32 protein-coding genes are annotated in these 42120 nt (G+C 65.5%); 17 read left to right on the top strand and 15 right to left on the bottom strand.

Annotation, left to right across the window (positions count from 1 at the left end):
* The 8 genes from VMR39_RS29890 to VMR39_RS29855 form a co-directional block, all read left to right on the top strand.
* Nucleotides 1-395 (top strand): type II toxin-antitoxin system VapC family toxin (locus tag VMR39_RS29890; RefSeq protein ID WP_325422104.1); only part of this gene is annotated, 395 nt, incomplete at its 5' end.
* Complete coding sequence (locus VMR39_RS29885) at nucleotides 395-1894, top strand: serine hydrolase domain-containing protein (RefSeq protein ID WP_325422112.1); 1500 nt, start codon at nucleotides 395-397, stop codon at nucleotides 1892-1894. The genes VMR39_RS29890 and VMR39_RS29885, both read left to right, overlap by 1 nt.
* Nucleotides 1895-1954: 60 nt before the next feature.
* Complete coding sequence (locus VMR39_RS29880) at nucleotides 1955-2230, top strand: hypothetical protein (RefSeq protein WP_325422102.1); 276 nt, start codon at nucleotides 1955-1957, stop codon at nucleotides 2228-2230.
* The gene (locus VMR39_RS29875) at nucleotides 2227-2550 is read left to right on the top strand and encodes a hypothetical protein (RefSeq protein WP_325422100.1); all 324 of its coding nucleotides are present in this window, start codon (nucleotides 2227-2229) and stop codon (nucleotides 2548-2550) included. The genes VMR39_RS29880 and VMR39_RS29875 overlap by 4 nt, the downstream gene beginning before the upstream one ends.
* Nucleotides 2547-3284, top strand: a complete 738-nt coding sequence (gene trmD / locus VMR39_RS29870) for a tRNA (guanosine(37)-N1)-methyltransferase TrmD (RefSeq protein ID WP_325422099.1) — start codon at nucleotides 2547-2549, stop codon at nucleotides 3282-3284. The genes VMR39_RS29875 and trmD overlap by 4 nt, the downstream gene beginning before the upstream one ends.
* A gap of 6 nt (nucleotides 3285-3290) precedes the next feature.
* Entirely contained in the window at nucleotides 3291-3659 is a 369-nt protein-coding gene (rplS, locus tag VMR39_RS29865; RefSeq protein ID WP_325422097.1) for a 50S ribosomal protein L19, read from the top strand.
* A 331-nt stretch (nucleotides 3660-3990) separates the two neighbouring features.
* Nucleotides 3991-6666 carry a TonB-dependent receptor gene (locus tag VMR39_RS29860; RefSeq protein ID WP_325422095.1) on the top strand — a complete coding sequence of 892 codons (2676 nt, stop codon included), beginning with the start codon at nucleotides 3991-3993 and terminating at the stop codon, nucleotides 6664-6666.
* A 67-nt stretch (nucleotides 6667-6733) separates the two neighbouring features.
* A complete protein-coding gene (locus VMR39_RS29855; protein WP_325422093.1) occupies nucleotides 6734-7246 on the top strand; it encodes a GNAT family N-acetyltransferase in 513 nt (170 codons plus the stop codon).
* Here VMR39_RS29855 and VMR39_RS29850 read toward each other — a convergent pair whose 3' ends face one another.
* Nucleotides 7247-8503, bottom strand: coding sequence for an MFS transporter (locus tag VMR39_RS29850; protein ID WP_325422110.1), 1257 nt, complete (start codon nucleotides 8501-8503; stop codon nucleotides 7247-7249).
* A gap of 123 nt (nucleotides 8504-8626) precedes the next feature.
* Entirely contained in the window at nucleotides 8627-9424 is a 798-nt protein-coding gene (locus VMR39_RS29845; protein ID WP_325422091.1) for an RNA methyltransferase, read from the bottom strand.
* A gap of 130 nt (nucleotides 9425-9554) precedes the next feature.
* Between VMR39_RS29845 and VMR39_RS29840 the strand changes: the two genes are divergently transcribed.
* Nucleotides 9555-10652: an AI-2E family transporter gene (locus VMR39_RS29840; RefSeq protein WP_325422089.1), complete on the top strand. Its 1098-nt coding sequence runs from the start codon at nucleotides 9555-9557 to the stop codon at nucleotides 10650-10652.
* Between the two features lie 53 nt (nucleotides 10653-10705).
* On the opposite strand, the gene VMR39_RS29835 is transcribed toward VMR39_RS29840, so the two are convergent.
* The 10 genes from VMR39_RS29835 to dapA all read right to left on the bottom strand — a co-directional run bounded on the left by VMR39_RS29835 (nucleotide 10706) and on the right by dapA (nucleotide 22386).
* Nucleotides 10706-12418: a flotillin family protein gene (locus VMR39_RS29835; RefSeq protein ID WP_325422087.1), complete on the bottom strand. Its 1713-nt coding sequence runs from the start codon at nucleotides 12416-12418 to the stop codon at nucleotides 10706-10708.
* 23 nt (nucleotides 12419-12441) lie between these two features.
* Nucleotides 12442-13041, bottom strand: coding sequence for a YqiJ family protein (locus tag VMR39_RS29830; RefSeq protein ID WP_325422085.1), 600 nt, complete (start codon nucleotides 13039-13041; stop codon nucleotides 12442-12444).
* Nucleotides 13042-13119: 78 nt separating this feature from the next.
* Nucleotides 13120-13761, bottom strand: a complete 642-nt coding sequence (locus VMR39_RS29825; protein ID WP_325422083.1) for a hypothetical protein — start codon at nucleotides 13759-13761, stop codon at nucleotides 13120-13122.
* A gap of 61 nt (nucleotides 13762-13822) precedes the next feature.
* On the bottom strand, nucleotides 13823-14614 hold the full coding sequence (locus VMR39_RS29820) for a transglutaminase family protein (protein WP_325422081.1): 792 nt from the start codon (nucleotides 14612-14614) through the stop codon (nucleotides 13823-13825).
* A 522-nt stretch (nucleotides 14615-15136) separates the two neighbouring features.
* Nucleotides 15137-16210 (bottom strand): recombinase RecA, encoded by a 1074-nt coding sequence (gene recA / locus VMR39_RS29815; RefSeq protein WP_179043883.1) that lies wholly within the window; start codon nucleotides 16208-16210, stop codon nucleotides 15137-15139.
* Between the two features lie 1198 nt (nucleotides 16211-17408).
* A complete protein-coding gene (locus VMR39_RS29810; protein ID WP_325422078.1) occupies nucleotides 17409-17765 on the bottom strand; it encodes a response regulator in 357 nt (118 codons plus the stop codon).
* Nucleotides 17766-17850: 85 nt separating this feature from the next.
* Nucleotides 17851-20274: a hybrid sensor histidine kinase/response regulator gene (locus tag VMR39_RS29805; RefSeq protein ID WP_325422076.1), complete on the bottom strand. Its 2424-nt coding sequence runs from the start codon at nucleotides 20272-20274 to the stop codon at nucleotides 17851-17853.
* 43 nt (nucleotides 20275-20317) lie between these two features.
* Nucleotides 20318-20911: a DUF2062 domain-containing protein gene (locus tag VMR39_RS29800; protein ID WP_325422074.1), complete on the bottom strand. Its 594-nt coding sequence runs from the start codon at nucleotides 20909-20911 to the stop codon at nucleotides 20318-20320.
* Nucleotides 20911-21393, bottom strand: a complete 483-nt coding sequence (gene smpB / locus VMR39_RS29795; RefSeq protein ID WP_325422072.1) for an SsrA-binding protein SmpB — start codon at nucleotides 21391-21393, stop codon at nucleotides 20911-20913. Before smpB ends, VMR39_RS29800 begins: the two co-directional genes overlap by 1 nt.
* Nucleotides 21394-21507: 114 nt before the next feature.
* Entirely contained in the window at nucleotides 21508-22386 is an 879-nt protein-coding gene (dapA, locus tag VMR39_RS29790) for a 4-hydroxy-tetrahydrodipicolinate synthase (protein WP_325422070.1), read from the bottom strand.
* 99 nt (nucleotides 22387-22485) lie between these two features.
* Here dapA and VMR39_RS29785 point away from each other — a divergent pair, with 99 nt between their 5' ends.
* On the top strand, nucleotides 22486-24582 hold the full coding sequence (locus VMR39_RS29785) for a lytic transglycosylase domain-containing protein (RefSeq protein ID WP_325422068.1): 2097 nt from the start codon (nucleotides 22486-22488) through the stop codon (nucleotides 24580-24582).
* A 195-nt stretch (nucleotides 24583-24777) separates the two neighbouring features.
* On the top strand, nucleotides 24778-25263 hold the full coding sequence (gene greB / locus VMR39_RS29780) for a transcription elongation factor GreB (RefSeq protein WP_325422066.1): 486 nt from the start codon (nucleotides 24778-24780) through the stop codon (nucleotides 25261-25263).
* On the opposite strand, the gene VMR39_RS29775 is transcribed toward greB, so the two are convergent.
* Nucleotides 25251-26123, bottom strand: coding sequence for a LysR family transcriptional regulator (locus VMR39_RS29775; protein WP_325422108.1), 873 nt, complete (start codon nucleotides 26121-26123; stop codon nucleotides 25251-25253). The genes greB and VMR39_RS29775 overlap by 13 nt on opposite strands.
* Nucleotides 26124-26230: 107 nt before the next feature.
* On the opposite strand from VMR39_RS29775, the gene bla reads away from it, so the two are divergent.
* From bla to VMR39_RS29750, 5 genes are all read left to right on the top strand, one after another.
* Complete coding sequence (gene bla / locus VMR39_RS29770; protein ID WP_325422064.1) at nucleotides 26231-27115, top strand: subclass B3 metallo-beta-lactamase; 885 nt, start codon at nucleotides 26231-26233, stop codon at nucleotides 27113-27115.
* A 75-nt stretch (nucleotides 27116-27190) separates the two neighbouring features.
* Nucleotides 27191-28027, top strand: a complete 837-nt coding sequence (locus VMR39_RS29765; RefSeq protein ID WP_325422062.1) for a hypothetical protein — start codon at nucleotides 27191-27193, stop codon at nucleotides 28025-28027.
* Nucleotides 27933-29507 carry a DNA polymerase Y family protein gene (locus tag VMR39_RS29760; RefSeq protein ID WP_325422106.1) on the top strand — a complete coding sequence of 525 codons (1575 nt, stop codon included), beginning with the start codon at nucleotides 27933-27935 and terminating at the stop codon, nucleotides 29505-29507. Before VMR39_RS29765 ends, VMR39_RS29760 begins: the two co-directional genes overlap by 95 nt.
* Nucleotides 29504-33103 carry an error-prone DNA polymerase gene (locus tag VMR39_RS29755; protein WP_325422060.1) on the top strand — a complete coding sequence of 1200 codons (3600 nt, stop codon included), beginning with the start codon at nucleotides 29504-29506 and terminating at the stop codon, nucleotides 33101-33103. The genes VMR39_RS29760 and VMR39_RS29755 overlap by 4 nt, the downstream gene beginning before the upstream one ends.
* A 55-nt stretch (nucleotides 33104-33158) precedes the next feature.
* Nucleotides 33159-34280, top strand: a complete 1122-nt coding sequence (locus tag VMR39_RS29750) for a TonB family protein (RefSeq protein WP_325422058.1) — start codon at nucleotides 33159-33161, stop codon at nucleotides 34278-34280.
* Between the two features lie 41 nt (nucleotides 34281-34321).
* On the opposite strand, the gene VMR39_RS29745 is transcribed toward VMR39_RS29750, so the two are convergent.
* On the bottom strand, nucleotides 34322-38533 hold the full coding sequence (locus VMR39_RS29745) for a translocation/assembly module TamB domain-containing protein (RefSeq protein WP_325422056.1): 4212 nt from the start codon (nucleotides 38531-38533) through the stop codon (nucleotides 34322-34324).
* Nucleotides 38533-40650, bottom strand: a complete 2118-nt coding sequence (locus VMR39_RS29740; RefSeq protein ID WP_325422054.1) for an autotransporter assembly complex protein TamA — start codon at nucleotides 40648-40650, stop codon at nucleotides 38533-38535. The genes VMR39_RS29745 and VMR39_RS29740 overlap by 1 nt, the downstream gene beginning before the upstream one ends.
* A gap of 139 nt (nucleotides 40651-40789) precedes the next feature.
* Here VMR39_RS29740 and recJ point away from each other — a divergent pair.
* Nucleotides 40790-42120 (top strand): single-stranded-DNA-specific exonuclease RecJ (gene recJ / locus VMR39_RS29735; RefSeq protein ID WP_325422052.1); only part of this gene is annotated, 1331 nt, incomplete at its 3' end.

Raw genomic sequence — 42120 nt, 5'->3', positions numbered from 1 at the left:
CCCAATTTTCGGGGCTTTCGTTGATGTATCTGCTGGATACGAACAGTTGTGTCTTTCTGTTCACCGGCACTCATCCCATCCTGATTGAGCGCGTGGCAGCGTGCGGTTCCGGCGAACTTGCGTTGTCCACGATCGTTCTGGCCGAATTGGCTCTGGGATCAGCCAATGGCAAGATACCCCCAACTGAACTGCTCGAAGCGTTTCTTGAGGAAGTCGTGTTGCTGCCCTTTGATGAGGCGGCGGCGTGTGCATACGCGCAAATGCCTTTTCGCAGAGGGCGTTTCGATCGTTTGTTGGCAGCCCATGCGCTCAGCGTCAATGCTACGGTCGTCACCAATAACCCGTCGGACTTTACCGACATACTCGGCCTGAAAGTGGAGGATTGGACCTGGTGATGCGACGCTTCTTGTCCTGGCTGCTGCTCATGGCCCTTCTTCCCGGAATGGCGAGCGCCGCCGATGCGCAGAAGATCGACGCCGCTATCCCCGAAATCGACCGACTGTTCGCCGATTTTCAGGTCGACAGCCATACGCCGGGGCTGGTCTATGGCATCGTCGCCAATGGGCGGCTGGTCCATGTGAAAGGCTTTGGCGTGCAGGATCTGGTCCATAACCGACCGGTGACGCCCGACAGCCTGTTCCGCATCGCATCGATGACCAAGGCTTTCACGGCCCTGTCGATCCTGAAATTGCGGGAGGAGGGCAAGCTGTCGCTGGACGATCTGGCCGAGGCATATGTGCCGGAAATGCGCGGCTGGACCTATCCGACGAAGGACAGCGCGCGCATCCGTATCCGCGACCTGCTGACGCACAGTGCCGGTTTTGTGGACGATAACCCTTGGGGCGATCGTCAGACGCCGATGCCGGAGGCTGAATTCACGAAGATGTTGTCTGTGGGCGTGCCGTTCAGCACGGCGCCCGGCAGTCGCTATGAATATAGCAATTTCGGCTATGCGCTGCTGGGACGGATCATCGCCAATGTGAGTGGCGTGCCCTACCGCCGTTATGTCGAGCGCAGCCTGCTGACGCCGCTCGGCATGGCGTCCAGCGGCTATGAGGTGAGTGAATGGCCGCTGGAGCGCCGCGCGCTCGGCTATCGCTGGGAAGATGGCCGGTGGAAGAGCGAGCCGACCATGGCGGATGGCGCCTTCGGGGCGATGGGCGGGCTTCAGACCAGCGCCACCGATTATGCGCGCTGGGTCGCCTTCCTGCTGGCGGCCTGGCCGGCGCGGGACGAAGGCGAGGCCGGACCGGTATCGCGCTCGGCCGTGCGGATGCTGGCGGAAGGGAGCAATTTCGTCACTGTCGCCCAACGTAATGGAAAGAGCGGGCCGACCGCCTGCCGACAGGCGGCGGCCTATGGCTTTGCCATGAGGATCGCGCAGGATTGCGACTTGGGACTGACGCTGGCGCATGGCGGCGGTTATCCGGGCTATGGCAGTCATGTGATGCTGATGGCCGATTATGGCGTGGGCATTTTCGTCTTCACCAGCCGCACCTATAATGGTGGGGCGGGGCCAGCCTGGGACGCGGCGCTGGCGCTGAAGCAGGCGGGGGCGCTGATCGCGCCCAATATGCCGGTGACGACGCTGCTGGCGGACGGCTATGCAGCGGCGGGGCGCATTTATTCGGCCGGAAGCGTCGGCCCGGCGCGCGATCGGCTGGCTATGAACTTCCTGATGGACAGCGACATGGACAGTTGGGCGAAGAAACTTGCGACACTGAAGGGCGAGGTCGGCGCGTGCCGCACCGATGCGCCCGTGACCGCCACAGGCAACCTGTCCGGCAGCTTCACCTGGAGTTGCGCGCGGGGCAGGGTGGCTGGCACAATCCTGCTGGCGCCGACCGCCATGGCGCAGATTCAGGAATTGAAGCTGGCGATCAAGCTGCCCTGATCGCGATTTTCCTAAACGTCCGATGTTCCCTCTGACCGGAAATCGCTCTAAGCGGCGGCGATGGCCCAGATCGTCACCGCTATCTATTTGCTGATGATGCTCGTCGCGGGATGGCGACTGTTCGGGATCGGATGGCCGCGCTGGGTGAAGGTCGCTGCCGCTGTCGGCCTGGTGTGCCCGCTGCCGATGCTGTTCATCTTGCCGTCGCTTCTGCATCCCGAACGGCCCTTTGCCGACCTGCTGCTGAATATCGGTGTGGTCCTGACCATCTGCGGTGCCATCTGCCTGGTGGGAGGGGTGTCGGCGGCCTGGATGCGAAAAAGGCGTCGGGCATGAGCGACCTTGGCCTGATCTTCATCTCCGGGCTGGCAATGACGGCCCTGTCGGTCCTGTGTTCGCACTGGGTCGTCGCCCGGCGGCCGCGCTGGAGCAGCCGGCGCATTGCGCTGCTGTCCGCCTTACCGCTTCCCTTGCTGGCATGTCTGCTGGCTGCCTTTGTGTTCCTGCGCGCGGCAACGGCGTCGAAGCAGGATTGTGGCGTGGACGCGTGCGGCATGGCGATGGCGGGTGCCATGATGCTCGGCCTCACTGCGCTCATCATCTATCTTGTGGCCGCCGCCATCGTGTATCTGATCGTCCAGGGTCATCGCAAATGAGCTTCACTGCACAAATCCTGACCCTCTATCCGGAGATGTTTCCGGGGCCGCTGGGCGTGTCTCTCGCGGGGAGGGCGCTGGCTGAGGGGAAATGGGCCTGCCATCCCGTCCATATCCGCGACTTCGCCGCCGACCGGCATCGCACCGTGGACGATACGCCGGCAGGTGGCGGCGCGGGCATGGTGCTGCGCGCCGACATTCTGGGCCATGCGGTCGACCATGCGCTGGAGAATCGGCCGGACCTGCCGGTGCTGGCGATGACGCCGCGCGGCAAGCCAATCACCCAGGCGCGGGTGCGCGAACTGGCGGCGGGTCCGGGTGCGACGATCCTTTGCGGCCGGTTCGAGGGGTTTGACGAGCGGATTTTTGACGCACGGCCGATCGAGCAGGTCAGCATGGGCGACATCATCCTGTCGGGCGGGGAAATGGCGGCCCTGCTGCTGCTCGATGCTTGTGTTCGGCTGCTCCCCGGTGTAATGGGCGCGGCTTCCAGCGGAGTCGAGGAGTCCTTTGAAACGGGCTTGCTCGAATATCCGCATTATACCCGCCCGGTGGAATGGGAGGGTCGCGGGATCCCCGAAGTGTTGCGATCGGGGGATCATGCGAAGATCGCCGCCTGGCGGAAACAACAGGCGGAGAATGATACACGGCTAAGGCGGCCGGACCTTTGGGAACGTCATATCGGCGTTCGGGACCAGTCGCCCTCTGGTGCGCAGCAAAAGACCAAGGACTGACGTTACATGAACATCATCCAGCAGATCGAGGCGGAAAGCATCGCCGCCCTCGCCAAGGATATTCCTGACTTCCGCCCCGGCGACACCCTGCGCGTCGGCGTAAAGGTCATCGAAGGCGAGCGCAGCCGCGTTCAGAACTATGAAGGCGTGTGCATCGCCCGTTCGAACAAGGGCATGGGCTCCAACTTCACCGTGCGCAAGATCTCGTTCGGCGAAGGCGTGGAGCGCGTGTTCCCGCTCTATTCGCCCAACATCGATTCGATCACCGTCGTCCGTCGCGGCGTCGTGCGTCGTGCGAAGCTCTACTATCTGCGCGGCCGCACCGGCAAGCGCGCTCGTATCGCCGAGCGCCGCGACGTGCGCAGCGAGGGCTGATAGTCCAAATCGCTTCTTGACAGTTGTAAAAAAGAAACAGGCGGCGCCCCCCAAGGGCGTCGCCTTTTTCTTTATGTTGCAATGATTTGGCAAATTCGGACACATGTTCGGACTTTGTAGTCGCAAGAGATTTTTGCGGCACTGCAAAAAAGGGCCATTTCTACGCAAGTGGATTTGTGCCAGCCTTCCATTTCCAGATGTTGCTGAATGCTGCCGCGCCGAAATCCCTGATTTCGGTCAAGTATTCATGCGGCCTTGGCAAGTCAGGGTAATGGGTCGGAAGGGGATGTCGAAAAGGCCTCTGTAAAAGACATAATTGGGGGCTTTTTGGATGAAATATGAGGGTCTGATTTCGCGCGGCGCGATTGCCGTCGCGTTGTTCTATTCAATGCCCGCATTGGCGCAGGATGCTGCGCCGCAAGAACCGGCAGCGGCACCGGGTCAAACCATTATCGTCACCGGCACGCGCCGTACCGACCGCACCGTTGCGGAATCGCCGACGCCGATCGACGTTTATTCCGGCCAGGAACTGCAGAAGCAGGGCACGGCGGACATGAACCAGGTCATCCAGAATCTCGTCCCGTCCTTCTCGGTCGCGCGCTATGCGATCGGCGACGGTTCCTCCTTCGTCCGTCCGCCCAACCTGCGCGGCCTGGCGCCGGACCAGACGCTTGTGCTGGTGAACGGCAAGCGCATGCACCGGAGCGCGCTGGTGCAGATCGGCGCTAACGCCCAGTCGGCTGGCGCGCATTCCGCCGACCTTGCGCAGATTCCCGCGATCGCGGTGAAGGCGGTCGAAGTGCTGCGCGACGGCGCGTCGGCGCAATATGGGTCGGACGCGATCGCGGGCGTCATCAACATGACGCTGCGCGACGATGCGGACGGCCTGTCGGGCTATGCCCGCTACGGCCAATATTATCGCGGTGATGGCGAGGATTATCAGGTGGCGCTGAACGCCGGCTTCAAGCTGGGCGACAGCGGCGTCATCAACATCAGCGGCGAATATGTGAATGCCGGCAAGACCAGTCGCGGCGTCACCCGCGCCGGCTCCCATCTGCTCGCGCAGGAGCAACCCGACATCGGCGTGCCTGCGCTGGCGCAGCGCTACGGCAATCCGAAGATGGAATCCTATCGCATCTTCGCCAACGGTCGTTTCGACCTGAGCGACGACAGCAGCGTCTATTTCTTCGGAAATTATGGCCATAGCTTCCAGGAGGAGAGCTTCAACTACCGCCAGTCGGTCGACACCGCAGGCGTCGATATTGAAGGCAACAGCTTCGGCCATAACGGCATCTTCAACGACTATTTCACCGATTTCGACAACACGCAGCCGGGCATCCAGACCGGAAGCGCGGGCGGCAATGTCTATGCGCCGAACGGTTATGATCCGGCCACGCGCGACTATACGCAGGTCGCGGACTGTTCCGATCCGCTGGTCCAGAACTGGAGCTGCGTCTATTCGGGCGGCTTCACCCCGATATTCTTCGGCAAGATCGACGATATTTCGGGTACCGTCGGCTACAAGGGCACGATGGGCTTCGGCCTGAACTACGACCTGTCGGGCAGCTATGGCCAGTCGACGCTGCGCTATACGATGGACGGCACGATGAACCCGTCGCTGGGCATCACGTCGCCGACCGAATTCTATCTGGGCAAGCTGCAACAGCGAGAAACCCTGTTCAATGCGGACTTCAGCTATCCGTGGGAAGTCGGCTTCGCCAGTCCGATCACCATCGCCTTTGGCGGGCAATATTTCCGGGAATCCTATGAGCTGGGCCTGGGCGACCAGGCATCCTATGCGATCGGACCCTATACCGGTAACCTGGTCTTCCATCAGGACGGTACGCCGGTGTTGAATGCCGACGGCACGCAATTGTCGGTCGCGCTGCCGGTGGGCGCCAACGGCTTCCCCGGCTATGGCCCTGCGATTGCGGGGGAGAGCAGCCGCAACTCCAAGGGCCTTTATATCGACATCGAAGGCGACGTGACCGACCAGCTGTCGTTTGGCATCGCGGGCCGCTACGAGCATCTGTCGGACTTCGGCAATTCCACCACGGGCAAATTCTCGGCCCGCTATGCCGTCTTGCCGGACATTCTCGCGCTGCGCGGCACGGTGGCGACGGGCTTCCGCGCCCCGACGCCGGGTCAGGTCAACACCAGCAGCATCGCGACCACCTTCAACCCCGGCAATCCCAACGCGATCGAATCGATGACCCTGCCGGTGACCAGCCCGGTCGCCGCCTATCTCGGCGCCAAGCCGCTGACGCCGGAAGAATCGGTCAGCTTCTCGGTCGGTACGGTCTTCACCCCGGCGCCCGGCGCGACGCTGACGATCGACTATTACAACATCAAGGTGAAGGACCGCATCGGTACGTCTGGCACGTTCGTGATCGAGGATGCGGATCGGCCGACGCTCCAGTCGCTGGGCCTCGCCAACTATGCCACGGTCAACGAAGTGCAGTTCCTGACCAATGCCTTCGACACGCGGACGCAGGGCATAGACGTGGTGGGCAGCTATCGCTTCATGGTCGGCGATCTTGGATCGCTCAATTCGACCCTGGCCTTCAACTGGAACAAGACCAAGGTCACGGACCGCGATCCCACCGTCGTGTCGGACGTGCGCGTCGCCCAGCTGGAAAGGACGCTGCCCAAGACCCGCGTCATCCTGACCGAGAACTGGACCGCAGGGCCATTGTCGGTGCTGGGGCGCATGAACTGGTATGGCAAATATACGGTGACGGACGACGGCCCGGTGTCGCAGACTTTCGGCAGCGAGTTCGTGTTCGACCTGGAGGTCAGCTACGAGATCAACGAGAATTTCACGTTGAGCGCCGGCGCCAAGAATATCTTCAGCAACTATCCCGAAAAATTCTCCAATACGAAGGGGACGCTGGGTCCGGTCTATGCCTCGACCGGCGGCCGTTTCACGGGCGATATCTATCCTGACGTGTCGCCCTTCGGCTTCAACGGCGGCTTCTGGTACGGGAAGGTCGGCTTCAAATTCTGATCCGACTCCGCCATCATCTTGCAGCCGGTCCCTTGCGGGGCCGGCTGCTTCCTTTCATGAGCGGCCCATGCTGACTCATCGCCTCGCAACCCCTGCCGACGAAGCGGCGCTGTCCGCCGTCATGACTCTGGCCATCGACCGGCTGCAATCTGCTTTCCTGACGCCCGAACAGGTGATGACGAGCCATGCCTTCATGGGCCTCGACAGCCGGCTGATCGCGGACTGCACCTATTTCGTCATCGAGGATGATGGCGAGATGGCGGGGTGCGGCGGCTGGAGCCGGCGCGCGACCGCCTATGGCGGCAATCATAGCGCCGGGCGTGACGACCGGCTGCTCGACCCGGCGAGCGAGCCGGCGCGGGTGCGGGCGATGTATACCCATCCCGACCATGTGCGAAAGGGCGTGGGGACATTGATCCTGTCACTGTGCGAGGCGGCGGCAAAGGCGGAGGGATTCGCCGCGCTCGAACTGTCGGGCACGATGGCGGGGGTGCCGCTTTATCGCAGCTTCGGCTTCGAGGGCGTGCGCCCGTTCGAGGACAGCGGCGTGCCGATGCTGCTGATGCGCAAGGCGATCTGATCAGTTCTGGCGGCTGGTCCACCACAGGCCGCCCAGGCTGATGAGCGCTGCCGCGGACATGTAGAGGCCGACCAGCCCCACGCCCTGCGCGCCGATCAGCCAGGTCGCAACGATCGGGGCCAGCGCGCCGCCCAATATACCGCCCAGATTGAAGGCGAAGGATGCGCCGGTATAGCGCAGCTGGATCGGGAAGAGCGCGGGCAGATAGGCGCCAAGCGGCCCGTAGATGAAGCCCATCACGAACAGTGCAAGGCTGAGCGCCACGAAGATCAGCAGAATCGCGCCGGTGCCGATTAGCGGGCCGAAGACGAGGCCCATCGCCACGGTGCCGACGCAGCCCCAGGCGAGCGCCGTGGTGGGGCTGGTGTGGTCCGACCACCAGCCTGCCAATACGATGCTGAGCGCCATGAACAGGATCGCGCCAAGCTGGATCGCGAGGAAGATTTCCCGGTCGATCCTGAGTGCGGTGGTGCCATAGCCCAAGGCGAAGGCGGTCGCGATATAATAGACGGCAAAGCAGGCGGCACAGGCAAAGGTGCCCGCGATCGCCGCGCCGAGATGTGAGGACAGCAAAGTTGCCAGCGGCACGGCGGGCGGCGGCGTTTCCTTCTGCGCGGCGGCGAACTCCGGCGTTTCGGTGAGTTTCAGGCGGACCCAAAGGCCCAATATCACCAGCACCGCGCTGCCGATGAAGGGTAGGCGCCAGCCCCAGGCGAAGAAGTCCGCGTCGGTCAGGAAAGCGCCGAGCAGCAGGAAAAGCCCGTTGGCGGCGATGAAGCCGACCGGCGCGCCCAGTTGCGGGAACATGCCGAAGCGCGCGCGCCAGCCGGGCGGAGCATTCTCCACCGCCAGCAGCGCAGCGCCGCCCCATTCGCCGCCAAGGCCAAAGCCCTGCCCGAAGCGCAGCAGGCACAGGATCAGCGGCGCCCAGTATCCGATCATCTGATAGGTGGGCAGGAAGCCGATCAGCAGCGTGCAGCCGCCCATCAGCATCAGCGAGGCGACCAGCGTCGCCTTGCGCCCGATGCGGTCGCCATAATGGCCGAACACCGCCGCGCCGACCGGCCGGGCGAAAAAGGCAAGGGCGAGGCTGCCATATGAAGCCATCAACTGCGCCGTGGGCGAGGAAGCGGGGAAGAAGAGCGAAGGGAAGATCAGGCTGGCGGCTGTGGCGTAGATGTAGAAGTCGTAAAATTCCACGGCCGTGCCGATCAGGCTGGCGGCGAGCACGCGCTTGTGCCGCCACATTTCGCCCATGCCGTTATAGTTCGCCACCGTCTGTCCCCCTCAATCCGTCATGTCAGCGAAAGCAGGCATCTCCCTTCCATCTGTTTGCTCGCCAAGAAGTGAGATCCCACCCTTCGCTGGGATGACAGTCAATTAGTTCCGTCGTTTCTGGTTCAGCAGTTCATAGGCCATGACGGCCGTTGCTACTGCCGCATTCAGGCTGTCGGCCTTGCCCAGCATCGGCATCTTCACCAACTGGTCGCATTCGGCCTCATAGGCTTCGGGCAGGCCCTGCGCTTCATTGCCAACCAGCAGGAAGCCGGGGCTTTGATAGCGCGGCTCCTGATAATCCTGGGTGGCCTTGAGGCTGGTGCCGATCAGTTCGCCCGGTCCCTGCCGCAACCAATGCATGAATTCGCCCCAGCGCGCCTGGGTGATGGACTGGGTGAAGAGCGCCCCCATGCTGGCGCGGACCGATTCGACCGAGAATGGATCGACGCAATCGTCGATCAGGATGAGGCCGCCCGCGCCGACCGCGTCGCCCGTGCGCAATATGGTGCCGAGATTGCCGGGATCGCGCAGCGACTGTGCGACGATCCAGATATCGGCCTTGTCGCGGTCCAGCTTCTCCAGCGGGGTCAGCCGGTCGCGATAGACGCCGACCACGGCCTGCGCATTATCCTTGCCGCTGATCTTGGACAGGATGTCGGGCGTGGTTTCGATCACATCGCCGCCCGCCGCCTCGATCGCGTCGATCAGGTCCAGCGCCAGCGGGTGGGTGGAGCCGGCGTGAAACAGCATCTCGGGCAGCACGCCTTCCTCGCGCGCTTCGGTCAGGATCCGCAGCCCTTCGGCCAGGAACCGCCCCTCGACCTTGCGATATTTCTTTTCGCGCAAGGAGCGGACGCGCTTCACCAGCGGGTTGGAAAATCCGGTGATTTCGCGTGCCACGTTCGATGCTGGTCCCAAAAGAGCGAAGGAAGCGGCCTCTCTACCGGGTGAAAGACGAAAAGGACAGGGGGCAGGCCATGATGATCGTTGCGCGATGGATTTGCGCGATAAATTTTGCGAAGGAGCAGTCATGGACGCCCAACCACCCCCGCCGCCGCTCAACGTGTCTCCCAGGATAGAGGACGGCTTCTTCCTCGGCGTCGTGCTGATCGTTTCGATCGCCTTCGCTTTCGTCGTCGAGCCGTTCTTCGCCGCGATATTGTGGGGCGTGATCGCCGCCATCGTCTTCGCGCCGATCAACCGGCAGATATTGGCGGCCATGCCCAGACATCGCAACGGCGCGGCGCTCGTCACCCTGTTCCTGATCCTGGCGATCGTGATCGTTCCTGCCTTCGTACTGAGCGCGGCGTTGTTGCAGGAAGCGGCCTATTTCTACGGCAAGATCCAGTCGGGCGAGATCAATTTCGCGCGACTTTTCGCGCAGGTGGTGGACAGCCTGCCGGACTGGGCGATGCCCTATCTGCGACGGCTGGGCCTCAGCAATTTCTACGCGGCGCAGGACATGGTGACGAAGGGCATCACCAGCAGTTTCCGTACGCTGGCGGCGCAGGCATTCCAGATCGGACAGAGTGCGTTCAGTTTCCTGGTGGCGCTGGGTGTGATGCTCTACCTCACCTATTTCCTGCTGCGCGACGGAGAAGCGCTGTCGGAACGGATCGCCGCTGCCGCGCCGCTGCGGGCGGGTCAGCGCAAGGCCTTGTTCGAGCAGTTCGTCATCGTCATCCGCGCCACGATCAAGGGTAGCATCGTCGTGGCCATCGTGCAGGGGCTGATCGGCGGCATCGTCTTCTGGGCGCTGGGGATACAGGGCGCGCTGCTCTGGGGCGTGCTGATGGGGGCGTTCTCGCTGTTGCCGGCTGTGGGAACCGCGATCGTCTGGGTGCCGGTCGCCATCTATCTGTTCGCGACCGGAGCGATCTGGCAGGGTGTCGTGCTGGTGGTGTGCGGGGCGCTGGTGATCGGATCGGTCGACAATGTGCTGCGCCCGATCCTGGTCGGTCGCGACACGCGCATTCCCGACTATGTGGTGCTGATCTCCACGCTGGGCGGGATCGAGCTCTTCGGCTTCAGCGGCATCATCATCGGCCCGGTGATCGCGGCGCTGTTCATCGCGACCTGGAACATCTTCACCCGGATGCGCGGCGTCGGCGAGGTGGTCGAGGCCTGATATGGCCGATGCCCCCGCGACAGGCTTTGTCGCGGGGCGCCTCGTAGGTGGGGTCAGTCGCCCAGCCTGTCGGTCTTCGGCACGATCTTTTCCACGATCACCGGTGCGACCGGAGCGGGGTCCACCGCGCCCTTGACCAGCGCGTCGAGACTGGAGCCGTCGAGGCCCAGTTCCTTCATAAGGCCATCGATCACCGGCGCCTGCGCCCGGTAGCGCAGCGCTGCGGAAACGGCGGCGTTGGCAAGATTCTGGTCGCCGCCCCCGCCAATGGATGCGCCATCGCTTCCACCATTCTGGCCGGTGATGCCGTCGACCTGAACGATCCTGATGGAATCGATCGCCTCCATCGGCCTTGCGGCTTCGCGGACCAGTTCGGGCAGCACCTTGAGCAGCGCCAGCTTGGTCTGGAGCGAGATCTGGTCGGACGAGAGCAGGTTCGATGCCTCGTTCACGGCGCGCTGGCCGGCGGCTTCCACCTCGAAGCGGACGCGGTCGGCCTCTGCACGCAGTTTGGCGGCTTCCGCCTCGCCTTCGGCAGCGACGCGCAGCGCCTCGGCGCGGTCGGCGGCGGCCTGCTTCTCGGCCTCGGCCTCGACCCGGACCTGGATGGCGGCACGCTCGGCCTCGCGCGCGGCGTCGATCAGTTCGATCCGCTTGGCGCGTTCGGCGACTTCGGTCGCGCGGGAGGTCTGGACCTGTTCCTCGGCGGCGACCGCCTTGGCGCGGGCTGCATCTGCTTCCGCCTTGGCCTGGCTTTCCTGCCGGCTCTTGTTCTGGACCGCGATCTGCTGTTCCTGCCGGGCGAGTTCGAGTGCCTGTTCCTGTTCGATCCGAGCCTGCTGCACGGCGCGGTCAGCCTCGATCTGCTGGCTGTCGACCAACTTCTTCGCCTCGATCCGGGCTTGGTCCGCTTCCTGCTGGCGCAGCGACTGTTCGCGGGCGACTTCCGCGATCTGGGCAGCGCGACGCATCTCGACCTCACGCTCCTGCTCCAGCCTCGCAAATTCGGTGTCGCGGGAGATCAGCAGCGACTGGCGTTCGGCCTCCAGATTCTTGGTCTCGATCTGGACGCGGGTTTCCTGCTCGATGTCGTTGCGGCTCTTCTTGCGCAATTCGATCTGCTCGGTCAGCTTGGTCAGACCCTCGGCGTCGAAGGCGTTGTTGGCGTTGAAATGCTCGATCGAGGTCTGGTCCAGACCGGTCAGCGAGACGCTTTCCAGTTCAAGGCCATTCATGGCGAGGTCGACCGAGGAAACCTGCTGCACCTTCTGCACGAAGTCGCCGCGCTGTTCGTGCAACTGGTTCATGGTCATGCCCGCCGCGACCGAGCGCAACGCGTCGACGAACTTGCCCTCGACCAGTTCCTTGAGCGCCTCCGGGTTCATGGTGCGCATGCCCAGCGTCTGGGCGGCGGTGGCGATGGACTGGGCGTCGGGGCGGACGCGGACATAGAATTCCGCTTTCACGTCGATGCGCAGGCGATCGAGCGTGATGAGGGCGTCGGCATTCTTGCGCTCGACCGCGAGGCGGACGGTGTTCATGTTGACCGGCATCGTCTCGTGGAAGATCGGCAGCACCAGCGCGCCGCCGTTCATGACGACCTTTTCCCCGCCGAAGCCGGTGCGGACGAAGCCGATTTCCTTCGACGCCCGTTTGTAGAGGCGGGCGATCACGATCCCGAGCACGATCAGGACCAGTAGGCCGCTGCCTGCGATCATCGCATAGGGAAGGATGGAAAAGCTTTGCTGGACGGCAGGCAGGTTCATGTCTGTCTCCTGGACTTTGGGGCTTAAATTCTGGGCAGATAATGGTCGCCATGGGAGATGGCGCGGAACAGATGCTCGTCGCGGCGGACGAGCAGGATGATCTCGCCTTCCTCCAGCACCTGGCCCGGATTATCGGGTTCGACCATGACATAATGGGTCTGGCCATGATGATCCTCGACCCGGGCGCGGGCGGGGGAGCCGCTGGCGGCACGGCCGGTGACGATGCGCGCATGGCTGCCGACCAGATGGTCGAGCGGGATGGCGGTGGTGTGATCCTGCGGCAGGAGCGGCGCGACGATGCGCGCGGCGACGCCGGTGGCGGGCAGGGCCGCGACGCCGGCGGCCGGCACCGCGATCCAGGGCGAGAGCATCGCGCCCAGCAGGTCGTGCGCGGCCTGCTGGCCGAGCAGCCCGATGATCGCGAAGAGGGTGAGGAACAGGGCGACCAGAGCCAGCAAGGGCAGGCGACCGAAGCCCAGCCAGCCGAGCAGGTCGGCGTCGCTGTCGAGATCGAGGTCGGCGTCGCCGGCAAAGCCCAGCGCCTGGACGCCACCGATCAGCAGCATCAGCAGCAGTGCCGATACGAAGACGATATTTTCCGGTGCTAAAAGAAAGGCAGCCACTCCTAACCCCCTGATTCGGGGACGATGCTAGACGACGAAAGGAGGCTGCAACAGGATAAAGCGACGTTGCCGGTTCGTTTACTGCATTACCAGATCGCGGCTGATATAGACTTGCGCGACACGGCCATTTTTCATCGAGCAGGTGAAGCGACGCGACGTGCCGTCGTTGGCGCTATAGCTGCTGCGGCTTTCGACATAGCCGTTGATATTATAGCCGTCCGCCGTGGCGATGGGCGTTTCCATACGGCGAACCTCGGCATAGCCGCCATTCTCGCCCTGCGCTTCGTCGCGGGCGGCGACCGCGCAGGCGTCGGTCATGGCGTCGTCGCGACCATTGGCATCGGCGATGTCGGAGAAATCGGCATCGTCGCGCACAGGGTCGCGGGCGGGCGCGTCACTGCGGACGTCGGAGCCATAATCGGTACCGGCTCTGGGCGGCGGGGCGTCATATTCGCCGCCGGTGCGGGGATCGCGGATCTTCTTGCTCTTCGACATGGAGTTGGCGACGATCGCGACCGCGCCGACGATAGCCGCCACGCCGATCGCGTCGCCCAGGCCAAAGCCGTCGCCGCGATGACGGTGATGCCGGTCCCAGCCACCGCGATCCCAGCCGCCGCCATAACCATAGCGGGGCCGTGCCTCGGCTGCGCTGACGCTGCCGAGCAGCAGTCCCGCGCTCACCAGCGCTCCGGTCATCCAGCGTGCCTTGGTCCCGATCATGTCCGTTCCTCCTGCGACAGAATGAGCCATAGCCGCGTCCGGCTGTCCAGCGGCTGAACGGTCATGCTGGTTCAGGGACGCGGCTGACACTGATCGACTGGGCGTTCATCTGGGCACCGCCGAATATGGTCATGAAAGCGATGTCGGTGGCGTCGCGGCCGACGGCGATGCGCGCCATCGTCTCGACCGGCGCCAAGCGCGTGGCGTCCACGATATGCCAGGCGCCGTCGAGCCATACTTCCACGACGGCGTGGAAATCGGGTGGGTCGAGGTCGAGCGCATAGACCGACACCAGCCGTGCGGGAATGTCGCGCGAGCGGATCAGCGCAGCGGTGAGGTGGGCGAAGTCACGGCAGACGCCCTGCTGCGCGACGAAGGTGTCGGCGGCGGTGGTGGCTATGCCGGAACTGCCCGGCACATAGGCGATATTCTCATGCACCCAGGCTTCGAGCGCCTGGACCAGCGCGCCGCCCTCCAGATTGGGGAAATGGCCGCTGACGAAGCTGCCAAAGCGGTCCGCCTCGCAATAGCGGCTGGGCCAGATGAAGGGGAGGACGTCCTCCGGCAGGCTGGGGAGAGGGCTTTTGCGGAGGGTGGCGAGGTCGACAGTGGGGCGCTCCACCTCGATCGTGGCGCGGTAGGTGCTGACCATGCGACCGGTGCCGGTTCGGGTCCAGGTGCGCCGGCCGACGCCGCTGCCGCCGACCTTGTTGGTAAGCGGACCGGCATTGTCGATGATGTGGGTCTGCTCGATCACCCGCTGGTCAGGCTGGGCGGCCGCCTCCACCGCGAGCAGGACGTCGCTGGGTTCGGCAAATTCATAGTCGAGGATCGCTTCGATCGCGAGGCGCATGGGGCAAAGTCCGGTTGGAGCGTGGGACGAGTCGTCCCGTTGGATCAACATCGTGGGCGAGCAGGCTGGAGGCAAGCGGCTTTGGCGGAGTTGGGGTCAGGGGCGCCGGGATTTGGCGAGATCAAGTTCGGCTCTAAAGTGAGATGACGTTAGTTTAATCCGTTCGAGCCCTCCGACTGCCTGCCAAGGTCCGATGCAGGCACGTGGCTGCTTCGGAAGCTCAGGACAGGCAAGGACGAGAAGCGGATAGCACTCCGTAGGCGTTTCTCGACTGCGCTCGAAACGAAGGAGGTAGCTGGGTCTGTCCTGGATCATCCTGCTTAACTTCGCATATTTCCCGCAAATCCTGTTCTTTTATTGCTCCGGCCTGATCCTATCGGAAAGCCGGACCGGCCATGGCCGCGACGGTAAAAGGCCCGCCGCGCAACGTGGCGCGACGGGCCTTTTCAGTGCGTGATGCGCAAGGCGGGCGAACTGCCTGGGCCATTCCCCGACTGATCCGGCCGGGGCGCCTGTCCAGGCTTATTCGCCATCATCCTCCGCATCGGGTCCGGTCATCATCTTGTCCGCAACTTCCTCGGTCTTGCCGCGGATCGCCTTTTCCAAACGCTCCGCCATCTCGGGATGTTCCTTGAGATAGGTCTTGGCATTTTCGCGACCCTGGCCGATGCGAACCGAGTCATAGGAGAACCAGGCGCCCGATTTCTCGACGATCCCCGCCTTGACGCCGAGGTCGAGCATTTCGCCGATCTTGGAGATGCCTTCGCCATACATGATGTCGAATTCGACCTGCTTGAAGGGCGGGGCGACCTTGTTCTTGACCACCTTCACGCGGGTCGCGTTGCCGACGATATCGTCGCGATCCTTGATCTGGCCGGTGCGGCGGATGTCGAGGCGGACCGAGGCGTAGAATTTGAGCGCATTGCCGCCGGTCGTGGTTTCCGGGTTGCCGTACATCACGCCGATCTTCATGCGCACCTGGTTGATGAAGATCACCATGCATTTCGAGCGCGAGATCGAGCCGGTCAGCTTGCGCAGCGCCTGGGACATGAGGCGCGCCTGGAGGCCGACATGGCTGTCGCCCATCTCGCCCTCGATTTCCGCGCGTGGCACCAGGGCGGCGACGGAGTCGATGACGAGAATGTCGATGGCGTTGGAGCGGACCAGCGTGTCGACGATCTCGAGCGCCTGTTCGCCGGTGTCAGGCTGCGACACGATCAGTTCGTCGATATCGACGCCCAGCTTCTTGGCATAGGCCGGGTCGAGCGCATGTTCGGCGTCGACGAAGGCAGCGGTGCCGCCTGCCTTCTGCGCTTCGGCGATGGCGTGCAGCGTCAGCGTGGTCTTGCCCGAGCTTTCCGGGCCGTAGATTTCGATGATGCGGCCCTTGGGCAGGCCGCCGATGCCGAGCGCGATGTCGAGGCCGAGCGAGCCGGTCGAGATGGATTCGATCTCGATCTTCTCGCGGCTGCCCAGCTTCATGGCCGAGCCTTTGCCGAAGGCGCGATCGATCTGGGCGAGCGCCGCCTCCAATGCTTTCTGTCTGTCCATTGTCCCCGTCTTCTTGGAATCGATGAGTTGGAGCATTGCGGTCATCGGCCTATCCCCTGTCAAGCGGATCGCGTCGAGTCTCTCGGCGCCTGGCGATGATGTATCCCGTTTGTTCCAGTAGAACAAGAGGGGAACGGAAATTTCCTATCCGTTCCGGATTCCGGTTCGTGGCGGCACCCTAGCAGGCGGGGCGGAAGGCGGCATCCCTTCTTTGCAGAGGATGAGGATCGGGTGACGACGGCGTCCGGCAACGGGAAGGCGGAGGAAACGGCGCCGACCGAATGCCGCGAAAACAGGAGGTTGATGCCCGATGGCCATAATCGCGCCATCCCACCGTCGCGCAATTCGCCGATGCCTTCAGGGCGAATGAGGGGCGCGCCAGCTGTCCAGCGCGCCATTCAGTCGCTGCATGTCCGCCCGCGACAGCGTTTCGCCTCTCGCAATCTTGTCTCGAGCAGCAATCAGCAACCGTTCAAGCCTTTCGACAAGCGCCGTTTCAGGAGCGCGTGCGCCTTGCTCATCATGATTCACAAAAACCGCCCTCGCCTTCCCATTCGCGCAAAGCAATGTCGAGACGTCTTTCCCGCTCCCGTTCAGAAGCTATCGCTTCTCGCTTCATTTCGCGTGCGAGGCCCAATGCGCGAGACTGCCTCTCGACGGATAGATGCCGGGCATATGACGACATGTTGTAGGAATGGGACATCATGACCTCCTCCCAAGCGGGAGCACGAAGGTCTCTCTGCCGCGACGTGCCTGAAAAGAGTCGTGCCGCGATAGCATCGAATAGCACATTCAATCGCGGAAAGATAATGTGGCGAGGTGGTCGATCCGAACGCCCCCCGGTCGGCGGGCAATGCAAAACGGCTCGACACCTTTCGATGCCGAGCCAGGTGAAAGCTGTCTGGCTTAAAGCCTTGGCCTTCGGGTCGCCTGGTCGGGTTACGCCTTTCGTAGAATATAGCCATTACCATTTAGGGGTAGTTTCCCAACCGTCGGCTTATGAACGGCAAGGGCGTGATACCTGGCGCGGGCGCGACTGCCCTGACCCATCCATGACAGGGCGCTAATAAACCGGCGACCGGAGCGACGATATTCGCCAGCCCCCTGGAGCTTGCGGAATAGCCCTTGCTGGTCGCGTCCAGAGGTGAACCTCGATTCCCGTGGGGTGTGTCGAAGCGCGGCGCTTCAAGGCCGGGAGGACCAGGAGATGGCTTTGCCCCGCTAAGCGCGGACGCAATAAGCGTTACGCGCCCAGCACCTTGCCCAGCGCGCGTTCTACGGCGCCGATGGTGAAGGGCTTGGCGAGGGTCGGGCGATCGGCATATCCCGTGGGCAGGTCGTCGGCCATGCCGCCGGTGGCGAAGATGAAGGGGATGTCGGCCTGCGCCAGCAGGTCGGCGACGGGCCAGCTTTTCTCGCCCTGAAGATTGCAGTCCAGAAGCGCGGCGTCGAAGCCGCCTTCGCGCGCATGGGCGCAGGCTTCGTCGACGGTCGCCGCCACGGCATGGAGACGGTAACCCAGTGCGTCGAGATAATCTTCCAGCATCATGCCGATCATCGCTTCGTCTTCCACGACGAGGATGGATTTTGCGTCCGACATCTATGCCAAGCCCCCCTTTGTTCCAACTTTGGCTATCGCAAAGCCCACTTCTTGCCCAGCATAATCGCTTGAGCGGGAAAGAAGTTCATTCCGCCGCCGGATGTTTGGCCAATGCGTCGCGTGCCGCTTCCGCCAGCTGGCTGACGGAGAAGGGCTTGGGCAGGAAGGCGACATTGGCGATGTCGATCGACTTGCGCAGCTGCTCCTCGGCATAGCCCGACATGAAGAGGACGGGCAGCTGAGGATGGATGATCCGCGCCTGAGTCACCATGGCGGGGCCATCCATATTGGGCATGACCACGTCGGAAATGAGCAGGTCGATGCCATCGTTCGCGGCCAGCACCTCCAGCCCCTGTTCGCCGTCATTGGCGGTCAGCACCTTGTAGCCCTGCCGCGTAAGCGCACGTTCCGCGACGGCACGGACCATATCCTCATCCTCGACCAGCAAGATGGTGCCGGTGCCCCAGGTTTCGGTGCGGCGCACGGGGATGGGGACGTGGGTGGCATGATCGGCATCGGCCCCGGCATAGACGGGGAGATAGATGACGAAGCTGGCGCCCCGGCCCAGTTCGGATTCGGCGAAGATATAGCCGCCCGACTGCTTGACGATGCCATAGACGGTCGAGAGGCCAAGGCCGGTGCCCTTGCCCAGTTCCTTGGTGGTGAAGAAAGGCTCGAAAATCTTCGACAGGATATCGGGAGGGATGCCGAGGCCGGTATCGGACACGCGCAGCGCGGTATAGTCGCCGACGGGCAATATCTGCTGCCGCATCTCGCGGATCTTTGCCGCCGGGACGCCATAGGTCTGTATGTTGACCGTGCCGCCTTCGGGCATGGCATCGCGGGCGTTGACCGCCAGATTGACGATCACCTGCTCCAGCTGGCCGGGGTCCGCGCGCACGGCGCCCAGATTGCGGCCATGGCTGACGTCGAGGCGGACATTTTCGCCCAGCAGGCGCTTGAGCAGGTTCGACACATCGGAGACGATGTCGGGCAGCTGGAGGATCTGCGGGCGCAGCGTCTGCTGGCGCGAGAAAGCGAGCAGCTGGCGGGTGAGGCCGGCGGCGCGGTTGCTGTTCGACTTGACCTGCTGGATATCATCATAGTCGCTGTCGCCCGGCGTATGGCGCATCAGCATCAGGTCGCAATGGCCGATGATGGCGGTCAGGATATTGTTGAAGTCATGCGCGACGCCGCCGGCAAGCTGGCCGATCGCCTGCATCTTGGTCGCCTGCGCGACCTGGCGCTTGAGCTTGGATTCCTCGCTATTGTCCTTGAGCGACAGCAATACGGCCGCCTCGCCAAGGCCGCGCACGCCCGCCAGACTGAGCGCGATCGGCTCGTCGGGCTGTTCGCGCAGGCGGACGGCGATGTCGCCCGACATTTGCGGGCCGACGGCGAAACGGCGCACCGCGTCGGCGACCGCGGCCTGATCCTCGCGCACGACGAGATCGCCGGGATAGCTGGGCTTGGTGCCCGACTTGAGGCCGGAGGCGCGGGCGAAGGCCTTGTTGACGAAGAGGATGCGCCCGTCGCGGTCGGCCATGGCAAGGCCGAAGGGCAGCAGCGACAGCAGCGTCTCGATATAGGAGAGGGCCGACGTGCCGCCGCCGCCCGCCGGCTCGTCGATCAGAAGGAGGAGCATCGGGCCATCCTGCGCCACGCCCTGCCCGTTGCCAGGCTGGCTGGCGCGACGCAGCGGCACCTGGAGCAGGCGCAGCGGCAGACCACCCGCTTCCTCGCGCGCCAGGAATAGCCGCGCCTTGTCGTCGACGCGCATATGGGCGGCGAAGTCGCGGCCCGTGATATTGGCGTCGATGCGCCCGGCGGCGCGCAGCATGAAGGCGCCATTGGCGGCGCGGATACGTCCTTCGCCGCCAATCATCACCGCCATGATGCCCGCTTCCCCCAATTGCCGCCCGGCTTCCCCGGTAAGGAAGCGGTGGACGTCGTCCAGCGCGCTCGGCTGGCGGACGGGGGTGAAGCGCCAGAGCAGATAGTCTTCGGTGCGGCCGGTGCGGACGATGTCTACGTCCAGCCGCATCGCGCCCAGTGTCATCCCCTCCATCTTCGCGTCGCCGTCGCGCCAGGCGGCGCGGGCGGTGTGGGACAGGGTTTCGGTCAGGGTGGCGTCGCCGGTAATGCCCGGCGGGGTCGGATAGCCGGGAAACCATTCGCCGAACAGGTCGCTGGCGCAGACCATCCGCCCGGCGCGGTCGGTGACGGCGATGGCGATGCTGGAGGCGTCGGCGGCGGCGCGGGCGACGGTCCAGTCGGGCGTGGCTTCGCCGGCGGCGGCCTGCGTGGGGTAGAGGCGGTGGAACCAGCTCATCAGCGCGGCGATGACGAGGACGCTGGCGGCAAAGCCCGCAGCCAGCGGCGCGCTGCCCGCCGCATAGAAGACGAGGGCGGCCGACAGCAAGGCCGCGCCGATCAACAGCGGCAGCGCGAAGGGCGAGGCCGGTTTGGCCAGCCACGCCTCATCATCCTTTTTCAGCCGTGCGGCCATCAGCGGCCAACCCCCTGCATCACATCGAAATCCCAGCAGCCCGTCAGATGCGGGCGGCTTCCTCCAATGCGCTGCTTTTATGGACCTTGCCAATCCTCAATTTGCGCGCCTGCCATTTGCGGCCCATGCGGTGGCGCCAGAACCAGTCGGCGAGGAAATAGCCGATGACCGCGCTGGCGAGCGAGATGAGGAACAGGCCGAGCAGCATGGCAGGGGCCGCTTCGGAAAAGAGCCAGCTGCACCATTGGCCGATCGAGGCGTTGCCGTCGACCAGCGCCATGAAGCCGGTGGCGTCGGCGCTGCGACCCAATATCCAGTTGCCGAGCCACACCGACGCCATGAGGATGAGCGGCGTGGTGGCCGGGTTGGACAGGAAGGTCATCGCGGCGGCTACCGGGATGTTCGCGCGGAAGGGCAGCGCGAAGAGCGCAGCGCCTGCGATCTGGACGCCGGGGATCAGCAGGAAGATGCCCACGAACAGGCCGAGCGCCACTCCGCGCGGCACCGAGCGACGGGTAAATCGCCAGAGCGAGGGTTCGAGCACGCGATGGGCGACAGGGGCAAGAACCTTGCTCTGTTCCAGCGACTCGCGGGTGGGAGCGTTGGCGTGCCACCAGCGGGTGAGGCGGTTGCTCATCAACCCTTGTCCCGCATGATGCGCTGTTGATCGCGCTTCCAGTCGCGTTCCTTGATGCTGTCGCGCTTGTCGTGATTCTGCTTGCCCTTGGCCAGTGCCAGTTCGACCTTGGCCCGGCCCTGACTGTTGAAATAGATCATCAACGGCACCAGCGTCATGCCCTTGCGCTCGACCGCGCCGTGCATCTTCATGATCTCGCGCTCATGCAGCAGCAGCTTGCGCGGGCGCTTGGGTGTGTGATTTTCGCGATTGCCATGGCTATATTCGGGGATGTTGCTGTTCACCAGCCACACCTGACTGCCCTTCACCTCGGCATAGCTTTCGGCGATATTGCCTTCGCCGCCGCGCAGCGCCTTCACTTCGGTTCCTTGCAGGGCGATGCCTGCCTCGAACACGTCCTCGATGAAATAATCGAACCTCGCGCGCCGGTTTTCGGCGACGATCTTCTTCTTGTCGAAGGTTGCGGGACGGGGGCGGGCCATGGTCTTTTATAATCTTCCGTTCGTGTCGGGCGCGGGCAGCGCATATACGCGCCGCGCCCATCTCCTATTCCGCGGCTCTGCCCGGAACGAACGGGATATGGTGTCGGCTGCGCCTCAAACCAATCCCGCAATCTCCAGCGCGCGGTCCACGGCGGCACGGCTCGATTCCGACGGCCAGGTGATCGGCAGCCGGACGTCGCCGGGCATGTCCGGGCGGACGCGCGTGAGCGCATATTTGACGGGGCCGGGTGAAGAATCGCTGAACAGGGCATCATGCAAGGGGTAGAGACGATCCTGAAGCGCAAGGGCGCTATCCCAGTCATGCGCTGTCATCGCGGCCTGGAAATCGGCGCACAGGCGCGGCGCGACATTGGCGGTGACGCTGATGCACCCCTTGCCGCCCATCGCATTGAATCCCAGCGCCGTTTCGTCATTGCCCGACAGCTGGCAGAAGTCGGCGCGACAGGCGAGGCGCTGCGCGGTGACACGCCCCAGATTTCCGGTGGCGTCCTTGATGCCGACCACGGTCTGATATTCCTCCGACAGGCGATGGATCACCGGGACGCCGATATCGGTGATGGTGCGGGTCGGAACGTTGTAAAGGACGATCGGCAGGTCGCAGCGCTCCGCCAGATAGGCGAAGTGGCGATAGACACCCTCCTGATTCGGCTTGTTGTAATAGGGTGCGACCACCAGAGCGGCATCGGCGCCGGCGGCCTGCGCGGCATACATATGCTCCAGCGCGATTCGCGTGTCGTTGGACCCGCAGCCGGCGATCACCGGCACCCGGCCCGCCGCCTGATCGACGCAGATGGCGATGACGCGATTATGTTCCTCCACCGTCATGGTGGCGCTTTCGCCGGTCGTGCCACAGGGCACGAGCGCGCTCGATCCTTCCTCAATCTGCCAGTCGACGAAGGCGCGGAAGGCGGGTTCGTCGATCGTGCCGTCGCGAAACGGGGTGATCAGAGCCGGAATCGAGCCCGAAAACATGATAAAACTCCTTCAAATCTCCGGGCGGCCGGGGCATGATCGGTGAAACGGCGCGCTATAGCGCGTCATTCAGGGCCTGATAAGGATGCAAATGCGATTATGTCCAGCATGCGCGCCTCCACCCATGTCGAAAGTTACCTGATCCGCATGCCGATTATTGCCTTGTTGCTCATGACCGCCGGCGCGGGCGCGCAGACCGAAGGCCTCGCCCCCGCTGTGTCCGCCCCTGCGTCTGCCTCCGGCGCGACGGTCCAGCCGATCCCGCCCGAATATGGCCAGCAGCCAGCCAGCCAGTGGAATCAGGTTCAGGCGCGAATCGGCCAGCCCAGCGACGCGAGCATCGCCGGCACGATCAGCCAGTGGCGCGCGCTACAGCAGAGCGACGGCCTGGGTGCGTCGACCTACGCCAGCTTCATTCTGATCAATCCGGGCTGGCCCGGCGAGGACCGGATGCGCCGGCTGGCCGAGACGGGGATCAATCCCGACAGCTATGACCCCGCCCAAGTGACGGCCTTCTTCGCACGCTTCCCTGCGCGCACGGCAACGGGCCATGCGCGCAACGCCGTGGCGCTGATGCAACTGGGCCGCATGAACGAGGCGCGGATTGCCGCACGCAACGCCTGGATCGGCGGATCGCTCAGCCCGGCGGACGAGGCGCGGTTGCTCTCGCTCTTCGGCTCCAGTCTGACGCCCGCCGACCATGACCAGCGCGCCGACTCGCTGCTGTGGGGCAATGACGTGAATGGCGCGATGCGGATGATCGCCTATGTCAGCCCGGCGCGGCGCGCGGCCTTTCAGGCGCGCATCGCGCTCCGTCGCAAGACGCCCGACGCGTCCGTGCTGGCGCAGGCGGCCGAGGCGACCGGCGCGGCCGACGCGGGCTTCATCGCCGACAAGGCGATCTGGATGCGCGATACCGGCAACTGGGTGGGCGCGCGCCAGTATCTGGCGAACCGCAGCGGGCTGACCTACCGGCCCAGCAATGCCGAGAAATATTATGAGGTGCTGCTGAACCAGGCGCGGGCCGCCGCGAACGACAGCCAGTGGACCTTCGCCTATGGCATCGCCAGCAAGATCGATGACGCGATCGCGCCCGGCGTGCAGGTGAGCGACCAGCCGATCGGCGTGCGCGACGATTATACCAGCCTCGCGTGGCTGGCGGGCACGACCGCTTATTACAATCTCAACCGGCCGGGCGACGCGGTGACGATGTTCCGCCGCTATGCCGATGCCGCCAAATCGCCCCAGACCCGGTCGAAGGGCTATTATTGGGCGGGTCGCGCGGCGTTGCAGGCGGGCGATGCCGCCACCGCCAACAGCTATTTCAATCAGGCCGGCGTCTACCCGGACCAGTTTTACGGCCAGTTGGCGCTCGAACGGCTGGGCCGTCCCATCCCCGCGCCCGCCCAGGTCGAACGGCCCGTGCCGATCTCCGCCGCTGAGCGGGCGGCGTTCGACAGCCGCTCTGTCGTGCGCGCGGTCAAGGCGCTGGGCCAGATGGGCTATTGGGAGGATCAGAGCAAGTTCGCCCGCGCCATCGCCAACAATGCCGACAGCGACACCGACCATTTCCTCGCTGCCGAACTGGCGCAGCAGATCAACCGCCCGGACATGAGCGTGATGGTCGGCCGTCGCGCCGTGTCGAGCGGCCTGACCGGCTATGGCGAAACCGCCTTCCCGCAGGTGCCCGTGCCGCCGACCGCGCAATATAACTGGACCATGGTCCATGCGATCGCGCGGCAGGAAAGCCAGTTCGACAAGCAGATCGTCAGCCATGCCGGTGCGCGCGGCCTGATGCAGCTGATGCCCGGCACCGCGCGGGAGCAGGCGGGCAAGCTCGGCCTTGGCTACAACCCCGCCTCGCTCAACGATCCCAGCTACAATATCATGCTGGGATCGGGCTATTTCCAGCGGATGCTGGACTATTATGGCGGCAGCTATCCGCTTGCCGTCGCGGCCTATAATGCCGGCCCGGGCAATGTGAACAAGTGGATCGCCGCCAATGGCGACCCGCGCATGGCCGGGTCCGACATGCTGCGCTGGATCGAGCAGATCCCGATCTTCGAGACGCGCAACTATGTGCAGCGCGTGCTGGAAAATGCGGTCGTCTATGAAGCGATGAACCCGGAGCGGGCGAAGTTTAAAGGGACGAGCGCCGTGCTCAGCCGCTATCTTGGAAAGCAGACGCCGGGCTGATTTTTTAGTTCACGCGGAGGCGCGGAGACGCGGAGGGAATTAATTGAAAGGTCGGCGCATCGGACTTTTTTGCGCATGGAGTTTTGAGGCCGCTGCGCGACCAGTATCGGTCGAAGGCTTCCAAAAATCTCCGCGCCTCCGCGCCTCCGCGTGAACCAAATTGCCTACGCATCCTGCCGCGGATAAGGCAATGGCATGACCGCTCCCTATCCCAACTATATCACGCCCGAAGGCTTTGCGAAGCTGCGCGCCGACTATGACCATCTGCTGGGCGTCGAGCGGCCGGCGATCGTCGAGGTGGTGAGCTGGGCGGCGGGCAATGGCGACCGCAGCGAGAATGGCGACTATCTCTACGGCCGCAAGCGGATGCGCGAGATCGATGGCCAGTTGAAGCGCCTGTCGAAGAAGATGAAGGACGCCAAGGTCGTCGATCCCCGGCAGCAACCCGACAAGGGCCGGGTCTATTTCGGCGCGACCGTCACCATCGCCGATGAGGATGATTTGTCTCGCACCGTGACGATCGTCGGCAATGACGAGACGGATGTCGACGCCGGGCGGATCGGCTGGGGATCGCCGATCGCGCGCGCACTGCGCGGTGCGGCGGTGGGTGACCTGCGCCGCGTCAGGCTGCCGGCCGGCGAGAAGGAATATGAGGTGATGACGATCACCTATCCGGCCTGAGCGGTCGATAGCAGCCAGCTACGAAAGTCCGCCATGGCCGGGCTGTCGGGGCGGGACATCAGCCGGGTCAGCCAATAGCCGCCCAGGTCGATCGAGGCGGCAAAGGGCTGGACCAGCCGGCCCGCGTGCAATTCATTTTCGAACAAGGCGGGCGGGGCCAGGGCGACGCCGAGGCCGCGCGACGCCGTCTGCACCATCAGGATCGAGCTGTCGAACACCGGCCCGCGCAGCGGTGGACAGGGCGCCCCCGCCGCTGCGAACCAGCGCAACCATTCGTCGGCGCGATAGGATCGCAGCAGCGTTTCGCGGGAAAGCGCGGCGGGATCGGGCAGGCGTGCCGCGATCTCCGGCGTGCAGAGAGGGGAAAGCGGCGCGCGCAATATCGGGTCTGCATGGGTGCCGTGCCAGGCGCCGTCGCCGAAGCGGATGGCGAGGTCCAGTCCTTCGCCCGCCAGATCGACGCGGTTGTTGTTGGTCATAATGCGCAGGTCGATATGCGGGCAGGCGCGGGCGAAATCCTCCAGCCGGTCGAGCAGCCAACCGCCCGCGAAGGTGCCGACGACGCCGAGGTTCAATATCTCGCGCGGGCGGCCGCCCTCGATCCGGCCCAAGGTCGCGCCGATCCGGTCGAGCGCGTCGCCCATCACCGGCAACAGCGCGCGGCCTTCGTCGGTCAGCATCAGGCCGCGCGGCAGGCGGCGGAAGAGCGGGGCGCCCAGCCGCGCCTCCAGCTGCGCCACCTGCTGGCTGACCGCGCCCTGGCTGACGCAGAGTTCGATCGCCGCCTTGGTGAAGTTCAGATGCCGCGCCGCCGCCTCGAAGGCGCGCAGGGCGTTCAGGGGCAGTTGGGCGCGGTCCATAAGGTGGAAGGCATAAGCTGGCCTCATGGCTCTGTCGAGAAATCATGCTTTGTCGTGGATGCTGCGGCGGGGCAGCTTTGTCTTCGTACCAAGGAGGAGGCGATATCATGCGTAAGTTGGCGATGCTGGCTATTAGTCTGGCTGGGATGATGGCGATGGGCGCGGGCAAGCCGGACGATCCGCTGACGCGTCCGATCGCGCCCGAATCCGCAAAGCGCTGGCTGGCGCCGCAGCCGCCGGTGCGGCTCCATGGGCAGACCTATCTGGTCGGCTTTGGTGGGCTGAACGTGGCGCTGATCCGCACCAGCGCGGGGCTGATCCTGATCGACGGCGCGGTGCCCCAGGCGGTGGGGGATATAGAGGCGAAGATCCGCCAGCTCGGCTTTTCGATGAAGCAGGTGAAGCTGATCCTCAGCACCGAACCGCATTTCGACCATGCTGGCGGCATCGCCGCGCTGGCGCGGGACAGCGGCGCGACCGTGATCGCCAGCGCGCCCGCCGCCGCCGTGCTGCGACAGGGTGGCGGCGATCCCGAAGACCCGCAGGCGGCCTGGCTGGCGCGCTTTCCCGGCGTCACCAAATTGCGCACGGCACGCGATGGCGAGATGATCCGGCTGGGCGACGTTGCCGTCACCGCCCATGCGACGCCGGGCCATACGCTGGGCAGCATGAGCTGGAGCTGGAAAAGCTGCGAGGGGAAGGACTGCCGGACGATCGTCTTCGCCGCCAGCCTCAATCCGATCGCGGCCGATGGCTGGCGCTTTGCCGACCCGGCGCATCGGCGCTTCGTTGACGCCTTCCGCACCAGCTTCGCGCGGATGAAGGCGATGCGCTGCGACATGCTGATCGCCTCACACCCGCGCGATGGCGATGCCGATCGGCTGGCCAGGCTGGCCAAGGCACGCACGCCCCATCCCTTCGCTGATCCGGCCGCCTGCCGCGACTATGCGACGCGCGCGGGGATGGCGCTGGAGAAGAAATTGCAGGAATGAAGAGCGCGGGCGTGCAGGCCCGCATTGACTTGTGTCGTTCCTGTGGATGATAAGAACATAACAGGAACAAATGTCATGAGCGAGTCGCTGCACAGCCTCGCCGCCTTGAAGCGGCATATCGCATCGCTGGACCGCGCGCCAGCGTCGCAGCCTTGCGCCCGCTTCGCCAGCGGGCATGGCGGGCTGGACGCGGCGCTGGGTGGCGGCCTCGCACGCGCGCGCATGCACGAACTGTTCGGGGAGAGCGCGGACGAGGCGGCGGTGGCCGGCCTGTCGCTGCTCTGGAGCCGGCAGGCGAGCGGCGATGCGCCGCTGCTCTGGCTACGCACGGTCGCGGCCGGGAAGGCGGGCGGCCATCCTTATGGGCCGGGCCTTGCCGCACTGGGGATCGACCCCGACCGGCTGCTGCTGGGTATCATGCCGGATGAGGCGATGCTCTTGCGCGCGGCGGTGGATGCGCTGCGCTGTCCGGCGTTGGGGGCGCTGTTGATCGAATTGCGGGGGCGGGCGCCCCTGCTCGACCTCACCGCCAGTCGCCGGCTGGCACTGGCGGCGGAGGGATCGGGCGTCACCGCCCTCATCTTGCGGATCGATGCGGAGCCGGTGCCGAGCGCGGCGGAAACGCGCTGGCGGGTGGCAGCCGCGCCCTCTGCGCCGCTGCCCGGCAATGCGCCGGGCCAGACCAGCTTCGCCCTCACCCTGTTGCGGCGACGGGCAGGGCCGGACGGGCAGGCCTGGCGGCTGATGTGGGACAGGGAAAAGGGGATATTCGGAGACTCGGGCGATGAACGCCATCATGCAGAACAGCGAAGCGGCGATGACGGTGCGGCGCTATCTGGCGCTCAGCTTCCCCTTCCTGCCGATCGACCGGCTGCGGATCATGCGGCCCGATCTTTGGGCAGAGGAGGGTGATGGCCCGGCTATCGTCGTGGAGGCGGTGCGTGGCGCGATGCGGCTGGCGGCGGTCGATGCCGATGGGCTGACGATCGGCCTGACGCCGGGCATGACGCTGGCCGACGCACGGGCGCGAGAGCCGGACCTGCGCGTCTTCGATGCCGATCCCCATGCCGATCAGGACTGGCTGGAGCGGCTGTGTGACGGCTGCGCCCGCTACACCCCCAATGCTGCGCCCGATGGCGCCGACGGGCTGATGCTCGACATCAGCGGCTGCGGTCATTTGTGGGGTGGGGAGGAGGCGCTGGCGGCCGAGGCGGCGGTGCGGCTGGAGCGGCATGGGCTGCGCGTGCGCCATGCCATTGCGGGCAGTCCCGAGGCCGCCCATGCGCTCGCCCGCTTCCCGGTGCCGCCCGCGCCCGACGAGGATGCCGCCGTGCGCCGCCTGCCGGTGGAGGCGCTTGGGCTGGAGCCGGAGAGCGCGGTGGCGCTGCGCCGGGCGGGGCTGCGCACGGTGGGCGACCTTGCCGCCCGGCCCGCCGCCGCGCTGGCCGCGCGTTTCGGCGAGGAGGCGGTCGATGCGCTGCATGCGCTGCTAGGGCTGGGGCATCGCCCGCTCAGGCCGCGGCGTCCGCGCCCCGCCGTCCGCATCGACCGCCGCTTCGCCGAGCCGCTGGGCAGCACCGCCTATGCGCTCAAGATCCTTGAGGAGATGGCGACCGAGGCGGGCGAACGGCTGGCCGAGCGGGGCGAGGGCGGACGCCGGTTCGAGGCGGTCTTCTTCCGCAGCGACGGCCTCGCCTTCCCGCTGCGCGTCGAAACCAGCCTGCCGGTGCGCGACGCGCCCACGATCCTGCGACTGATGCGCGAGCGGATCGACGCGCTGTCCGACCCGATCGATCCGGGCTTCGGTTTCGACATGCTGCGCCTCACCGTGCCGCAGGCGGAGAAGCTGGCGCCCACCCAACTGGCGCTGGAAGGAGGAGAGGCGCGGCGCGAGGATAGCGTCGCCGCGCTGGTCGATCGCCTGTCGATCAGGGCCGGGCGCGCGCGCATCCAGCGGCTGGAACCGCGCGACAGCCATATCCCCGAACAGGCGCAACTCGCGCTGCCGGCGGTGGAAAGCCGCGCGCCGGGAAATTGGCCGAAAAACCGTGAGGAGGAGGGCGAACCCGGCGACCCGCCGATGCGCCCGCTCCACCTGTTCGATCCGCCCCAGCCGATCGAGGTGGTGGCGCAGGTGCCCGACGGCCCGCCGCACCGATTTCGTTGGCGGCGCACACTGCACGACATCATCCGCTATGAAGGCCCGGAACGGATCGCGCCCGAATGGTGGAAGGCGAAGGATGGCGCGATCGAAGGGGACAGCACCGGTCGCACCCGCGACTATTATCGCGTCGAGGACACACGCGGGCGACGCTACTGGATTTTCCGTCATGGCCTCTACGGCGCGGAGGCGGAACATCCGGGCTGGTATATCCACGGCCTGTTCGCATGAGCGGTGAGAAGGGGCATCGGCGCAGGGGCTATCCCGACCCCACTAAAACCAAGTCGATCGACCGGCGCGAACTGAACGCGATCGAGGCGGCGCGCGACAAAAAGAAGGACGAGCGGCCGCATCTCCCGCCGCCGCAGGATGCGCTGCCCTTTGCGGAACTGGTGGCCGCCACCAACTTCTCCTTCCTGCGTGGTGCGTCGCATGGCGCCGACATGGTGGAGCGGGCGATCGACCTTGGCCTTACCGGCATCGGCATTGCCGACCGCAACACGGTGGCGGGGGTGGTGCGGGCCTGGAAGGCACGGCGCGATGCGCCAGCCAAAGCACGGGAACTTCTGCTGGAGGACAAGAAGGAGAGGGGCGAGCCGCTCGAACTGACGGCGGAAGAAGAGGCTGCCTGCCAGACCGATCTGCGGGTCGTGGCCGGCGCGCGGCTGGTCTTCGCCGACGGGACGCCCGACATCGTCGCCTATCCCGCGACCCGGCGCGGCTGGGGCGAACTCACCAAATTGCTGACGATCGGCAATTTGCGATCGGTGAAGGGCGACTGTATCCTCCATTATGAGGATCTGACCGCCTATCTGGACGATCTGCTGCTGATCGTGCTGCCCTGTTCCACGGCGACCGAGCAGCAGGCGCATGACCGGCCGGTCGACTATGAACATGAGGATCGCGCCCATGGCGAGGCGATCCGGCAGGGGCATTTGAGCCTCGTTCCGCCGCCGCGCCCCGAAGATCTGGAATCGCTGCTGACCCGCCTGTCGCGGCTTGCGCCGGACCGCGTCTGGCTGGGGGCGGCGCTGCGGCGCGACGGGCGCGATGCGCGGCGGCTGGCCGACTATATGGCGCTGGGCACGCGCACGGGTGTGCCGCTGCTCGCCACCATGGATGCGCTTTATGCCAGCCCCGTGCAGCGACCCTTGCAGGATGTGCTGAGCTGCATTCGCGAAGGTACGACGCTGGCGAAGGCGGGCCGGCTGCTGGAGGCCAATGCCGAGCGGCATGTCCATGACTCTGCCGAAATGGCGCGCCTGTTCCGCGCCTGCCCGGAGGCCGTGGCGCAGAGCGTTGCGCTGCTCTCACGGATTCGCTTCGATCTGAAACAGCTGCGCTACGAATATCCGCACGAACCGGTGCCCGAAGGCTGGACCGCGCAGCGATGGCTGGAGGAGCTGACCATCAGCGCTGCCCATGCCCGCTATGGGCCGCATATTCCCCATGGCGTGCATAAGAAGTTGAACGAGGAGTTCAGGCTCATCGGCGACCGCAACTATGCCTATTATTTCCTGACCGTCCACGACATCGTTGCCTTTGCCAAGATGAAGGGAATCCTTTGCCAGGGGCGGGGATCGGCGGCCAATTCGATGGTCTGTTTCCTGCTGGGCGTGACCTCGGTCGACCCGCTGAAACAAGACCTGCTCTTTTCCCGCTTTGTGTCGGAGGAGCGGGACGAGCCACCCGACATCGACGTCGATTTCGAGCATGAGCGGCGCGAGGAGGTGATGCAATATGTCTATGAGCGCTACGGCCGCCATCGCGCCGGCATCGCCGCGACCGTCATCCACTACCGGTCGCGCAGCGCCATCCGGGAAGTGGCGAAGGTGGTGGGCCTGTCGGAGGATGTCGTCACCCGCCTGTCCGGCACCATATGGGGCAGCTATTCGCGGGACATGAACGAAAAGCGCGTCGGCGAGGCCGGCTTTGCGCTCGACAATCCGCAGATGGTGCAGCTGCGCGCGCTGGTCGGACAACTGCTCGACGCGCCTTTCCCGCGTCATCTCTCGCAGCATGTCGGCGGCTTCGTGCTGACGCAGAACCGGCTCGACGAAACGGTGCCGCTCCATCATGCGGCCATGGCCGACCGCAGTTTCATCGAGTGGGACAAGGATGATATCGACGCGCTCGGCCTGATGAAGGTCGACATTTTGGCGCTGGGCATGCTGACCTGCATCCGCAAGGCGTTCGACCTGATGCGCGCCAATGGGCTGGGCGATCATCAGCTGATGGTGGATCTGGAATCCGAGGATGACGATGTCTACGACATGTTGTGCCGGGGGGAGAGCATCGGCGTGTTCCAGGTGGAAAGCCGGGCGCAGATCAACATGTTGCCGCGCCTCAGACCCCGTACTCTCTACGACCTGACGGTGCAGGTCGCGATCGTGCGGCCAGGACCGATCGAGGGCGACATGGTGCATCCCTATCTGCGCCGGCGCTGCGGGGAAGAAAAGATCAGCTATCCCGAACCCAGCCCCGATCATGGGCCGAAGGACGAACTGAAACAGCTGCTGGGCAAGACCTTCGGCGTGCCCTTGTTTCAGGAGCAGGCGATGAAGCTGGCGATCACGGCGGCGAATTTTTCCGATTCCCAAGCCAACCAGCTCCGCCGGGCCATGGCGACCTTCCGCAATGTCGGCACCATCCAGCATTTCCGCGAATTGATGATCAACGGCATGGTTGGCAGGGGGTATGAGCCTGATTTCGCCGCCCGCTGTTTCCAGCAGATCGAGGGGTTCGGCAGCTATGGCTTTCCCGAAAGCCATGCTTTGTCCTTCGCGCGGCTGGTCTATGTGTCGGCCTGGATCAAATGCCATCAGCCCGCCGTCTTCGCCTGCGCGCTGCTCAATTCGCAGCCGATGGGCTTCTATGCCCCCGCGCAGCTGGTGCGCGATGCGCGCGAGCATGGCGTGACCGTCCATGATGTCGATGTGAATATGAGCCTGTGGGACAATGGGCTGGAGCCGCTGCTGCGCTCGCGCCGCGCCGATCTGGGCGAGGGGAAGGGGCGGGCGCTTGCGTTGCGGCTGGGTTTTCGCCAGGTCGACGGGTTTCGTGAGTCCTGGGCGGCGCAGCTGGCGACGGCGCGGGCGGACGGCGGACTGTTCAACAGTATCGAGGATCTGGCGCGGCGGGCCGGGTTGCCGGCGCGGGCGCTGCGGCTGCTGGCGGATGCCGATGCCTGCCGGTCGCTGGGGCAGGACCGGCGCACGGCTTTGTGGGAAGCGCGGCGGACGCCTTCGGACGAGCTGCCGCTGTTCGCCGCGGCGCGGGTGCGGGGCGGGGATGCGCGGGAACTGGGCGAGGAGGCGGACGCGGCGCTGCCAGCCATGCCGCTCGCCGAGCAGGTGGCGACCGACTATGCCGTCACCCGCCTGTCGTTGAAGGGCCATCCGATGCAGTTTCTGCGCCCGGTCTTCGCCGCTGAGGGCGTGCTGAGCTGCGCGCAGGCGGACGCGGCGAAGAATGGCGCGCGGGTGCAGGTGGCGGGCGTGGTGCTGGTGCGGCAGCGGCCGGGCAAGGGCAATGCGGTCTTCATCACCATCGAGGATGAGACGGGCATCGCCAACATCCTGCTCTGGGCGCGCCTGTTCGAGATGCAGCGCCGCCCGGTCATGGCCAGCAGCCTGATGCTGGTGGAGGGCGAAATCCAGCGCAGCAAGGAGGGCGTCGTCCATCTGATGGCAACCCGCGTGCATGATCGCAGCGCGGAGATGCAGCGGCTCCAGCAGCCCGAAACCCGCGCGTCCCGGCCCCATCCCCGCACCGCCAGCCATCCGCGCAATGTGCGGATATTGCCGGGATCGCGGGATTTCCATTGAAAGTCGGGCTGCTGCTGTCTTGCTGCCGTCATGCACGGCCCATAGGCTTTACGTCATGAAGGCCATGCTGCTCCTGGGCGCTGCCGCGCCTGTCGCCCTGACGCTGGCATCGACGTCGGCTCGCTCGATTCCGCCCGCGCCGCCGATCGCGGACGGAAAACGCCAGCTGATCCGATGGATGCCCGGCGAGGTGCGCTGTGGCGGTGAAAAGATCATGGCCGTCCGGATGCAGCAGCCCTTCGACAGCATGGGCTTTGCCCGGCCGGCCGTCGCGCAGGCCTATCGGTTTCGCATCGATGAGGAGGGGCGTCCGCTCTCGATCGTGAATGACCGGGGAGCGCGCTTCAGCGCCCTCACCGACGATGTGGAGGCTGCCCTGACGGCATCGCGCTTTACGGCGGGAGCCGCGCGGACGGAGTGTCGTGTCGAATATCGGTCGCAGGCGACGCCGTTGGAAGAGGCGCCGGCCGTCGACCTCATGGCCTATAGCCTGTCGCCCATATCGGGACCGATGCCGGCCGCGGCGTGGAAGCGCCTGGTGTCCGACGGTTCCACCTGCCTGGCCGCGCCACGCCCGGCACCGCTCAATCGGGCGTTCCCCGATTTCAATGCGCTGCCTGCCACGCCGGGCACGCGTGACTGGACGATGGTTGGCTATGATCTGGATGCGAAAGGGCGGCCCGTCCGCCCGCATGTCGTCGCGGGGACGGATAATGCGGCGCTGGACAAGGCGTCGGTAAAGGCCGTGCGAGCGTCGCGCTTTACCGGCGGCGCACGGACAGGCTGCCTCTATCCCTATTGGCGGACGCCCGCGACCATGGCCGCGCCTGCCATTCCGGAAACCGACATGGGGCGGCCGAAGGAAGCGAAGTGCGATGTCGACCGCGACTGGGCGGTGCAGCCACGGCTTGCCTATCCGGCCGCTTATCGTCGCCGCGCGATCGAGGGATGGGCGGTGATTGCCTATGACGTCGCGCCCTGGGGCGAGACGGGCAATGTGCGGGTGCTGGCCAGCGAGCCGAGCGCAGCCTTCGGCGAGCAGGCGGTGCAGATGATCCGTGCCGCGCGCAAGGCGTCATCGGCTTCCGGTGCGTCGGGTTGCATCGAGAAGGTGCGCTTCGTCATCGGTGCGGAAGACCGGACCGAAGAGGCGAGCCAGCCCCTATTCCTCGACTGACGAAGGCCTCACCTATTTCCGGGTTGGCCTTCCCCTGACCCTCAATAATCCTTCGAATAGCGCAGGTTCGCCGACGACCCGGCATTGGTGCCGGTCCGCGACAGCAGGCTGAGCGCCTTGGACAGGGCGATTTCCAGCTGGGTGGCGGTGAAGCCCTTGGAGTCGGTGATCACCTCCACATAGATATTGTTGGAGATATGCTGGCCGACCGCGAGGCTGGTGCCGCGCCCGGTCGCCTCGTCGCCACCGACGATGCCGATCCGGTCGAGGCCCGAGGCGCCCTGCAACTTGCCCATCGGGTTCAATCCGCCGCTGCCGCCGCGCAGGCCGTTGAGGGCCGCTGCCAGCTGGATCGCCTGGGTGGCGGACAGGTTGGCGACATTGTCGCCGAACAGGATGCGGGCGAGAATTTCGTCCTGCGGCAGGGTGGGCGTCGAAATGAAAGTGATGTCGGGTTGCTGCGCGCTGCCCGCGACCTGGATGCCCGCCGTCACCGTGTCGATCCGGGTTTCCGCCTTGATCTGGAGCGTCGGGTTCATCATCGGCCCGTTGAAGCTGATGATGCCCTGCGACAGGTCGAATTGGTGGCCCGAGAAGCTGTAGCGGCCACGGATCACCTCGATCTTGCCGACGACGCGCGGCGCAGCGGTGGTGCCGGTGACGCGCATATTCGTCTTCCATTCGGAATCGAGGCCCATGCCGGTCACGTAGATTTCATTGTCGGCGCGCACCCGGATGTCGAGCTTCCAGTCGGCGGGCTTGGCGGCGGCCTGTCGCGCGGCGAGCCGCTGGTCGAGCGCGTCGCCGCCCGCGCCCTTGCGCCGCACGCCGGTCAGCTCGCGGATTTCCGTGCCGCCCTGCCATGCCACCTTGTAGCGGGTTTCGGGCAGCGACAGGTCGCCCTTGATCAGGCCGCCATTGGCCGGGCTGTTGGTGATGGCGAGCGTGCCGCTGACCACGCTGGTGATCGCTTCGCTGCGGGCGAGGCGGGCGCGGTTAAGCTTTACGGCGATATCCATCGGGAAGCCGCTGGCCGCCGCCAGCCCGACATTGCCCGACGCCTGCACCGTGCCGTCCCCGGCGCGGCCGGAAAAGTCGCGGATTTCGAGATGATCATTGGTGAAACGGCCATCCAGCTTCATCTGGGTGACGCGGGTGCCAAACGTCTCATTCTCATAGGTCAGCGCATTGGCGCGGACCACGCCGTTGAGGCGCGGGTCGCTGAGCCGCCCGCTGAAATCGGCGGCGACGGCCAAGCCGCCGGTCAGCTGCTGATCGGCGAGGCCTGCGAAAGAGAAGAGCACATCGGCCGGCCCGGCATAGCGGATGCCGCCGCCGAGCGGGGCGTTCTGCAACTGCTCGCTCCACGTCGCGCCCGCGCCCGGAGGCGCCAGCGTGGCGGTGAAGCGGCCGAGCGTGCTGTTGCCTTCGCGGATCAGGCCGCGCAGGTCGCCGCCCGCCGAGGACAGCTTGCCCTCGACGTTCATCGACACCGGGTCGGACACGGCGGTCAGGCTCGAGCGACGGAAATCGTTGATGGCAAGACGCGTCGTCGCGGTCGGGAAGGCGCTGCCCTCCTGCCGATAATCCAGCGTGCCGGTCGCGCGACCGCCGATGCCGAGGCCGGGTGCCGCGATATTGGCGATGGCGAGGTCGAAATCCTTGAACCGCGCCTGCGCGGTGGTGACGTCGCCGAAGCGTCCGGCGAGATCGACCTTGCCCTGCGGCAGCACGAGGCTTGCGGGTTCGAGGCGATAGCCGCCCTGCTCGACGCGGATGATGGCGGGTTGCGCAAGCTTGAAGTCGATATTGGCGGCCTTGCCCTGCAACGCCACGGCATAGAGATCGGGGCGCAGCGCCGCATTGGCCGCGATCGAGAAGGGTACGCCGCTGGAGCCGTCGGCGACCAGTTGCGCGCGGCCGCGCCCGCCCTGATAGTCGACCCGCGCCCGCGCCTTGCGCACGACATAGGCGCCATAGGCGGCATTGGCGATCTGGACATCGGCCTTGATCTGCGGCTGGTCTGTGAGCAGCATGGAGGCGTTCACGATGGCTCGGCCGATGACGATGTCGGCCTCGCCCGGCAGCTTCGCGTTGCTGGCGGTGGCGTTGACGTCGACGCCCTGCACCTTGCCCACGGCCGCCAGCTTCACCGCGCCGGTGATGCCCGATCCGTTCATGTCCAGTTGCCCGGAAAAGGGACCGGCGGCGCTCTGCTGGATGCGGCCGTTCATGTCGACGCCCGCGAAGCGCGCCTTGGTGACGTCGATGGTCAGCGGTCCTTTGGCCGTGCGGATCAGCACATTGGCGAAGAAGGGGCCATAGGGCGACCCACCGGTCGCTTCGAGCCGGTAGCCCGCCGCCTCGCCATTCAGCTTGGCGACCACGTCGGTCAGTTGCACGCCGACATTGGGCCGCGCCGCGCGCAGCACCGCCTGCGGCCGCTCCATCGTGCCGCGCACGGTCAGCGCCAGCGGGCCATATTGTTTCGACGAGGCGGTGGCGTCGAAGGCGACCTGTCCGTCCGTATCATAGCTGCCGGAGCCGCTGTTGATCGTGAAGTTGGGCGCCGCGCCCTTGAGGCCCGCGAGGGTGAACTTGCCCTCCGGCGTCATGCCGATCCGGCCGGACATGACCGCATTGCCACCCAGGAAATCGCGCACCGACGCATTTTCCCAGCGCGCCGTGCGCACGCCGAAACGCCCGCCAAGGCCGAAGCCGCCCTTGGGTCCGGGGATCAGTTCGACATCGGTGTTGAGGTTGACGATGCCGACGCCGTCGATCTTATAGTCGTTGACCCGACCTTTCAGCGCGCCGCGATAGAGGGCGTTGTCGATGTCGGCCAGCACGATGGCGGTGGCGTCGATCTTGTTGCTGTCGATCTTGAGATTGTCGCTGATCAGCTTGCCCGCGGCGTAGGCGAAGTCGCCCTTCACGCGCAGATTCTGGAGCAGCCCGCCCGCCGCCGCATTGAGGCCCGTCACGCGGGTCGCGGTGGCGTTCACGGGAATCCGGATGCGGTCGGCGTCGATGACGGCCCGGCCGCTGGCCTTCAGATTTTCGATGCCCGTCGCGTCGAAGGCGATGCTCTTCGCGCTGATGTCATAGTCGATGAAGGGGGTCGCCATCGGCCCGTCGAGAATGACGGAGGCGCGCACGTCATTGCCCTTCACCTTTTCCATAATCGCGCCGGGGGTCAGCAGCGCGGCGTTGATCCGCAGCGCGCTGAACTGGCTCTTGCCCAGATCGATCAGGCCCTGTGCGTCGGCGGTCATGGCAGGCGAGCGCAGCGTGCCCTTCACATTCACACGCCGTTCGTTGAGACCGGCGAACAGGTCTACGTCCAGTTGCGGGGCGGTCAGCCGATCGACCGTGCCGGCAAAGACCAGTCCCGGCCGCACTGGGCCTTTTGCGGTGAAATTGCCGTCGCGTGCGGAGAGCATGATGTTCGCCAGCTCGCCCTTGGGGGAGGTCGCGACGATCCGCCCGTCCCAGGCCTGCCATGTCCCTTTGCCGTCGAGCGTCGCGGTAATGCCGTCAGTCAGGCCCGACATGGCGGCGATGACGCCACCCTTGGGCGCGGTCAGCGTGCCGCTCATGGCCAGGCGATTCTGTTCGGGCACCGCGTCAAGCTTCGCCTGCAAGCGGTCGCCGCTGTCGACCACGGCATCGGCGGACAGGATGGCGCGGCCGTCCGAAATGTGAGTGACGCCGTCGATCGCGATCTCGCGCTTCTGGCCGATCACCGGCTTTGCCAGCACGAACTTCCCGATCTTCATCCGGTCGACGTCGATATCGAGGTCGGGCAGGATCGGGGCGTTGGGATCGCTCTCCGTCACATTGAACTGCGGGCTGCGCGCCAGCACGACCAAAGGCGTTTCCAGCAGGCTGACCGAGATATGGTTGTTGATGTAGCGGAAGGGCCGCCAGACCACATGCACCTTCGGGCTGACCGCGAACACGCCCTTGGGATCGCGCAGGACAAGGTCATGGATCGTCATGTCGCTGTAGATCGATCCCTCGATCGCGCCGACCTCGATCGTCATCCCCGATTCCATCTGGAGCGCGGCAATCTGCTGGATCAGGAATTTCTTGCCCGGCTGGGTGTTGAGGCCGAGCAGCAGGCCCGCCACCAGGACAACCAGCGCAACGACCAGCCCGACGGCGCCGATCGCGATCTTCTGCCACAGCGGGCGCTTCTTGCGGATCACCACGGTGTCGGAAGCGGGGAGAGGGGTGTCGTCCTGCGCCATCAGAAGGCCTGTCCGATGCCGATATAGAGCGCGAACTTGGACTCACCCGGTTGCCGGTTGATCGGCATGGCGATGTCCGCGCGGAAGGGACCGAAATTGGTGTAGAAGCGGCCGCCAAGGCCTACGCCGTAACGCATGTCGGAAAATTTCGGCATCTGGCTTTCATAGACCTGACCCGCATCGACAAAGGCGACGACGCCGTAATTGCCGAAGCGGTAGCGGCCCTCGACCGCAAATTCATTGACAGACCGGCCGCCGACCGGATCGTTGTTCGCGTCCTTCGGGCCCAGTTCCTGATAGCCGAAGCCGCGCACCGACCCGCCGCCGCCGGCATAGATGCGCCGCGACGGCGCAACATCGTCGCGATCCACGCCGTTGATCGTGCCGAGCCGCGTGCGCGCCGCGATCACCAGCCCATCGGACACCGGATAATAGCCGGAAAGATCGAAGGTGCTGCGCACATAGGGCGAGAAATTGCCCTGCAACGATCCTTCCGGCGACACGCGCAGATTGGCGCGGAAGCCCTTGGTGGGGTTGAGCAGGTCGTTGGACCGGTCATAGCCGACCTGCACCGGCAGCGCGCCGATGAAATAGGTGCGCCGCGTCTTGTCCGCCGTCAGCAGGTTGGTCACGACCTGTTCGTTGGTCAGCAGGATTTCCGCGCCATAGCTGTAGGTCCAGCGCTTCTGGAAGATCGGGGTCGACTGGCGCGACCAGCCGATGTTGAGGCCCGCCGTATAGGCTTCATAGGCGTCGTAATTCTGGTGGTTGAGCGTGATGCCGGTCTGGAAGGTCTTGTCCCGCTTGCCCGCATTGGAACGGCGGAAGGTCGCCGACGCGCCCTGTTCCTGCGTGCCCGCGACCGCGCCCAGGATCAGCGCGCCTTCGGGCGGGAACATGTTGCGATGGGTCCATGTCCCCTCCGCGCGGAAGCCCTGACCCGTGCCATAGCCTGCTTCGCCCGCGATCGTTCGCGGCGGCCCGGCCTCCTGCTCGACATGGAGATCGACATATTCGGTGCCGTCCGGTCCGACCTCATTGGTGCGCACCGGATCGACCGCGACGCTGGAGAAGAGGCCGGTGGCGACCAGCGCCTTGCGCAGGTCGTCGACCTTGCGGCTGTCGTAGATCTGGCCAGGCTTGTAGCGGCGGATCACCTCCATATGGTCGGCGCCGAAGGCCTGCTTCTCGCCGCTGGTGGTGATCTTGCGGAAGGTGCCGCGTGGGCCGACCTCCACGGGCAGCGTATAGGCGCCCGTCACCGTCGCGGGATCGAGCAATATGTCGCGATCACCCACTCTGGCGAAGGCATAGCCATTTTCGGGCAGCTTCAGCGCGACATTGGCCTCCGCCCCTTCGATATTGGTGGCGATGACATAGTCGCCGGTCTTGAGCGGCAGGTTGCCCCGCACCAGATCGGGCGGAATGGTTGGTCCGGCATTAACCACGATATCGCCGATCTTGTAGCGCTTGCCCGGCGTGACCGAGACGACGGCCTTCAATGTGCCGTCGCCGGTCTGATCCAGGCTGGCGAGCGCGGTGCCGTCATAATAGCCCTGCGAATAGAGGAGGCGGGTGGCGAGCTTCTCATCTTCCTGCGCGCGCGCCTGCACCATGGCGGCAGTCTCTGCCTTGCCATCGCCATCGACCAGGGCGGAGGCGGCGCGGAATTCATCCTCAAGGCCGGTCTTGCCGAAGCCTTCGATGCTGGTCGCATAGCGAACCTCCGGCAGCTTGGCGTTGGGGTCTTCATTGGCGGCGGCGACATTGGCCGGTACGGTGACGCTGTCGAGCGGCGGCAGCGGCTGGGCGAGTTCCCGTTCCTCGGCCGGGTCGGTCGCGGGCGGCAGTTCGGCAGGAGCGCTCGATTGCGCCGGCATCTGCTGGTCGATCCAGCTGTCGATCGACGGCAGGGGCGCGTTAGGATCGGTGCTGGGCGCCTTGGGCAGCCGTTCTTCGAACTGGTCGTCGGGCAGGATCGGCTCTTCAGGCTCAGCCTGGGCGGCGGGTGCGGACGCGGCCGGTGCGGCCGTCTGTGCCATCAGCGGCAGTGGAGAGGCCGTCATCAGCGCCACGGCCAATATGCGCCGGACATGAATGGCCTGCCGTCTGCTCATGTAATCGCGCTGCCCCTTTTGCGCCGCGCATTCCACAAGCCCGGCAAAGAGGCAATACGCCCAACGGGTTGCGACGGTTCCGCCAGCGACATGATTTGGTGCGCTTCCCTCATGACTCCTGGACGGCTAGAGTTGTGTAATGACATTTGCGCTCAATATTTCGCGATCGATTTCGGGGCAGCCCTGGCGCTGGCGGGGCGGGGCCGCCGACGGGCGCGATCCGACCTATCTGCCCGATGATCTGGTGACTCAGCTTCTGCTGGCGCGTGGCTGTCCGCGCGACGCGGTGGAGGCGCATCGCAATCCCACCATCCGCCAGTTCATGCCCGACCCCAGCCTGTTCCGCGACATGGACGCGGCGGCCGAGCGGCTGGCCGACGCCGTGCAGCGTGGCGAGGATGTGCGCATCTTCGGCGACTATGACGTTGACGGCGCGACCAGTGCGGCGCTGCTGATCCGGTTGCTGCGCGACTTGGGGCTGAACGCGAAGCCCTATATCCCCGACCGGCTGATGGAGGGCTATGGCCCATCGGGTGAGGCGCTGGTGCGGCTGGCGGGGGAGGGCGCGACCCTGATCGTCACTGTCGATTGCGGCGCGCAGGCGTTCGAGGCGCTGTCGATGGCCAAGGCGACCGGCGTCGATGTCGTCGTGGTCGATCATCATAAATGCGCGACGCAGCTTCCCGAAGCGTTTGCGCTGGTGAACCCCAACCGGCTGGACGAACATCCCGATGCTGCCGTCCACGGGCATCTGGCGGCGGTCGGCGTCGCCTTCCTGCTGTGCGCGCGGCTGTTGAAGGCGCTGGATGCCAAGGGCTGGTTCGCCAGCCGGGGCAAGCCGAACATATTGGACCTGCTCGACATCGTTGCGCTCGGCACGGTGGCGGACGTGGCGCAATTGAAGGGCCTCAACCGCGCCTTTGTGGCGCAGGGGCTGAAGGTCATGGCCAAGCGCCGCAATATCGGCCTCTCCGCTCTGATCGACGCCAGCCGCCTGACGCGCGCGCCGCTCTGCCATGACCTGGGCTTTGCGTTGGGGCCGCGCATCAATGCGGGCGGGCGCGTGGGACAGGCGGACCTCGGCGTGCGGCTGCTTACGACGGAAGATCCGGCCGAGGCCGCGCGCATCGCCGCGCAGCTCGATCACTATAATGAGGAACGCCGCGCCATCGAATCGACGGTGCAGGAGCAGGCCGAGGCATTGCTGGCGGCGCAGGGCAATCGCGCCGTCGCGGTGATCGCGGGCGAAGGCTGGCACCCCGGCGTCATCGGCATCGTCGCCGGGCGGATCAAGGAAAAGGCCGGCCGTCCCGCCATCGTCATCGCCATCGATGAAGCGGGCGTGGGCAAGGGGTCGGGCCGCTCCATATCCGGCGTCGATCTAGGCGCAGCGGTGCTGGCGGCCAAGGATAGCGGCCTGCTGGTCGCGGGCGGCGGCCATGCCATGGCGGCCGGGCTGACGGTGGCCGC

Source organism: Sphingobium sp., assembly GCF_035511395.1.
Taxonomy (GTDB): Bacteria; Pseudomonadota; Alphaproteobacteria; order Sphingomonadales; family Sphingomonadaceae; genus Sphingobium.
This window is presented reverse-complemented; position numbering and strand designations above follow the sequence as displayed.

Excerpts from the sequence above, each read along its gene's own strand:
- VMR39_RS29825 (WP_325422083.1), bottom strand. The coding sequence starts at position 13,761 with ATGATCGGGACCAAGGCACGCTGGATGACCGGAGCGCTGGTGAGCGCG.
- VMR39_RS29860 (WP_325422095.1), top strand. The coding sequence starts at position 3,991 with ATGAAATATGAGGGTCTGATTTCGCGCGGCGCGATTGCCGTCGCGTTG.
- greB (WP_325422066.1), top strand. The coding sequence starts at position 24,778 with ATGACCGCTCCCTATCCCAACTATATCACGCCCGAAGGCTTTGCGAAG.
- VMR39_RS29775 (WP_325422108.1), bottom strand. The coding sequence starts at position 26,123 with ATGGACCGCGCCCAACTGCCCCTGAACGCCCTGCGCGCCTTCGAGGCG.
- VMR39_RS29850 (WP_325422110.1), bottom strand. The coding sequence starts at position 8,503 with ATGGGCGAAATGTGGCGGCACAAGCGCGTGCTCGCCGCCAGCCTGATC.
- VMR39_RS29805 (WP_325422076.1), bottom strand. The coding sequence starts at position 20,274 with ATGGCCGCACGGCTGAAAAAGGATGATGAGGCGTGGCTGGCCAAACCG.
- VMR39_RS29745 (WP_325422056.1), bottom strand. The coding sequence starts at position 38,533 with ATGGCGCAGGACGACACCCCTCTCCCCGCTTCCGACACCGTGGTGATC.
- VMR39_RS29740 (WP_325422054.1), bottom strand. The coding sequence starts at position 40,650 with ATGAGCAGACGGCAGGCCATTCATGTCCGGCGCATATTGGCCGTGGCG.
- VMR39_RS29880 (WP_325422102.1), top strand. The coding sequence starts at position 1,955 with ATGGCCCAGATCGTCACCGCTATCTATTTGCTGATGATGCTCGTCGCG.
- rplS (WP_325422097.1), top strand. The coding sequence starts at position 3,291 with ATGAACATCATCCAGCAGATCGAGGCGGAAAGCATCGCCGCCCTCGCC.
- VMR39_RS29875 (WP_325422100.1), top strand. The coding sequence starts at position 2,227 with ATGAGCGACCTTGGCCTGATCTTCATCTCCGGGCTGGCAATGACGGCC.
- dapA (WP_325422070.1), bottom strand. The coding sequence starts at position 22,386 with ATGTTTTCGGGCTCGATTCCGGCTCTGATCACCCCGTTTCGCGACGGC.
- VMR39_RS29750 (WP_325422058.1), top strand. The coding sequence starts at position 33,159 with ATGAAGGCCATGCTGCTCCTGGGCGCTGCCGCGCCTGTCGCCCTGACG.
- VMR39_RS29810 (WP_325422078.1), bottom strand. The coding sequence starts at position 17,765 with ATGTCGGACGCAAAATCCATCCTCGTCGTGGAAGACGAAGCGATGATC.
- VMR39_RS29755 (WP_325422060.1), top strand. The coding sequence starts at position 29,504 with ATGAGCGGTGAGAAGGGGCATCGGCGCAGGGGCTATCCCGACCCCACT.
- VMR39_RS29820 (WP_325422081.1), bottom strand. The coding sequence starts at position 14,614 with ATGCGCCTCGCGATCGAAGCGATCCTCGACTATGAATTTGCCGAACCC.
- VMR39_RS29760 (WP_325422106.1), top strand. The coding sequence starts at position 27,933 with ATGACGGTGCGGCGCTATCTGGCGCTCAGCTTCCCCTTCCTGCCGATC.
- trmD (WP_325422099.1), top strand. The coding sequence starts at position 2,547 with ATGAGCTTCACTGCACAAATCCTGACCCTCTATCCGGAGATGTTTCCG.
- VMR39_RS29765 (WP_325422062.1), top strand. The coding sequence starts at position 27,191 with ATGAGCGAGTCGCTGCACAGCCTCGCCGCCTTGAAGCGGCATATCGCA.
- VMR39_RS29785 (WP_325422068.1), top strand. The coding sequence starts at position 22,486 with ATGTCCAGCATGCGCGCCTCCACCCATGTCGAAAGTTACCTGATCCGC.
- bla (WP_325422064.1), top strand. The coding sequence starts at position 26,231 with ATGCGTAAGTTGGCGATGCTGGCTATTAGTCTGGCTGGGATGATGGCG.
- VMR39_RS29835 (WP_325422087.1), bottom strand. The coding sequence starts at position 12,418 with ATGAACCTGCCTGCCGTCCAGCAAAGCTTTTCCATCCTTCCCTATGCG.
- VMR39_RS29840 (WP_325422089.1), top strand. The coding sequence starts at position 9,555 with ATGGACGCCCAACCACCCCCGCCGCCGCTCAACGTGTCTCCCAGGATA.
- VMR39_RS29855 (WP_325422093.1), top strand. The coding sequence starts at position 6,734 with ATGCTGACTCATCGCCTCGCAACCCCTGCCGACGAAGCGGCGCTGTCC.
- VMR39_RS29800 (WP_325422074.1), bottom strand. The coding sequence starts at position 20,911 with ATGAGCAACCGCCTCACCCGCTGGTGGCACGCCAACGCTCCCACCCGC.
- smpB (WP_325422072.1), bottom strand. The coding sequence starts at position 21,393 with ATGGCCCGCCCCCGTCCCGCAACCTTCGACAAGAAGAAGATCGTCGCC.
- recA (WP_179043883.1), bottom strand. The coding sequence starts at position 16,210 with ATGACCGCAATGCTCCAACTCATCGATTCCAAGAAGACGGGGACAATG.
- VMR39_RS29885 (WP_325422112.1), top strand. The coding sequence starts at position 395 with ATGCGACGCTTCTTGTCCTGGCTGCTGCTCATGGCCCTTCTTCCCGGA.